The following is a 42,037-nucleotide window of genomic DNA, read 5'->3' as shown; positions in this document are numbered from 1 at the left end:
GGACGGGGCAGTCGGGGTCGGGGCAGGCACAGCGGTCGGCGGCACCGGATGCGCACCGGCCGACGCCCGGCAGGACGGGCCACTGTCGCCCGGCGGCGCAGGCCACCGCCGCATCGCGCAGTGCCGTGCCGTGGGGCGCCGTTCCGCGGAACGCCGGGCCGGGGAGCGTCGGGTCGGGGTGCCCCGCGCCAGGGACGGTCGCGTCAGGGAGCGTCGGGTCGGGAGATGCCTGGTCGCCGCTCTGGGCCGGGGCGGGCCGGAGGGTTTTCAGGCGGCTGCGGAGCCGCTGGAGACGCCTTCCGAGGATCTCGCGCATGAGCGCTCGTTCCTTTCCTTGAACGCCGAGGGCCACATCACACCATGTAAGCGGTGCTTCACCACACGTGCACGTTCCGCGCCACTGTCCGCCAGAAGAAGGCCCACACGGTTCGTGCAGTTTTCTTACGGGTCCATGAAACGTCCGGCGGAGGCGGAACGCGACCCGCGCCGGTACCGAGACCGACTGCCGCCGCTAAGGACGACGGGCCCCTGCCGGGCGGTTCCCGGCGGCTGCCGGGCTGCGCCAACTGCCCCCGGGCTTCACTGACTACGTACCCGAGGCCACTTCGGCGCCTGCTCAGTCGATCGCAAAAACCGTCCGCCTCCGGCTTTTTCCAGCCAAGTTCTAGCCTTGACCGGACGGTGAGTTGCCGCCTCACGGACACCAGGATTCCCAGTCGGACAATGCTGGACATCGATCCTCGTGTGCGTGTAGATGTGGATTCATTGATGGCGGCGCAGCACGATCTGGGGGTTTGCGATGCTATATGGCGAATCGCACCAGGTGGAAAGGCGGACGCCATGAGCGCCCCGCATCTGCCTAAAGTGGCTGGAATCGATCCAGCAGTTGCAGCGGTCCCGCAGACTACGGCATCCACTCCCGTCCTGGCTGCCCCCGTGACCCCCGCGGTCCCCGCCCCGAGCACCCTTGTCCAGGACCGCCTGGCGGGCATGGTCTCCGACCTGACCACCCTGCACGAACTCACCGAGCGCCTCGCCCGCGCCAGCGATCTGGAATCCTCCCTCCAGGAGTTCCTGCGCGCCGGAGCCGCCCTCGTCGGCGCCCGCCGCGGCCTGATCGCCCTGGAACCCTCCGACGGACTCGGCCCCACGACCACGATCGGCCTCGGCCTCGGCCGCGCCGACCTCGGGCACATCGAGACCGTCCCGCGCGCCGCAACCTCGTACGGCCGGATCCTCGACGGACTCCCCGACGCACACGGCGGCTCCGAGGTGCTCCCCGAGCCCGGCGCCGCCCCCGGCACCGGCGGGTACGGAGTCCCCGTCGACCCCCGGCACCGCGAGGTCGCCGCCCGGCTCGGCTACGCCGCCAGCTACGCCCTGCCGCTGACCGCCGAGGCCACCGGCCGGCTCGGCGCCGCCGTCTGGCTGTACGACGAGCAGGCCGAGCCGAGCGACCGCCAGCGCGACATCGTCGGCCTGTACGTCCGCCACGCCGCCGAGCACCTGGCCCGGATGCTGGAGGTGGAACGGTCCCGCAGCCGCCTCGCCACGGTCGCAGAGGAACTGCTGCCCAGCCGGCTCCCCCTGATCCCCGGCATCCAACTCGCCGCCCGCCACCTCACCGGGCCGCGCGGCGGGGGCGACTGGTACGACGCGCTCCCGCTCCCCGAGGGTGCCCTGGGCCTGGCCGTCGGCTCCGTCACCGGGTCCGGTCCCAGCGCCGTCGCCGCCATGGGCCGGCTGCGGGCCTCGCTGCGGGCGTACGCCGTGATGGAGGGAGAGGACCCGGTCGCGGTCCTGTCCGACCTCGAACTGCTGCTGCGCCTGACCGAGCCGGCGCGCTGCGCCACCGCGCTCTTCGCCTACTGCGAGCCCGCCCGGCGCAAGATCGTCCTGGCAGGTGCGGGGCACACCCCGCCGCTGGTCGTCGGGGCGCGGCGCACGGACTACGTGGAGACCTCGCTCTCCGCGCCGCTCGGGATGCTGGCCTGCTGGGAGGCGCCGAGCGTGGAGATCGAACCCGCGCCTGGAGAAACGGTGCTGCTGTACACCGACGGGCTGCTCCGGCGCATCGGCGACCCGATGGACCGGGCCTACACCCGGCTGCACGCCGCGGCGGCGGGAGCCCCGCGCAGCGTCCGCGACGACCCGGCGGCGCTGTGCGACCACATCCTGCGCGCGGTGCTGCCCGAGGGGGACCGGGCGCTGGGCGGCCCGGCCCCTGCCGCGCCCTCCGCCCCCGCATCCTCTTCTTCGCCCTCCGCCTCCACCTCCGCCGCTGCCTCCGCCTCTGCCTCTGCCTTTGCAGCCCGCAAGCCGGAGGAGATGGAGGACCTGGTCCTGCTCGCCGCCCGTTTTGCCTGATTTATCACAGTCGCCCCCGGGCGTCTTCCCCTCGCACATACGATGGATGAGGTCCCTACCCGGTCCTGTCGTAGCTGTCGTAGCTGAGGAGAAGACGTGGCTGACGAGCTCACCCCGGAGACCCCGGAAGAAGAGCAGCCCAAGAAGACGCACAAGCAGCGCAAGAACGGGCTGTACCCGGCCGTCAGCGACGAGCTCGCCGAGAACATGCGCACCGGCTGGGCCGACACCGAGCTCCACGGCCTTGAGCCCATCGCCCAGGCCGCGCACACCGCGGCCCGCCGCGAAGACCTGTCCGCGCGCTTTCCCGGCGACCGCCTCGTCGTGCCCGCCGGCCGGCTGAAGACGCGCTCGAACGACACCGAGTACCCCTTCCGCGCCGCGACCGAGTACGCGTACCTCACCGGCGACCAGACCGAGAACGGCGTCCTCGTCCTGGAGCCGGCCGGGGAGAGCGGCCACACCGCGACCCTCTACCTGCTGCCCCGCTCCAACCGCGAGAACGGCGAGTTCTGGCTCTCCGGCCAGGGCGAGCTCTGGGTCGGCCGCCGCCACTCCCTCGCCGAGGCCGAGCAGCGCCTGGGCATCCCGGTCAGGGACGTGCGCGAGCTCCCCGACACCCTCGCCGAGGCCACCGGCCCGGTGCGCGTCGTGCGCGGCCACGACTCCGTCATCGAGAAGGCCCTGACCGACAAGGTCACCGCCGAGCGCGACGAGGAGCTGCGCGTCCACCTCTCCGAGGCCCGCGCGGTGAAGGACGAGTTCGAGATCGGCGAGCTGCAGAAGGCCGTCGACTCCACCGTCCGCGGCTTCGAGGACGTAGTGAAGGTCCTCGACAAGGCGGAGGCCACCTCCGAGCGCTACATCGAGGGCACCTTCTTCCTGCGCGCCCGGGTCGAGGGCAACGACGTCGGCTACGGCTCCATCTGCGCCGCCGGCCCGCATGCCTGCACCCTCCACTGGGTCCGCAACGACGGCCCCGTCCGCTCCGGCGACCTGCTCCTGCTCGACGCCGGGGTGGAGACCCACTCCCTCTACACCGCCGACGTCACCCGCACGCTGCCGATCAGCGGCACGTACACCGACATCCAGCGCAAGGTCTACGACGCGGTGTACGAGGCCCAGGAGGCCGGCATCGCCGCCGTCAAGCCGGGCGCGAAGTTCCGCGACTTCCACGACGCCGCCCAGCACGTGATGGCCGAGAAGCTCGTCGAGTGGGGCCTGCTGGAAGGCCCGGTCGAGCGGGTCCTGGAGCTGGGCCTCCAGCGCCGCTGGACCCTGCACGGCACCGGCCACATGCTCGGCATGGACGTCCACGACTGCGCCGCCGCGCGCACCGAGGTGTACGTCGACGGCACGCTGGAGCCGGGCATGTGCCTGACGGTCGAGCCGGGCCTGTACTTCCAAGCCGACGACCTGACCGTGCCCGAGGAGTACCGGGGCATCGGCGTCCGCATCGAAGACGACATCCTGGTCACCGAGGACGGCAACCGGAACCTGTCGGACGGCCTGCCGCGCGCCTCGGCCGATGTCGAGGCCTGGATGGCCCGCCTGAAGGGCTGACGGTCCGCTGTCCCGAGGACGGCCGACTGTCCTGCTGACAGACCCCATCCGCTGACGGTCCGCCGTCCCGGTGACTGACCGCGCCGCACGCGCCCTGGACGGGCGGGCTCCCCGTACGCACCCCGCACGGGGGTCCCGCCCGTCGGCACATCAGGACGCCTGGAGCAGGGCTGCCCCCTCGCGCCACTTGAGGATCTTGTCGAAGCTGACCACCGCGCCGCTTCCCGGCCGGTTGCGGAACCGGACGTGGTCGGCAAGCTCCTCGATCAGCCACAGGCCGCGGCCGCTCTCCCGCTCCGAAGACGCCGGATCCGGCCCCTCCGGGAACGCCGCGGGTGCCGCGGTCTCCGGGAATCCCGGCCCCGAGTCGGTCACCTCGATGCGGCAGCAGTCCCCGTCCAGGTACGCCGTGACGCGGTAGGCGCCGCACGCCTCCGCGGCCGGCTCCCCGTCGCGGCCGGTGCCCCGCGCGGGACCGCCGTGCTCCACCGCGTTCGCGCAGGCCTCGCTCAGGGCCACCGACAGGTCGAAGCAGATGTCCGGCTCCACCCCCGCGGTCTCCATCGTCCTCAGCAGCAGTCGCCTGGCGAGCGGCACGCTCGCGGCTTCGCGCCTCAACTGGAGAGACCACCAGATGCTCATACGGTTACCTATTGCCGCCCCCGGCACACCGTAAGCACACGGCGGCCCGCATGGCCCTCATTCGGCCGATGCGGCACGCCCGGGCCGCCGTGTATGGCGGTGCGACGGGCGCATGAGGTGAACGGGCGCAGAGCGGGCACTCGCGACCTTCCGGACCTGCCGTATGCGCGGCAGGGGCGCAGTGCGATGATGACCCGGCCATGACTGTCCCCCATGCGACGTCCGCCGGAGTCGGCCTCCGGCTGATCCGGGCCGCGGTGTTCACCGCGGTCTGCGTCGTGCTGTCCGCGGCCGGGCACGCGCTGGCGTCCTGCGCCACCGTGCCCTGGTGGGCTCTCGTCATCGCCTTCGCGGCCGTGTTCGCCGTCGCCGCCCCGCTCGCGGGACGGCGCCGCTCGCTGCCCGGCCTCGCCGCCGGGCTCGCCACCGTACAGCTGGGACTGCACGCGGTGTTCGGCCTCGCCCAGCACCGCGCTGCGGCCGCCGAGGCGCGCAGCGCCTCCGACACCTCGCTCGCGGAACTTGCCGCACAGCTGGTGTGCGGGGGCAACTCCATCCCGCCTGCCCCGGCCGACGCCCGGCGGATCCTGGAGGCCGCCGGGCTGGACCCGGCCGCCCTCGCGGCCCAGGCCGAGGCGCAGGCCCACGCCGGCCACGCCCACTTGGCCCAGGCCGCCGCCGAACCGGCCACCGGCCTGCTCGGCCCCGGCATGTTCGCCGGCCACCTGCTGGCCGCATTGGCCGCGGCCTGGCTCCTCGGGCGCGGCGACGCAGCCCTGTTCCGGCTCGTCGAACTGTCCCGCAACTCCGCCGAAGCCGGCCCGGTACGCCCGCTGCGCACCGCGCTGGCCTTCGTACGGGCACTCCGCACGGGGCTCGCCCCGGCCTCCGCGGGCGGGCCGCAGCTCCCGCGTACCGCCTCCGAGCCCTCGGCGCCCACCGGCCGGGAAGCACTCCAGCACACGGTGATCAGGCGCGGGCCGCCCACGGCGCTCGCCCTCGCAGCCTGACGCGGCACCCTCACCCCGGGAGACCCAGCACCTGGGCAGCGGTGCCGCGGACCGCGCGCGTCCGCGCGCGGAGCCACCGTCACCACTGCCCTTGGAGTGTTTCCGTCATATGCAGACCTCACGCGTCTCCCTGGCCGCCGCCCTCGCCGCCGGCGCCGTCCTCGTCCTGTCCGGCCCCGCCTTCGCCCACGTCAGCGTGCAGCCGGGCGAAGCGGCGAAGGGCGGCTACGCCACCCTCAACTTCAAGGTGCCGAACGAGCGCGACAACGCCTCGACCACACAGTTGGAGGTCAACTTCCCGGCCGACCAGCCTCTGACGTCCGTCATGCCGCAGGACGTCCCGGGCTGGACCGTGGCGGTCGAGAAGACCAAGCTCGACAAGCCGCTCACCGTGCACGGCAAGCAGATCAGCGAGGCCGTCACCAAGGTCATCTGGAGCGGCGGCAAGATCGAGCCCGGGAAGTTCCAGCAGTTCCCCGTCTCTGTGGGCAAGCTGCCGGAGAACGCCGACCGGATGGTCTTCAAAGCGATCCAGACGTACGACAACAACGAGGTCGTCCGCTGGATCGAGGAGCCCAAGGACGGCGCGGCCGAGCCGCAGACCCCGGCTCCCGTCCTGAAGCTGACCGCGGCCAAGGCCGCCGACGCCCACCACGACAACGCCAAGAAGTCCGGCGACGCCGGCAACTCCGCCCAGGACGGCCACACCGGGGCCGCTGCCGGAAGCGGCGGCTCGGACACGACCGCGCGTGCCCTCGGCGTCGCCGGCATCGTCATCGGCCTCGCGGGTGTCGCGTTCGGCATCTCCTCGCGCCGCCGCGCCTCCTGACCCGACACCCTCCCGGGCGTATCCGCACCACCACAGCATCCGCGCGGCCGGACCCCTCGTCCGGCGGCACGTCAGCAACCATCCCACCCGATTCCAGGGACAACACGCCATGCGCACCACACGTGTGACGGTCGCCGCCCTCGTGGCGGCGGCTGCGCTCACCCTCACCGCCTGTCGCGGTGAGACCCCCGCAAGAACCGACGGGGTCACGCAGATCACCGGCCAGTCCAAGGCCGGGACCGCAACGGTCCTCGACCGCCCCTTCGACAAGCCGGAGCTCGTCCTCACGGACACCGGCGGCAAGCCGTGGAACCTGCGCGAGCAGACCCAGGGCAAGCCGACCCTCATCTACTTCGGCTACACCAACTGCCCGGACGTGTGCCCGCTGACGATGAGCAACATCGCCGTCGCCAGGAAGGCGCTCCCGAAGGCCGAGCAGGAGAACCTCCGCGTCGTCTTCGTCACCACCGACCCCGAACGGGACACTCCCGAATCCCTCGGCGCGTGGCTCAAGGCCCAGGACCCGTCCTTCATCGGACTGACCGGGGACTTCGCCACCATCCAGGCCGCCGCACGGCAGCTCGGCATCGGCATCGACCCCGCCAAGAAGGAGACCGACGGCAGCGTCGTCTCCATGCACGGCGCCCAGGTCATCGCGTTCTCGCCCAAGTCGAACGAGGGCTACCTCCTCTACGGCGAGAACACGACCGTCGACACCTACACCAAGGACCTGCCGAAGATCATCAAGGGAGAGAACCCGTGACCACCCGCACGACCCGCACCCTCGCCGCCGCCCTCTCCCTGACGGCAGCGCTGGCCATATCCGGTTGCTCCTCCGACTCGGACGCCGCCGAGAAGCCGAAGATCACGGTCAGCGGCGCCTTCATGCCCGAACCGGTCAACGACAAGATGGCCGGCGCCTTCATGATCATCAAGAACGACTCCAAGAGCGCCGACAAGCTCACCGCAGTCACCAGCCAGCTCTCGGACGACATGCAGATCCACGAGACCAAGGACCAGAAGATGCAGCAGGTCCCGTCCATGGACGTGCCGCCGAACGGTGAGCTCAAGCTGGTGCGCGGCGGCAACCACATCATGTTCATGGGGCTCAAGAACAAGCCGAAGATCGGCGACAAGGTCACCGTCGAGCTGCGCTTCGAGAAGGCCGACCCGGTCAAGGTCGAACTGGACGTGAAGGAACGGACGTACCAGGCCCAGCACACCGCATCCCACTGACGCACTGACGGACCGAGGGACAGACACGCCATGACGGCCACCGCCCCCGCCCCCTCCATGGCCCGCGACCGGGCCGCGGCACTCCTGCCACGGCTCGCGCTGGTCCTCGCAGCCCTGCTGGCGACCCTGTTCACCGCGGCCACCCCGGCCACGGCACACGCCGCACTCACCGCGAGCGACCCCAAGGAAGGGGCGGTGGTCGCCACGGCTCCCGCCCAGGTCACCCTCTCCTTCTCGGAGCAGGTCGCCATGGGAGACGACTCGATCCGCGTCCTGGACCCCCAGGGCAAGCGCGTGGACACCGGGGAACTGCGCGACATGTGCAGCGGATCCACCGTCCGCTATGGCACCGCCCTGCACTCCGGGCTGCCCGACGGCACGTACACCGTCGCCTGGCAGGCCGTCTCCGCCGACAGCCATCCCATCTCGGGCGCCTTCACCTTCTCCATCGGCGCCCCGTCGACCACCAGTGTCACCCTGCCCGACCGGCAGGCGGGCGACGGGCCCGTCGGCATCGCGTACGGCCTCGCCCGCTACGCCGCCTACGCGGGCTTCACCGTGCTGGTGGGCGGCTGCGCCTTCGTCCTGGCCTGCTGGCGGCGGGGCGCCGCGCAGCGGCCGGTCCAGAAGCTCGTCCTGCGGGCCTGGGTGACCCTCACTGCGGCCACGCTGGTGATGCTGCTGCTGCGCAACCCGTACACCGGGTCGGGGGAGTTCGCCGACGCGTTCGACCCGGGCGGCCTGAAGGCCGTGCTGGAGACCAAGACCGGCGCTGCCCTCGTGTCCCGGCTGCTGCTGCTCGGGGCCGCCGCGCTCTTCATCGCCGTGCTCTTCGGCAGCTACGCGCGGCGGCAGGCCGACGTCGGCGCGGCCGACGGCACTGACGGGGCCGAAAGCACTGACAAGGCCAAGGGCACCGAAAAGGCCGAGGGCGCCGACGAGGCCGAGGGCGCCGATGAGAAGGACACCGCCGATCTCTTCTTCGGCCTCTGCATCGGCGGCAGTGTGGTCGCCTCCGGCATCGCCGCGACATGGGCCCTGTCCGAGCACGCGTCCACGGGCATCCAGCCCGGCATCGCCATGCCCGCCGACATCCTGCACCTGATGGCCGTGGCCGCCTGGCTCGGCGGGCTGGCGACACTGCTCGTCGCGCTCCACAAGGTTCCGGGCATCGAGCGCGACGCCGTCCGGCGCTTCTCCCGGCTCGCGTTCGCCGCAGTCCTGGTCCTCGCCGTCACGGGCGTCTACCAGTCCTGGCGGCAGCTCGGCAGTTGGTCGGCCCTCACCGGGACCGCGTACGGACGGCTGCTGCTTCTGAAGGTCGGGCTCGTGGCGGCCCTCGTCGGCATTGCCTCCCTCTCCCGGCGCTGGACCGCGCAGCTGGCCGAGGCGTCGGCCGCGGAGCCGGTCGAGACGCCGAGCGCGGAGCCCGCCAGGGCCGCTGCGGCGAGCGGTGTTCCACGTGAAACATCCAAGGCTCCAGCCAAGGCCCCCGAGAACCCCGAGGACCCCGAGGACCCGCAGCGCGCCGCCCAGCTCGCCCGGCAGCGCGCGGCCGTGCGGAACGCCCGCGAGCGGCAGGCTCGCGACGCCGACCCGAACCGGGCCGGCCTACGTCGCTCCGTGCTCGCCGAAGCAGGCGTGGCCGTCGCGCTCCTCGCCGTGACCACCCTCCTGACCAGCACCGAACCCGGGCGTACCGTCGCGCAGGAGACAGGTCGCGCGGCGGGCGCCACCACGGCGGTACCCGACCGCGCCGTCAAGATCACCTTGCCGTTCGAGGCCGGCGGCGCGAACGGCAAGGGATCGGTCCGGCTCCAGCTCGACCCGGGACGGGTCGGCGCCAACACGCTCCACCTCTGGGTCGAGTCCCCCGACGGCAACCCCCTCGACATCCCCGAGACCAAGGTCGCCTTCACCCTGCCCGCCAAGGACATCGGCCCCCTTCCGCTCGTTCCCGAGCGCATGGCTCCCGGACACTGGAGTGCCTCCGGTGTCCAGCTGCCGCTCGCCGGGGAGTGGCGGATCGACGTGACCGTCCGTACCTCCGAGATCGACCAGACCACCGTGCAGAAGACCGTGAAGATCGGCTGACCAGCGTGACCGAGAGCAACACCGACATCGCAATCTCCCGCCGCCGGCTGCTGGGCACCGTCGGTGCCGCGGGCGCCACCGGGCTCGCCCTCGGTGGGGCCGGCGGCGCCCTCGTGCAGTCCGCCCTGGCCGACGGGCCGTCCGGGGCGGCGGGCGCGGCGGGCGGAGGCGCCCGGCTGTCTTCAGTGGGTGCCACCCGGGTCGCGTTCCACGCCGACCACCAGGCAGGCATCACGACACCGCTCCAGGCCAAGGGCCATGTGCTCGCCTTCGACCTGACCCCTGGCGCCGGCCGCAAGGAGGCCGCGGCCCTGCTGCGCCGCTGGTCCGACACCGCTCGCCGGCTCATGGCGGGGGAGACCGCACCAACGGCGGACACGGGCATCGCCCTCGACTCCGGTCCGTCCTCCCTGACGGTGACCTTCGGCTTCGGCCACTCCTTCTTCGACCGCACCGGTCTCACCGACCGCCGCCCCACAGCGCTGGACCCGCTGCCGGAGTTCTCCTCCGACCGGCTCGACCCACAGCGCAGCAACGGCGACCTGTGGGTGCAGATCGGCGCCGACGACGGCCTCGTCGCCTTCCACGCACTGCGCTCCCTCCAGAAGGACGCCGGGGACGCCGCCCGCATCCGCTGGCAGATGAACGGCTTCAACCGGTCACCCGGCGCCACCGCCACCCCGATGACCGCCCGTAATCTGATGGGCCAGGTGGACGGCACCAACAATCCGAAGCCGGCGCAGCCCGACTTCGACAAGCGCATCTTCGTGCCCGTCGCCGGACCCGGGCCTGCCGAGCACGCGTGGATGGGCGGGGGCTCGTATGCGGTCGTCCGGCGCATCCGGATGCTGCTGGACGAGTGGGACAAGCGGTCCCTCGCCCAGCAGGAGCAGGTCATAGGCCGGACCAAGGCGACGGGCGCACCGCTCACGGGCGGCACGGAGACCAGCCGGATGGAGCTCGACAAACTCGGCCCGGACGGCAAGCCCCTCATCCCCGCCAACGCCCACTCCCGGATCTCCGCCCCCGAGCAGAACGGCGGGGCGGCGATGCTGCGGCGCCCCTTCTCGTTCCACGACGGGATCTCCGCCGACGGCGCCCCCGACGCCGGGCTGCTGTTCATCTGCTGGCAGGCCGATCCGCTGCGCGGCTTCGTGCCCGTGCAGCGCAAGCTGGACCGCGGGGACGCCCTGTCGGAATTCATCCGGCACGAGTCGAGTGGTCTGTACGCCGTGCCGCCCGGGCCGCGCGACGGGGAGTACGTGGGGCAGCGCCTGCTCGAAGGGTGAACACCGCCCCTCGCGGCGGGTGCCCGGCATTAGGCTGATCGCATGTCGGCCACCCGCTTCACCTATCTCGGTCCCGAGGGCACCTTCACCGAGGCCGCCCTTCGCACACTGCCGGAAGCCGCGACCCGGGAGCTCGTCCCCATGGTGTCGGTGCCGGCCGCCCTCGACGCCGTGCGCAACGGGGAGGCGGCTGCGGCGCTGGTGCCGATCGAGAACTCGGTGGAGGGCGGTGTCACGGCCACCCTGGACGAGCTGGCCTCCGGCGAGCCTCTGATGATCTACCGCGAGGTGCTGCTGCCGATCACCTTCGCCCTGCTCGTGCGGCCCGGAACCGGGCTGTCGGACATCAAGACCGTGACCGGACACCCAGTTGCCCAGCCGCAGGTGCGCAACTGGCTGCGGGCGAACCTGCCCGACGCGGCGTGGGAGTCGGCCGCGTCGAACGCCGACGGGGCCCGGCTGGTCCAGGAGGGCCGCTTCGACGCGGCGTTCGCGGGCGAGTTCGCGGCCGCCACCTACGGGCTCGTCCCGCTGGTCACCGAGATCCACGACGCGCAGAACGCCGAGACGCGATTCGTGCTGGTCGGCCGGCCGGCCCGACCCGCTGCACCGACCGGTGCCGACAAGACCTCGGTCGTGCTGTGGCTGGGGGACGACCACCCCGGCGCGCTGCTGGAGCTGCTCCAGGAGTTCGCCGTGCGCGGGGTCAACCTGATGCTGATCCAGTCGCGGCCGACCGGTGAGGGCATCGGCAACTACTGCTTCGCGGTCGACGCCGAAGGCCACGTCTCCGACCGGCGGGTGAGCGAGGCGCTGATGGGTCTCAAGCGGACCTGTCCGCAGGTGCGGTTCCTCGGCTCCTATCCCCGTGCCGGGGTCACCCGTGGTGCCGTGCGCGCTCCGCGAGCAGGGACGTCGGACGACGACTTCACGGACGCTTCCGATTGGCTGGCCCGCTGCCTCGACGGCCGGCCCTAGGAGGCTGCGTCCCACGCCGTGCACTGTCCACAGAGTTATCCACAGGGCGAGAAGAAGGCCTGTGGACTAGTCGACAGTCTGGGCCGCAAGGCGGCATGCCGGTCGGCGGCTCAGGTTTCGCGCGGGAGAGCGGGGGGTGAACGGCGTCACCCGCGCATCCCCGACCAACTCTTTGGAGCGAGCCATTCCCACCCGAATGAGTGTGTGAGGGTGGTTTGAACCTTGAATCGCCATGACCACACAGTGGACGGGATTGATCTGATTCTGTGTCCACAGATGCGGCACACAGCCTGTGGACAACTCTGTGAGCCGGGCAATTCCTGTGGACAAGAGGAGTGCAGCCGACGGCCCACCTGCGTCCGCATAGGGGACGGCCCCAGCCCCCGGGAATGGGCAGCTCTTCCTCGACCGACGGAGAGCGGTGGCTTCCGGTCGGCCGAGGACAGTTTGCCATTCGCGGCAATTAGGACATAGGGACACGCAGCGTGATATCGGTGTGAGTCCGGGAAGCCCAGACCGGTAGCCTGGAGGGGTGATTGACCTTCGGCTGCTCCGTGAAGACCCTGACCGTGTCCGCGCCTCGCAGCGCGCCCGTGGAGAGGACGTCGAACTCGTCGACGCCGTAATCTCCGCCGACGAGCGCCGCAGGTCCTCCGGGATGCGCTTCGACGAACTGCGCAATGAGCAGAAGTCGCTCGGCAAACTCATCCCCAAGGCCTCCCCGGAGGAGCGCGCGGAGCTGCTGAAGAAGGCCGAGCAGCTCAAGGCCGACGTCAAGGCGGCCGAGGCCGAGCAGAACGAGGCCGATGAGGCCGCCCGGACCCTCCTCCTCAAGCTCGGCAACGTCGTCCACCCGGACGTCCCGGTCGGCGGCGAGGAGGACTTCACCGTCCTCGAGACGCACGGCACGATCCGCGACTTCGCCGCCGAGGGCTTCGAGCCCAAGGACCACCTGGAGCTGGGCGAGGCGCTGGGCGCCATCGACGTCGAGCGCGGCGCCAAGGTGTCCGGCTCGCGCTTCTACTACCTCACCGGCGTCGGCGCCCTGCTGGAGCTGGCTCTGGTCAACGCGGCGATCGCGCAGGCCACCGAGGCCGGGTTCACCCCGATGCTCACCCCGGCGCTGGTGCGCCCCCGGGCCATGGAGGGCACCGGCTTCCTCGGCCAGGCCGCAGAGAACGTGTACCACCTGGAGAAGGACGACTACTACCTGGTCGGCACCTCCGAGGTCCCGCTCGCCGCGTACCACATGGACGAGATCATCGAGGCCGAGAAGCTGCCGCTGCGGTATGCCGGCTTCTCCCCGTGCTTCCGCCGCGAGGCCGGCACCTACGGCAAGGACACCCGCGGCATCTTCCGCGTCCACCAGTTCGACAAGGTCGAGATGTTCTCGTACGTCGCGCCGGAGGACGCCGAGGCCGAGCACGCCCGTCTCCTTGCGTGGGAGAAGCAGTGGCTGACCAGCTTGGAGCTGCCGTTCCAGGTGATCGACGTCGCCACCGGTGACCTCGGCGCCTCCGCCTCGCGCAAGTTCGACTGCGAGGCGTGGATTCCGACGCAGGGCAAGTACCGCGAGCTGACCTCGGCCTCGAACTGCGACGGCTTCCAGGCCCGCCGCCTGTCGATCCGCGTCCGCGACGGCAAGAAGACCCAGCCGCTCGCGACGCTGAACGGCACGCTGTGCGCCGTTCCGCGCACGATCGTCGCGATCCTCGAGAACCACCAGCAGCCCGACGGCTCGGTCCGGGTCCCCGCTGTGCTCCGTCCCTACCTGGGCGGCCGCGAGGTCCTGGAACCGGTCGCCAAGTGAGCCCGGTCCCGTTCCCGTACAAGCTCGTCGCGACCGACCTCGACGGCACGCTCCTGCGCGGCGACCACACCATCTCCGAACGCACCCGGGAAGCGCTCACCGCGGCCACCGCGGCGGGCGCCGTCCACATCATCGTCACCGGCCGGGGCGTGCCCTGGACCCGGCGTGTGCTGGACGACCTCGGCTACCGGGGGATAGCGGTCTGCGGCCAGGGATCACAGGTCTACGACGCAGGAGCACACCGCCTGCTGACCTCGGTCACGCTGGACCGGCAGCTGGCCGGTCTGGCCCTGTCGAAGCTGGAGGCCGAGGTGGGTCCGCTCGCGCTGGCCGCCAGCCGTGACGGGGTGGACGGCGACGTGCTGATCGGCCCCGGCTACCGGGAGCAGGGGAATCTGCCCGCTGTGTACCTGGACGACACCGCCACGATGTGGTCGGCTCCGCTGAACAAGCTGTACATCCAGCACCCGGAGCTCGACGACGACGCCCTGGCCACGGCGGCACGGCAGACCGTCGGCACGCTGGTCGACATCGTCATGTCAGGTCCGGGGATAGTGGAGATCCTGCCGCTCGGCCTGACCAAGGCCACCGGGCTCTCCCTGGCCGCGCGCCGGCTGCGGGTGAAGGCCACCGAGACGATCGCCTTCGGCGACATGCCCAATGACATCCCGATGTTCCGCTGGGCGGCACACGGTGTGGCAATGGCCAACGCCCATCCGGAGCTCAAGGCGGTGGCCGGGGAGGTCACGACCTCCAACGAGGAAGACGGCATCGCCGTCGTACTGGAGCGCCTGCTGGGCGCCGCGTAAGGCGCCGCCACGCGCGGACGGCGCGCCGCGCAGATGTGAGGGTCCGGGACAGCCCGCGCCGAACGGCGCGCTCGAAGTGGCTGTCCCGGACCTTTTGTTCTCCCCGCACCGCCCACTCTGCCCCGGGCGTAAGCCCCTTACCAGTGATTTTCGGCGCCGCACACCCCGACGGCCGGATCCGGCCCGGACCCGGGGGCGCCCTCGTCATGTTTCACGTGAAACATGGTCAGGAGAGCAGCAGGGCGGAGGCTTCGGGTTCCGGGCCGGCGCTCCACGGGAGCACGACGGTGCCCCGCCTGGCCGGTGGGCCGGGCGGGGCACAGGGGTTCCGGGGGCGTCCCGGGCCGACGCCTGGCTGAAACCGTGGTCGTCCTACTCCTCGCCTGCAAGGGTGAGGCGGCGCAGCTTCTGTCCTGCGTACAGGGTGGCGCCGACGGTGACCACCGTCAGGAGGATGACCGCGGTGGGCAGGGCGACGGTGGCGTCGACGTAGCCCTCGCCGGCGACCTTCTCGGCCAGGGCCAGGGCCCACTGCTGGACGCTGAGGGTCTTGGCGCCGGAGACCAGGCTGCCGAAGAGAGACTCCCAGATCAGGGCGTAGACGAGGCCGAAGACCACCGCGTGCCGGCTGACCGTGCCGAGCAGCAGGAACAGGGCGCTGTAGGCGATGGAGGCGACCAGCGCGGCGACGGTGTAGGCGACGGCGATCTGCTGACCGTTGTTGTTGAGGATGAAGCCGGCGATCAGGATCGGGATGGCGGAGAAGGCCATCGTGACGGCGATCGCGACGATCAGCTTGGTCATGATGATCGTCGGCCGCTTCACCGGCTTGGAGAGCAGGTAGACGATCGAGCCGTCGTCGATCTCCGGCCCGATGGCGCCGGTGCCGGCGATGACGCCGATCAGCGGGACCATCGTTGCGAGCGCGAAGCCGCCCAGCAAGTCGGCGGCGATCTTGTCGTCCAGGCCCGTGAAGACGCGGACGGCAGCGGAGATGACGACCAGCATGGCCGGCAGAGCGAAGAGGATCAGCGCGCGGCGGCGGCCGAGCAGGGCGCGGTAGGTGAGCCGGGCCACGGTGGGGTTGTACATGGGTGCCAGCTCCTTCAGGCCGCGACGAGGTAAGAGAAAACCGACTCGAGGGACTCGTCGGAGGGCGAGACCGTGAACAGCCGGATGCCGTGGGCACGGGCGACCTGCGGCAGCAGCTCGGTGAAGCGCCCGAAGTCGACCGCCTGGATGTGCAGGGCACCCTCCTTGACGTCGACCTCGATCCCGGCCGTGGACGGGTCGGCGATCAGGGTGGCGGCGAGGGCCCGGTCGTCGGAGGAGCGGACCAGGTAACGGTGCGGGCGGTCCGTCATCAGGCGGCGGATCTTGCGGAAGTCGCCGGAGGCTGCGTGCCGCCCGGCGACGACCACCTCGATGTGGGAGGCGAGCTGCTCGACCTCCTCCAGGATGTGGGAGGAGAACAGGACGGTTCGTCCCTCCTCACCCATGCGCCGCAGCAGGTCCATGAGCTGCATGCGCTGGCGCGGGTCCATGCCGTTGAACGGCTCGTCGAGGAGGAGCACCGACGGGTCGTGGACGAGCGCGGAGGCCATCTTCACGCGCTGGCGCATGCCCTTGGAGTAGGTCGCGATCTTGCGGTCCTGGGCGTACTCCATCTCGACGGTCGCAAGGGCTCGCTGCGCGGCGGCGTCGTCGAGGCCGTGGAGTTCGGCGTTGGCGACGACGAATTCCCTGCCGGTGAGGAAGTCGTACATGGCCTCGCGCTCAGGCACGACGCCGATCTGCCGGTAGGCCTGCTCGTTGCCCCAGATGGCGGCGCCGTCGAGGGTGACGGCGCCCGTGGAGGGGGCCAGGAAGCCGCCCATCATGTTGATGAGGGTGGACTTGCCGGCGCCGTTGGGCCCGAGCAATCCGGTGACGCCGGGACCGATGCGCATGGTCACGTCGTTGACGGCGACGACGTTCCCGAACCAGCGGGAGGTGTGGTCGATGTCGATGGTGGTCACAGCCCGGCCTTCCGGTAGCGCGCCATCAGGGCGGCGTACGAGCCGACGATGAGGGCGAGGATGACGAGCAGGTAGGCGAAGCCGACGCCGGCCGAGGGGCCCTCGCCGCCGGGGAAGGCGGAGGTGGCGCCGAGGAACGCCGTCTGCATGCCGTCGATCAGGGTGATCGGGGAGAACAGGCCCATCCACTCGATCGGGGCTGTCTGCCCCGCGCTGTAGGCGACGCCCTGCACCGCGGTGACCGCGCCGTAGGGGATCAGCAGCAGGGCGATGATGCCGGCGACGCCGAACCCGCGGCGCGGGGTGAGCGCGGCCACGACCAGGCCGAGGCCGGCGAACAGAACCGAGAGCAGCAGCACGGAGACCAGCCCCTGCGCGAACCCCTTGGTCTGGTCCGCGAAGTCGAATTTGGCCAGCAGCGAGCCGATCCACATGATCAGCAGCGGTGTGGCGGTGAGGATGAACAGGGCCGAGGCCATCGCAGCGTACTTGGCGAGGACGTAGTCGACCCGCTCGATCGGCCGCGAGAAGTACAGCGGCACGGTTTTGAACCGCAGGTCCCGGGAGACCGACTGCGGTGCCTGCGAGGCGAGGTAGAGGCCGATGACCATCTGGGTGGTCAGGGCGTACGTCGTGTACTTGATCGGCAGGTCGGTCGAGCCGGGCACCGCGATGGCGATGGCGACGATGATCAGCGCAGGGACGCACATCACCGCGAAGAGGATCATCGGGAGGACCTTGGACTTGGCCGAGCGGCCGAGTCCGTACGCGCCGCGCAGGGACTGCGAGTACAGCGAGGTGCGCGCGTAGGAGCGGCCGAGCCGGGCGCCTTCGTAGGACCGGTAGCCGATGTTGTGGATCCGGGTGGAGGTCTCAGGCGCCATCGGTACCGGGTCCCTTCCGCTGGTCGTTGTCACGGAAGACCTCCGCGATGTGGTGGCGTCGCTGTTCCATGCGGACCAGGCCGAGGCCGAGGCCGGCGACGGTGTCGACGATGGTGTCGTAGATGCTCTCGCCGGTGGCCTCGACGAGCAGGATGTGTCCCGCGCCGGGCAGGCCCTGCTCCTCGCCCGGGTGCAGGACGACCCCCGCCGCGGCGAGCGCGGCGCGCAGGGCGGCGGTGCCGTCCGGGTGCGCGTCCGAGTCGGTGACCTCGACGGCGACCGTCGTGGTGGTCTGCATGAAGTCGCTGGTGGAGCTGGAGCGCAGCAACTTGCCGCCGTCAACGACCACGACGTGGTCGCAAGTCCGCTCCAGCTCGCCGAGGAGGTGGGAGGTGACCAGCACCGAAATGCCGAAGTCGGTGTACACGCGGCGGATCAGGCCGAGCATCTCGTCGCGGCCGACCGGGTCGAGGCCGTTGGTGGGCTCGTCGAGGAGGACCAGCTGGGGGTCGTGGACGAGCGCCTGGGCGAGCTTGACGCGCTGCTTCATGCCTGTGGAGTAGCCGCCGATGGGACGGTAGCGCTCCTCGTACAGCCCTACGTGGCGCAGGGTGTCGGCGGTCCGCTCGCGGGCGGCGGCCGGCGGGAGCCCGGACATGCGCGCCATGTGCACGACGAACTCGGTGGCCGAGACGTCGGGCGGCAGGCAGTCGTGCTCGGGCATGTAGCCAACCCACTCCCGGATGGTGCTGCCGTGCGTCGCGACGTCGAGGCCGAGCACGGTGGCGCGCCCCTCCGTGGCAGGGGACAGGCCCAGCAGGATCTTGATCAGCGTGGACTTGCCGGCCCCGTTGGCGCCCACCAGGCCGGTCACTCCCGGGCCGATGTCCAGGGAGAGCCGGTCGATGGCGGTCACTCGGGGGTACCGCTTGGTCAGGCCTTCGGCCGCGATGACAGTCACGGCTTCGACGGTAGTGGCGCGTCAACCGCCGGTCGTCAGACTTGGAGCGCGATCCGGTATCAGCCTTCAGGACTACGAACCCTGACGCGAGACTGATGTGCACCGGACAACTTTGTCCACAGGTCCGCGCACGACCCTTGACGCGACCTCCGGCCATTGTCACATTCATCAGTGTCAAGTTACGGGCGGTACGGCTCTACGGACGGACGGCTATGGGTGGGGACACGAGGCAGCGCACCACACGGCTCACCGGTCGGCTCGCCGCCGACCTCCGCGGGTTCAGAGAGGTGCAGTGCCTCGCATACCAGTGTGCCGAGGCCGTGGCGGCCCGGCTGCGGCCGGGCGTGACCGAGCGCGAGGCCGCGCGAATGCAGCGGGAGTGGCTGCGCGAGCGCGGCGTGCGGGACTGGTTCCACCTGCCGTTCGCCTGGTTCGGGGACCGCACCGCCTTCGCGGACTTCAGGATCCCCCTGCAGTTCTTCCCGACCAACCGGAAGCTGGAGCCGGGGATGCCGTTCATCCTCGATATGGCACCGGTCCACCGGGGTTATGCAGCCGACATCGGGTACTCGGGCAGCCTCGGGCTGAACCCGGTGCAGGACCGGCTGATGTCCGACCTGCGCGTCCACCGGGAGCTGATCCTCGAACAGGTCCGTGAGCGCCGCTCGCTGCGCGAGATATACGAGAACGTCGACCGGCTGATGGTCCGGCAAGGGTACGCGAACCGGCACCGCGCCTACCCCTTCGGCGTGATCGCACACAAGATCGAACGGGTGCGGGAGCGGCGCTGGTCCCCGACCGCGTTCGGGTTCGGGGTCCAGTCCCTCAAGGGGCTGGCCTCCGACGCGCTGCACGGGCACCGGGAGGGCTGGTCGCCGCTGTGGAGCCCGTACCGCTTCTCCGACCACGCCCCGCAGCCGGGGATGTGGGCGGTGGAGCCGCACCTTGGGTTCCGGGGTACCGGCGCGAAGTTCGAGGAGATCCTCGTGGTCACGGACTCCCGGGATCCCGAGGAGAGCGCGTTCTGGCTGGACGACGATCTGCCGCACGTGCGGCGCTGGGCCGAGGAGGGAGCAGCATGAGCAGCGGGGAGCGCGGGAACGGGGCGACGGGTGCGAGCGGGGTGGACGGGGTGAACGGGGTGCGCCGGACGGGCCTGGCAGGAGCGCGCGAGCGCCGGGTGAGCACCGGCGGGATCGATCTCTGCGTGGTCGAGCTCGGAGACACGGCCCGGCCGACCGTGGTGCTGGTGCACGGGTACCCCGACAGCAAGGAGGTCTGGGCGGAGGTCGCCGAGCGGCTCGCGGCCCGCTTCCACGTGGTGCTCTACGACGTACGCGGCCACGGGCGCTCCACCGCGCCCGTGCCGCTGCGCGGCGGGTTCACGCTCGAGAAGCTGACCGACGACTTCCTGGCGGTGGCGGACGCAGTGAGCCCGCAGCGCCCGGTGCACTTGGTCGGCCACGACTGGGGCTCCGTACAGGGCTGGGAGTTCGCGACCGTCGCCCGCACCGAGGGCCGGATCGCCTCCTTCACCTCCGTGTCGGGTCCCTCCCTCGACCATTTCGGGCACTGGGTCAAAAAGCGGACGAGCCGGCCCACCCCGCGCCGGGCCGCCCAACTGCTGGGCCAGGGGATCAAGTCCTGGTACGTCTACATGCTGCACACCCCCGTCCTGCCGGAGCTCGCCTGGCGCGGGCCGCTCGGCAAGCGGTGGCCCGACATCCTGCAGCGCGTCGAGAAGGTGCCGGCCGGCTCGTACCCGACGTCCTCGCTGCCCTCGGACGCGGCGCACGGGGCCTGGCTCTACCGCGACAACGTGCGGTCCCGGCTGAGCCGCCCCCGCGACGACGCTTATGCCCACGCTCCGGTGCAGCTCATCACGCCGACCGGCGACGCCTTCCTCTCCGAGAAGCTCTACGACGACCTGGAGCGGTGGGCCCCCGACCTGGTGCGGCGCACCCTGTCGGCGAAGCACTGGGTGCCCCGGACCCGCCCGGACCAGCTGGCCTCGTGGATCACCGAGTTCGTCACCGCCCGCGAGGAGGCCGCCGCACAGGCCCCGCAGGACAAGGCTCCGGGGAAGTACGCCGACTGGTTCGGGGGCCGTCTGGTCCTGGTCACCGGCGCTGCCAGCGGCATCGGCCGGGCCACCGCCTTCGCGTTCGCCGAGGCCGGAGCCCGGGTGGTGTGCGTGGACCGGGATGCGGAGGGCGCGGCGCGCACGGCCGACATGGCGCGGCTCATCGGGGCCCCCGAGGCCTGGGGCGAATGCGTGGACGTCAGCGACGAGCAGGCGATGGAGAAGCTCGCGGCGAAGACCGCGGCCGAGTACGGCGTGGTGGACGTTCTGGTCAACAACGCAGGGGTAGGGCTGTCGGGTCCGTTCCTCCAGACCACGGCGGAGGACTGGAAGAAGGTACTGGACGTCAATTTGTGGGGCGTCATCCACGGCTGCCGGATCTTCGGGAAGCAGATGGCCGAGCGCGGCCAGGGCGGGCACATCGTCAACACCGCTTCGGCCGCCGCCTACCTGCCGTCCCGGACCCTGCCCGCGTACAGCACGTCGAAAGCGGCGGTGCTGATGCTGTCGGAGTGCCTGCGCGCCGAACTCGCCTCGCAGTCGATCGGCGTCTCGGCGATCTGCCCGGGCATCGTGAACACCGGCATCACCGCCACGTCCCGGTTCGCCGGGGTGGACGCGGCCGAGGAGAAGCGCCGCCAGGAGCGCGCCTCACGACTGTACGGGCTGCGCAACTTCCCGCCGGAGAAGGTCGCCGATGCGATCCTGCGGGCGGTCGTCCGCAACGAGGCGGTGGTCCCGGTGACACCGGAGTCCAGGGGCGCCCTGTGGATGTCCCGCTTCGCGCCGCGCGCCCTGAGGCGGCTGGCCCGGATGGAACCCCGGCTGTGAACGGGGGCCGCGCGCCCGTGTACCCCTCCTTGCGGCGGTCGTACCATCCCTCGCAGGAGGGCTCGCTGCGCAGGCGGGGCCGGGCCGCCATGTCGTAGGGAGCCGGGATTGTCCGATCAGGCAGCAGCCGAGTACCGGATCGAGGATCTGGCGCACCACAGCGGAGCCACGGTGCGCACGATCCGGGCCTACCAGGACCGTGGCCTGCTGCCGAAGCCGGAGCGGCGCGGCCGTTCGAACGTCTACCGCGACACGCATCTGGCACGGCTGCGCCAGGTCGCGGACCTTCTGGACCGCGGCTACACCCTGGCCTCCATCAAGGAACTGCTGGAGGCCTGGGACGCGGGGCGTGGTCTCGGCGGCGTCCTGGGGCTCGTCGCCGAGGTGCACGGGCCGTGGACCGACGAGGAGCCGGCCCGGGTCAGCCGGGCCGAGCTGGACGAGCGCTTCGGCGGCACCTCCGACGACGCCGCCGTGAACGAGGCCTGTGAGCTGGGCGTGCTGGAGCGGATCCCGGGCCGTCCGGAGGAGTTCCTCGTCCCGTCGCCGCAGGAGCTGACGGTGGCGGCCGAGCTGTACGCGGCCGGGGTGCCGCTGCCGGCGGTCACCGGGCACCTGCGGGAGCTGCGCGGGCAGGTGGAGCACATAGCCTCCCGGTTCCTGGAGTTCACCACCGAGCACGTCTTCGCGCGCTATCTGGGGCAGGTGCCGCCGACGGATGCGGACGCGGCGGAGGCGGCGGCGCTGGTCCGCCGACTGCGCCCGCTGGCGCAGCAGACGGTGGATGCCGAGCTGGCCCGCGCCATGCGGCTGTTCGCGACCCGGCACCTGCAGCGGCACCTCGGCGCGGACGGTGCACCGCAGGCGTCGGGGCCGGCGGCGGTGGCCCTGCCGGCCGAGACGGTGCGGGCAGTGCAGGAACTGGTCGGCGCAGAGCACGTGGGGGAGTTCGTCCGGGCGGCGACGGAACGGGAGCTGCAGGCCCGCACGATGAACGACCTGGCACAGAGGGGCACCCGCCGGGGCCCTGCCGGCAGCGACCGGTAGTCCACAGGGCGAATCACTCATTTGCCGTCAAAACCCACCCAACCAGCTGTGGACAAGTCGGGGATTCCTGTGGGCAACCTTGTGGACGACTCAGCTGACGGCCTCGTACGGCGGTCTGGCGGCGGGGGCTTCCCCCATGCCGCCCTCGGCCTTACGGCCTGCACCCCGGCCCGTACGCCGGGCCGTGCGGCGCCCCGTGCCGCCGTAGAGGAGACCGGCGAGGGCCAGGCCTGCGGCCCCGCCGGCCAGCTGCGCCACGACGAAGGCCGGCAGCGACTGCGGGGCGATACCCGCGAAGGAATCGCTGAAGGCGCGCCTGATGGTGCCGGCGGGGTTCACTAAGGAGCCCGAGGAGGTGAACCAGATCGCACACCCGATGTACGCCGCCACCGCCGCCGGGATGCGCTTCACGCGCGGCGGTGCCGACGGGTTCGGCGACCGCACGGCGCGACAGGGAAGCGCGGATCGTCATGGGTTCCCCCGAACAGACTGAACTATGGAAAATACATTCCGTATCTCGGAAAGAGAGTAGTGGGTCTTCACGGCCGGGAGGCATGGCGGAAAATCGCTGCGGCAGCCCCGGCCGGACCGGCAAGCTGGGCTCATGGACGACAGACGCACCGTGAAGGTGTCCAAATACGTCTCGAAACACCTGCGGCACCAGCCGGAACGCATCGGACTCGTACTCGACCCGCACGGCTGGGTGGAGATCGAGGCCCTCCTCCGCGCGGCAGCGGCCCACGGCTTCCCCATCACCCGGGTCGAGCTCGACCACGTCGTCGCCGCCAACGACAAGCAGCGCTTCGCCGTCGAGGGCACCCGTATCCGCGCCAACCAGGGACACACCGTCCCCGTCGACCTGGATCTCCCGGAGGCGGAGCCGCCCGCGTACCTCTACCACGGCACGGTGGCCGCCGCGCTGGAGTCGATCCGTACCGAGGGCCTGCGGCCCATGGCCCGCCACCACGTCCACCTGTCCCCCGACCGAGAGACCGCGACCCGCGTCGGCGCACGGCGCGGTCGGCCGATCGTCCTCAGCGTGGACGCGGGCGCGATGCACGCCGCGGGGCACGTCTTCCGGGTCAGCGCCAACGGGGTGTGGCTGGTGGAGGCCGTCCCCCCGCAGTTCCTGCGCCTGCCGTGACCGCCCGAATTTCCCGAGAGATTGTCAGATAGTCCCCCTAATCTGTTCCTCATTCCGGGATCCGTGAGGGGGGGGCGCCTCGCGATCGCCGAGCTTCCCCCTACGCACGCGAGGTGACACCCCATGACGTCCGCATCCGCATCCGCATCCGCTTCGGGACCCGAGGCCCGCACCGATGAGCCGTCGGCTGCCAACTTCCAGGTGGACCTGCGCGGGCTGGTCGACCTGCTCTCCCACCATCTCTACTCCAGCCCGCGCGTCTACGTCCGCGAGCTCCTGCAGAACGCGGTCGACGCGGTCACCGCCCGCCATGCGCTCGACCCGGAGGCGGAGATCCGCATCCGCCTGTCGGCGTCCGCGGACCGGGTCACCATCGAGGACAGCGGCATCGGCCTGACCGCCGCCGAGGCCCACTCGCTCCTCGCCACCATCGGCCGCAGCTCCAAGCGGGGCGGCGAGCACGGCCTGGAGACCACCCGCCGGGAGTTCCTCGGCCAGTTCGGCATCGGCCTGCTCGCCTGCTTCGTCGTCGCGCGCCAGATCCGCGTCGTCACCCGCTCCGCGCGCGACCCGCAGGCTGCTCCCGTCGAATGGCTGGCGACCGACGACGGCTCGTACACCGTCCGCGAACTGCCCCACGACGCCCGCCCGGAGCCCGGCACCACCGTCGTCCTCCAGGCCCGTCCGGGAGCCGAGGAGTGGCTGGTCCCCGCCAAGGTCGAACAGCTGGCCCGCGACTACGGCTCCCTTCTCCCGTACGACATCACCTTCGACGACGGTGAAGGCGGCGAGCCGCGTCCCGTCACCGATCGACCGGCCGTCTGGGACCGCGTGTTCCCTACACCCACCGCGCGCCGCGTTGCGCTCGCCGGGCACTGCGCACAGCTCTTCGGCTTCACCCCGCTCGACACCATCGACCTCGACCTGCCCGTCGCCGGAGTCCGCGGCGTCGCCTACGTCCTGCCCGAGCCGACCAGCCCCGCCCACCGGGCCGGCCACCGTATCCACCTCAAGGGCATGCTGCTCACCGAACGGGCCGACAACCTGCTGCCGGACTGGGCGTTCTTCGTACGTGCCGTCCTCGACACCGACACGCTGCGGCCCACCGCCTCCCGCGAGAACCTCTACGACGACGAGACCCTGTGCGCCGTACGGGAGCCCCTCGGCGCTCGCATCCGGGCCTGGCTGGCCGAGCTCGCCGCCAGCGAACCGGAGCGGCTGGCCGCGTTCCTGAACGTCCACCACCTCGGTGTGAAGTCCCTGGCCCGGCACGACGCCGAACTGCTCGGCCTGATGCTGCCCTGGCTGCCGTTCGAGACCAGCGACGGCTCGATGAGCCTGCAGGAGTTCGCAGCCGCCCACAGCGAGATCCACTTCACCCGCACCGTCGAGGAGTTTCGCCAGATCGCCCCGATCGCGGCGGCCCACGGCCTCGGCGTCATCAACGCCGGCTACACCTACGACGCCGACCTGCTCGCCCTGCTGCCGACCGTACGGCCGGACCTGAAGGTCACCGAACTGGACGCCGGAGCCGTCACGGAGCGCCTCGACCCGGTTCCGACCTCCGCCGAACTGGCCCTCGCATCGTTCCTGTCCACCGCCCGCACACGGCTGGAGCCGCAGGGCTGCGACGTGGTGCTGCGCGCCTTCCAGCCCGTCTCCGTCCCTGCGCTCTACCTCGACGACCGGCAGGCCCGTCAGGAGCGCGACCGGACCGCCGCACTGGACAGCGCCGACTCCCTCTGGACGGGCATCCTCGGCGCCCTGCGCGGCTCCGCGCCGCGCGCCAGCCTGGTCCTCAACCACCACAACCCGCTCATCCGCCGGATCGCAGCCCTGTCCGACGAGGGACTGGCCGGCACCGCCGTCGAGTCGCTGTACGGGCAGGCACTGCTGATGTCCCAGCGGCCTCTGCGCCCTGCCGACTCCACCCTGCTCAACCGGGCCTTCCTCGGGCTCCTGGAATGGGCGACGCACTCCGCCGACGCCCAGGAGGGCCAGCAGTGACGATGACGACGCACGAGGAGATCCGGCGGGGGCTGGCGGAGAACCACAAGGCCCCGAACGGGACTGCCCGCAACACCCATGCCGAGGCGCTGGTCGCCGCGGCGGAGGCTCTCGGCGACACGGCCCTGTTCCGCGACACACTGGACAACCTGGTCCGCGCCTACCTCTGGAGCTCCGAGTCCTCCAAGATGCTGGTGCCCTTCGCCCGGCTGCTTCAGGAGTACGACAAGGACCCCGGCTCCTTCACCAAGCCGGATGCCCATTCCCTGTTCTGGAAGTTCAAGTGGGCGGCGTCGGCCATCTCCGACTCGCCGGAGATCCCGCTGGAGTCGGCCTGGGGCTGGATTGCGGAGATGGAGCGCCGCTACCGGATCGCCGGCTACGGCGAGCGGCCGGTGCGCAAGGCCGAGATGTGGCTCGCCCACAGCACCGGGGACGATGAGCGGGCCGACCGGGCGCACCGGGACTGGCTGGCGGCGGACCGCGACAGCATGAGCGACTGCCGCGCCTGCGAACTCAACAGCCAGGGCAACTACACCGCCCTGCGGGGCGACGACGCACAAGCCCTGGAGCACTGGAAGCCGGTGCTGGCGGGCGACCGGACCTGCGCCGAGGAGCCGCACCGGGTGCTGTCCGCCTCGCTGCTGCCGCTGCTACGCCTCGGCCGCCTCGACGAGGCCCGCGCCCACCACCTGCGCGGCTACCGCATGGCCCGCGGTATCGAGAGCCTGCTGCCGACGATCGCCAGGCACATCGAGTTCTGCGCGCTGAGCGGCAACGAGTCGCGCGGTTTGGAGATCCTCGCCGAGCACGCCGCCCACCTGGGCCCGCTGGCCAACGTCGACGACCAGCTGGCGTTCCACGGCGGCATCCTCGTCCTGCTGCGCCGACTGAAGGAGCTCGGACACGGCGACAGCCCGGCAGCCTCCTACGAGGGCGTCCCGCGCACGGTCTCCGAGCTGTACGAGCAGATGTACGCGGGTTCGCTGGCCATTGCCCGCCGCTTCGACGCCCGCAACGGCACGACCCGGACCTCGGACCGCTTCCTCGCCCGGATCGGGGCGCAGCCGTTGGTCGGCGTGCTGCCGCTCGGCGTCCGCAGCGCGCCGCTGCCGCAGACCCAGAGCACTGCGGCGGCCGCAGTGGTGCCCGGGGCCGCGGTGCCGACGGCGGCAGGCGGCCCGACGGCCGCGATCACCCCGGAGGCCGCCTTCGCCGATCTGGTGGAACAGGCCCGGCAGGCACGTGACCAGGGGCGTCCGGCCGCCGACGGGCTCTGGGCGGAGGTGGCCGTACGGATGGACGCCCGCCCGGCGGAGGGCGTGGATGCGCTGGTCGCAGCCGACGTGGCGGACAGCCGGGCGCTGGCAGCCGCACGCGCTGGGGCTCCGGAGGCGGCCGAGCTGCTGGAGGCGGTCCGCGACCGCTACCGGGCCCTCGGCCAGGACCAGCGGGCTGCGCTGGCGGAGTTGCGGCTGGCCAGCGTGGCAGGCCAGTGCGGAGCGGAGCCCGACCGGGTCCGCGAGCTGCTGGCTGCGGCGGCGCGGGCTGCTGCGGCGCTGGACCCGGGCGAGCCGCTGCGCGCACGCAGGATCGCCTCGGCAGAACTGGCCTCGCTTCGGATCGAGCCGTACCTGCGCTCGCGCGAGACCGGCCACCGACACGCGCACGGCAATGGGCACGATCATGCGCACCACGACCCGGAGCACGACCACGGGCAGCGGGAGCTGGCCGCCTTCGCCGAGGCCCACGCACAGACGCTGCCCGATCTCGCCGCCGACGCCGAGGAGCTGCTGGGCCGGGTCGCCCTCTCCCAGGGCGACCCCGAGCGGGCCGTGGTCCTGCTGGGCTCCGCCGCGCGACGCGTGGCCGAGGCGGGCCGGCCGTGGCTGGCCGTGGACCCGCTGGTGCTGCGGGCGGGGCTGCTGATGTCGCTCGGGCGGGCCGAGGAGGCCGAGGAAGCTGCCCGATCCGCGGTGGAGTTCACCGTGGAGATCACCGATGCCGAGACGCAGGCGGCCGCACGGCTCACCCTGGCGGACATCCTGCTGCGGAGGGCCGACACCGCGGCCGAGGCGGCCGAACACGCGCTGACGGCGGCGCACTGGTTCGACCACGCCGGACTGGCGGCCCTCGGCGGGGCGCAGGCACGGTTCGCGCTGGCCACGGCGTATGCACGGGAGGGGCGCGTCTCCGATGCCGCGGAGGTGCTCCAGTCTGCACTGCCCGACCTGCTGGACCACGGCGATCTCCAGGCCGTTTCCGCCCGGGAGTTCCTCGGCGATCTGCTGCGGCAGCTGAACGAGCCGCGCGCCGCGGCGGAGCAGTTCCTGCTGGCGGCGGAGGTGGCCAAAGGCTGGGACGGCCGCCGGCCGGAGGCGGACCTGGCGCACTCGGCCGCGGACCAGCTCGCCTCGGCGCAGTTGCCCGAGGAGGCGGTCGCCGCGTACGAACGGGCCTTGGAGCTGCATCGGATGAACGGTGGCGCGCCGGTCGCGGAGGTGCGGATCCTGCGCTCCCTGGCCTGGCTTGCCCTGCGCGAGGGGGCCTTCGGTGCGAGCGTGGCGCGGGCCCGTTTCCTCATGGACGAGGCAGCCGGGGTGCTGGAAGCCGCGTTGTCCTCCGACCCGGAAGACCTCGGGCTGCGGGCCGAACTCGCCCGGACCTGGCACCAGCTGGCGCAGGTACTCGACCGGCAGGTGACCGCCGCCGAGCACGTCGACGACGAGTACGGGGAGGGGGACGAGGACGCACGGCGAGCCGAGAGGCTGGCCGCGGCGGAGACCTGGGATCTGCGGCTGGAGGAGATCGCCCTGTGCGAGCGGGCCGCCGACGTCTACGCGGAGCTGGGCCCGGACCATCTGGAAGACCGGCTGCAGTGCGTGCAGTACGCCGCCTGGACCGAACAGGAGCTGGGGCGCGACGAGGAAGGGGCCGCCCGGGTGTCGGCCTTGGTGGACGAGCTGCGCGAGCTGCCCGAAGGCACGGCGGACGGCCTGCTGGAGCGTGCCGAGTACACGCTCGAACGGCTGTCGGCCTCCTGAGTCGAAACGCCCGGCTGGTGTCCCCTCATGGCGGGGTCACCAGCCGGGCATCCGCAGTGCCGGAATCCGGTCAGGCAGTCGGCCGGTCAGACGCCCAGCTGAGCCGGCCCCTCGGTGGCGATCTTCTCGAAGACACCCTGGTCGGCAGCGAAGTCGGAGTCCGGGATCGGCGCGTGGATCACGAGTTCGGTGAAGCCGAGTTCCTGGTGGCGCCCCGCGAAGTCGACGAAGGCGTCCACGGACGCCATCAGGGTGTTGCGCTCCGGGGTGAATCCGGTCAGCAGGATCTTCTCCATCGGTTCGACGTCGCGGCCGATCTCCGCGAAGGCCTTCTCCAGCCGGGTCAGCTGTCCGCGCAGTGCCTCCAGCGACTGCTCGGGGGTGCCGTCCTCGTAGAGCTTCGGGTCGCCGGTGGTCACCCAGGCCTGGCCGTGGGCCGCCGCGAGCTTCAGCCCGCGCGGTCCGGTCGCCGCGACCGCGAACGGCAGGCGGGGCCGCTGCACACAGCCGGGGATGTTGCGGACCTCGTCCGCGGCGTAGAAGGTGCCGCGCTGGCTCACCGCCGGCTCCGTCAGCAGCCGGTCCAGCAGGGGCACGAACTCGGCGAAGCGGTCGGCGCGCTCGCGCGGGGTCCAGGGGTCCTGCCCGAGGGCGGTCGCATCGAATCCGTTGCCCCCCGCCCCGATGCCGAGGGTGATCCGCCCGCCGGAGATGTCGTCCAGCGTCATGAGCTCCTTGGCCAGCGTCACCGGGTGCCGGAAGTTCGGCGAGGTGACGAGGGTGCCCAGGCGCATGCGCTCGGTGGCCGCAGCCGCCGCCGTCAGAGTCGGGATCGCGCCAAACCACGGGAGGTCCCGGAAGGACCGCCAAGACAGGTGGTCATAGCTGTAGGCGGCGTGGAATCCCAGCTCCTCGGCCCGTACCCACTGGTCGCGGCCGCCCTGCCGCCACGGTCGTACCGGGAGAATCACAGTGCTCAGACGCAAACTCATGCGTTCGAGACTACGGCCCTGCTGTGTTTCACGTGAAACACAGCAAGCCGATGTTTCACGTGAAACATCGCCACCGGGCGTCCGGGCGGACCGGGTCCGCGTCCTCCACTGCAGGACCATGGGTGAAGATGGAGCGGTGACCTCGGCTCCCCAGCGCCCGGACGGGCCAACCCCGACTCCCCGGCTCATCGCCACCGATCTCGACGGCACCCTGCTGCGCGACGACAAATCCGTCTCGCAGCGTACGGTGGCCGCGCTCGCCTCCGCCGAAGCGGCCGGGATCGAGGTCTTCTTCGTCACAGGCCGACCGGCCCGTTGGATGGACGTGGTCAGCGATCACGTCCACGGCCACGGCCTGGCGATCTGCGCGAACGGCGCGGCGGTAGTCGACCTCCACGCCGGACGGGACTTCGTACGGGTCCGGGCGCTGCCCCGGGCGACGGCACTGACGGTGGTGGACACCCTGCGCCTTGCCGCTCCCGGCACGTCCTTCGCGGTGGAGACCACCTCGGGCATCAACTACGAGCCGCTGTACCCGCCCTTCTTCCAGGACCCGGGCGCTCATGTCGCCACCGCGGAGAAACTGCTGCGCGTTGAGGCCGACGACGCCTCCGCCCCGGTCCTGAAGCTGCTCGCGCACCACCCCGAGCTGGCCCCAGACGAGTTCCTGGCGCTTGCACGCTGCGTGGCGGGCGACCACGCCTCGATCACCCGGTCCAGCCCGACCGCCCTGCTGGAGATCAGCGGCCTGGGCGTCTCCAAGGCCAGTACCCTGGCGCTGTGCTGCGAGGAGCGCGGCATCGCCCCGTCCGAGGTGGTCGCCTTCGGCGACATGCCCAACGACGTGGAAATGCTCAGCTGGGCCGGTACCTCGTACGCCATGGGCAACGCGCATCCGGATGTGATCTCGGCTGCCTCCGGCCGCACGGTCGCCAACAACGAGGACGGGGTCGCCGTCGTCATCGAGCAGATCCTGGCCGGCCTCGGACAGCCGCAGCAGCTGCTCTAGGCGTCAGAGCGGGACTCAGAACGGGGCCTCCCACACGAGGGTGGTCCCGCCGCCGCGCTCGCCGAGCCCGGGGCCGTACGAGCTCGACCCGCCCAGCGACTCGGCCCGTCGGCGCAGGTTGCGCAGCCCGCTGCGGCGCCCGTTCTCGCTGATGCCGATGCCGTCATCGGCGACCTCCAACCGCACCCCGGGCCGCCCGTCGGGCAGCGTGACGGTGGCGTCCACCACCACCTCGATCCGGGACGCCGCCGCGTGCCGGAACGCATTGGACAGGGCCTCGCGCAGTGCGGCGATCAGGTTCTTGCCCACCTGCTCGCCGACGACCGTGTCGAGCGGGCCGAGGAAACGGTGGGCGGGCTTGAAGCCGAGCGGCACGGCTGCCATATTGATCTCCCGCAGCACACGGGTCCGCAGGCCCGAGGGCGCCTCCGCCGGCCCCTGCTGGAGCGCGAAGATCGCGGTGCGGATCTCCTGGATCGTCAGGTCGAGTTCGTCCACGGCCTTGCCGACCCCGTCGCGCACCTCAGGGACGTCGGAGCGCCGCCGCGCACTCTCCAGCATCATCCCGGTGGCGAACAGCCGCTGGATCACCAGGTCGTGAAGGTCCCGGGCGATCCGGTCACGGTCCTCGAACACCGCGAGCCGCTCCCGGTCGCGCTGCGTCTCGGCCATCATCAGTGCGAGCGCCGCCTGGGAGGCGAACTGCGTGGCCAGGGTCCGCTCGGCCTCGCTGAACGGCCGCTCGTCGCGGGCCCGCGGGGTGACCAGGGCACCCAGCACCCGACCGCCACTGTGCAGCGGCAGCATCATGCAGGGCCCGTACGGGCTGGTCAGCGGGCCGGCCATGCGGGGGTCGGTCGCGGCGTCGTCCACGAAAACCGGCTCTCCCCTCAGTAGCCTGGCCACGACCGGGCTCTCCGCAGGGATGACCAAGCCGAGCGAGGCGGCCGGGGCGTCGGCGGAGACGGCGACGATCTCCATCCCGCCGTCTTCGGCCGGGAGCATCACGACCCCGGCCGAAGAGCCGGCGAGGCGTCGGGCCTGTTCGGCCACCACGGAGAGGGCGTCATCCGCGTCCCCGCCCGACAGCAGGGCCGTGGTGACGGCCACCGAGCCGTCGATCCACCGCTCCCGCTGGGTGGCGGCCTCGTACAGCCGGGCGTTGCCGATGGCGATGCCCGCCTCGGTTGCCAGCACCCGGACCATGTGGACGTCGTAGTCGCTGAAGTCGCCGCCGCCGTTCTTCTCGGCGAGGTACAGGTTGCCGAAGATCTCCCCCTGCACGCGGATGGGGACACCCAGGAAGGTCTTCATCGGGGGGTGATGCGGCGGAAAGCCCGCCGAGCGGGGGTCCTTCGTCAGATCGGCGAGCCGCACGGTGCCGGGGTGCGAGATCAGCGCTCCGAGCAGGCCCCGCCTGCCGTCCGGGCGGTGCCCGATGCGCTCCGCCACTTCGGCGTCGATGCCGAAGGTGACGAAGTCCGACAGGCCACGGCCCTCGGTGCCGACGACGCCGATCGCCGCGTAGCGGGCATCCGCGAGCTTGGCAGCGGTCTCGCAGATCCGGTCCAGCGTGGAGTGCAGCTCAAGGCCGGTGCCGACCGACCGCATGGCCTCCAGCAACTGCGGCACCCGTGCAGTGAGCTCGGTGGACAGGCCCTGCAGACTTCGGGTGGCCAGGGTGGCGGCCTCCAGCGGGTCCGGAGCCGGGGAGGCTGGATCCGGCGCTTCCGGCGACTCCTGCAGCGACATGCTCGTGACCCTAGTTAGTCCGTTTTACCGGGGGAAAGTCAGCCAGGGCGACGTCGGCCGCCGCCTCCCGCTCCAGCATGCGGCGCAACGGGCCCTCGACCACGGAGAGCTCGGCGAAGGCGCCGCGCTGGACAACGGCTCCGCCGTCCAGGACGAGGACCTCGTCCACCGCTTCCAGACCGGCCAGCCGGTGCGTGATCAGCACGGTGGTGCGGCCTTGGGTTGCGGCCAGCAGGTCCGCGGTCAGTGCGTCGGCAGTCGCGAGGTCCAGGTGCTCGGCCGGCTCGTCCAGGACGAGGACGGGGAAGTCAGCGAGGAGTGCACGGGCCAGGGCCAGGCGCTGGCGCTGACCGCCGGAGATCCGCTCACCGTGCTCCCCCACCAAGGTGTCGAGGCCGTCCGGCAGCCCGTCGGCCCATTCCAGCAGCCGAGCCGCAGCCAGGGCCCCGCGCAGCTCCTCCTCGCCTGCTGCGGGACGGGCCAGCCTCAGGTTCTCCCTGACCGAGCTGTCGAAGATGTGGGCGTCCTGGGCGCACAGGCCGACGATCCGGCGGACCTCGTCGCCGTCGAGCAGGCGCGCGTCGGTCCCGCCCAGGGTGTAGGAACCCGCGCGCGGGTCCAGGAACCGGAGCAGAACCTGGGCCAGGGTGGACTTGCCCGCGCCGGAGACCCCTACGACGGCGGTGCGCCTCCCTTCCTCCAGGGTGAGGTCGAGGCAGTGCAGGGCATCGCCCTCCTGGCCGGGGTGCCGGGCGGTCAGCCCCGCCAGGCGCAGGGGGAACGGCGAGGCGGGCACCGGCTCGGGCCGCTCCGGCTCGGCCACCGCAGCCGGGGCGTCGACGACCTCGTAGACCCGCTCGGCGCTGCGCCGCACCCGCTGCCGGAACTGCACCGCCTGCGGCAGCCCGGTCACCGCTTCGAAGGCGGCCAGCGGGGTCAGTACGGCCACGGCCATGGCCACCCCCGACAGCCGCCCGTCCTGCACGGCACCGGCGGCGAAGGCTGCGGCGGCCACCACGGTCAGCCCGGACACGAGGACCGACAGTCCGCTGCCGAGGCCCGTGGCGGCCGCGCCGCGCGCGGTGATGGCGGTCAGGGTCCGGTCGCTCTCCTGCACGGCGTCCATGCGCCGTCCGAGCGCGCCGGCGACGGTCAGTTCGGCGGTCCCGGTCAGCACGTCGGCCGTACGGGTGGCGAGTTCGCCCCGGGCGGGTGCCAGTCGGCGCTCCGCACGGCGGGAGCAAGCCCCGCTGAGCAGCGGCACCCCGATCCCGGCGGCCAGCAGCCCGACGGCGAGGGCGGCCCCGGCCTCGGGCAGCAGCCAGGCCGTGAACGCGACCGACCCGCCGCCGACAAGGGCTGCGGTGCCCACCGGCAGCAGCCAGCGCAGCCAGTAGTCCTGCAGGGCGTCGGCGTCTGCCACCAGGCGGGCCAGCAGGTCCCCACGCCGCCGCGCGGGCAGGCCTGCGGGTGCAATGCGCTCCAGCCGCCGGAAGACGGACACCCGGAGGTCGGACAGCATCCGCAGGACGGCATCGTGCGACACCAGCCGCTCCGCGTACCGGAACACGGCCCGCCCGATCCCGAACGTGCGGGTGGCCGTGACGGCCACCATCAGGTAGAGCACGGGAGGCTGCTGGGAGGCCCGGGAGATCAGCCATCCCGAGACGGCCATCAGCCCGACGCTGCACCCGACGGCCAGCGCCCCCAGCAGCAGCCCGAGCCGGAACCGGCCCTGCCAGGCCTTGGCCGCACCCCTGACCCGGCGCAGCGGATGCCGCCCGGCGGATGCGCCCCAGCCGGCTCCGGCCGACGTGCTCCGCGGGGCGGTGTCCGCGGACTCCGGGGTCCGCGGCGCCGGCACCCGGCTCTCCGGAACCCGGCGGTCAAGGGTCCGACCCTCCGAAAGCCGACTCTCCGGAGCCGGGCTCGCCGCGGGCGCACCCGCCGGTCCGGAGCCGACCTCCACCACCCGGTCCGCGAGGGCCAGGAGCGCCGGCCGGTGCACGACCAGCAGCACGGTCCGCCCCACCGCAAGGCGGCGCACCGCCTCGACCACCGCGGCCTCGGTCTCGCCGTCCAGCGCTGCCGTCGGCTCGTCCAGCAGTAGCACGGGCCGGTCCGCCAGGAAGGCGCGCGCCAGTGCGATCCGCTGGCGCTGCCCGGCGGACAGCCCGGCGCCGCCCTCGCCGAGCACCGTCTCGATGCCGCGCGGCAGTGCCGCCACGAACTCTCCGGCTCCGGCGTCGTCCAGAGCCGCCGCCACGGCGGCGTCGGAGGCGTCCGGCCGGGCCAGACGCACGTTCTCGGCAAGGGTTCCCGCGAACAGGTGCGGCCGCTGCGGTACCCAGGCGATCCGCTCCCGCCACTGCCCCGGCGCGAGCCCGGCCAGGTCAGCGTCCCCGATCCGCACCCGGCCCGCGGTCGGTGCCGTGAACCCCAGCAGCACGTGGAGCAGGGTGGACTTGCCGGCCCCGCTGGGGCCGGTGAGGGCCACGCACTCACCGGGCCCGACGGTGAACGAGACCGGCCCTGGCGAGTCCTCGCCCCGCCCGGGATGCCGTACGGACACCCTGTCGACCTCGATCCGCAGTCCGGAGGGCTCCGCACCGGGCACGCCGACACCGAAGGTGCTGACCACAGCGGCCGGCGTCTGAAGGACCTCGAAGACCTCCTCCGCCGCCGCCAGCCCCTCCGCAGCCGCGTGGTACTGGGCGCCGACCTGCCGCAGCGGCAGGTACGCCTCCGGCGCCAGGATCAGGACGACCAGGCCGGTGTAGAGGTCGAGTTCCCCATGGACCAGCCGCATGCCGATGGTCACGGCGACCAGCGCCACCGACAGCGTCGCCAGCAGCTCCAGCGCGAAGGACGACAGAAACGCGATGCGCAGGGTGCGCATCGTCGCCCGCCGGTAGTCCTCGGTGATCCGGCGGATGGACTCGGCCTGCGCCTTGGCCCGGCCGAAGACCTTCAGCGTCGGCAGGCCCGCCACGACGTCGAGGAAGTGCCCCGACAGCCGGGACAGCAGCCGCCACTGGCGGTTCATCCGTGACTGAGTCGCCATGCCGATCAGCACCATGAACAGCGGGATGAGGGGCAGCGTGACCACGATGATGGCCGCCGACACCCAGTCCTCGGTGACGATCCGGGCGAGGACCGCGACCGGCACGGCCACGGCCAGCCCCAACTGGGGCAGGTAGCGAGCGAAGTAGTCGTCCAGGGCGTCCACGCCCCGGGTGGCCAGCGCCACAAGCGACCCTGTCCGCTGCCCGCTCAGCCAGCCCGGCCCGAGACCGGCGGCCCGCTCCAGGAGCCGGGCCCTCAGTTCCGACTTGACCGACGCGGCCGCCCGGTGGGCGGCGAGCTCGGTGAGCCACGCGAGCAGGCCGCGCCCCACCGCCACGGCCGCCAGAAGAAGCAGCGGCGTACGCAGTTGCCCGCCGTCCAGTCCCTCCTCGAAGGCGCCGACCACGATCTCGGCGATGAGCATCGCCTGACCGATGACCACCCCCGCCCCGGCACATCCGAGGGCCACCACCGCAGCCAGAAAGAGGCGGGTGGAGCGGGCGTACCGCAGCAGGCGCGGGTCGATCGGTTTCACGTGAAACATCCCCCGGATCAGGGTCGGTACAGATCAGGGTCGGTACAGATCAGGTCAGTGCGTGTCGGCGATGTGCTGCGTGCCGATCCGCTTGCGGAACACCCAGTACGTCCAGCCCTGGTAGAGCAGGACGACCGGGGTGGCCACGGCCGCACACCAGGTCATGATCTTCAGGGTGTACGGGCTGGACGAGGCGTTGGTGACCGTGAGGCTCCAGGTCTCGTTCAGCGAGGACGGCATGACGTTCGGGAACAGCGTGAGGAACAGCATCGCGACAGCAGCCGCGATCGTGACCCCGGACAGGGCGAACGACCAGCCCTCACGGCCTGCAAGGTTGCAGCCGAGGGCGCCGACCAGGGCCGCCACCGCAACGATCAGCACGACCAGGCTCCAGCTGTCGCCGCGCAGGAGCTGGGTCCATCCCAGGAACACGACGGCGAGCACCGCGGTGATCACGCCGAGCCGGGTTGCCAGCGCCCGTGCACGGTCCCGGATCTCACCGACCGTCTTGAGGGCGGTGAAGACCGCGCCGTGGAAGGTGAACAGGGTGAGGGTGACGAGGCCGCCGAGGATCGCGTGGAAGTTGAGCAGGTCGAAGAGAGTGCCGACGTACTCCTTGTTCTGGTCGATCTTCACACCCCGGGCGATGTTGGCGAACGCCACGCCCCACAGGAACGCAGGGGTCAACGAGGTCCAGAAGATCGCGTGTTCCCAGTTGGTCTGCCACCGGTCCTCGTCCCGCTTGTGCCGGTACTCGAAGGCGACTCCGCGGATGATCAGGCAGACCAGGATGAGCAGCAGCGGCAGATAGAAGCCGGAGAACAGGGTGGCGTACCAGTCGGGGAAGGCGGCGAAGGTCGCACCGCCCGCGGTGAGCAGCCAGACCTCGTTGCCGTCCCACACGGGCCCGATCGTGTTGATCAGGACCCGCTTCTCCTTGCGGTCCCGGGCGAGCAGCTTGGTCAGGACACCAACCCCGAAGTCGAAGCCCTCCAGGAAGAAGTAGCCGGTCCACAGGACGGCGATGAGCACGAACCAGACGTCGTGGAGTTGCATGGTGTGGTCCCCTCAGCCTCAGTACGAGAAGGCCATCGGCCGGTCGGAGGAGTCGTGTCCGCCGACCTTGGTCGGCGGGTTGAGGTCGGCTTCGGTGAGCTCGGGCGGGCCGGCTTTGACGTACTTGACCAGCAGCTTGACCTCGATCACGGCGAGTACGGCGTACAGGGTGGTGAAGACGAGCATCGAGGTGAGGACCTCGGCCTGGGAGACCCCGGGCGAGACCGCGTCCCTCGTCCGCAGCACTCCGTAGACGACCCACGGCTGGCGGCCCATCTCGGTGAAGATCCAGCCCCAGGAGTTGGCGATCAGCGGGAAGCCGAGCGTCCAGACGGCGGCCAGCCAGTACAGCCGGGTCAGACGCGGGCTGAGAGGCTTGGTGAACAGGACCAGGTGCGGCCGTTCGTCCTCACCGGTCCGCAGGGCATGCGGCAGCAGGAACTTCCTCCTGGTCAGCCACAGGCCGACAGCACCGATGCCGAGCGAGGCCATGCCGAAGCCGATCATCCACCGGAAGCCCCAGTACGCGACGGGGATGTTGGGCCGGTAGTCGCCGGGGCCGTACTTCTCCTGCTCGGACTTGTTGACGTCGTTGATGCCGGGCACGAACGAATCGAAGTCGTTATCGGCCAGGAAGGACAGCAGGCCGGGCACCTCGATCGCGACCTTGTTGTGGCCCTTGTCGACGTCGCCGTAGGCGAAGACGGAGAACGGGGCGCTCTCCTCGCCGTCCCACAGGGCCTCGGCGGCAGCCATCTTCATCGGCTGCTGCTTGAACATGACCTTGGCGAGGGTGTCGCCGCTGACCGCGACGAGCGCGCCGCCGACGACGACGGCGACCAGGCCCAGCCTCAGCGAGGTGCGCATGACCGGGATGTGCTTCTTGCGCAGCAGGTGGAAGGCGGCGATGCCCACCATGAAGGCCCCACCTGTCAGGAGCGCCGCGGTCAGCGTGTGGAAGACCTGCGCCAGGGTGGTGTTCTGCGTCAGGACGAGCCAGAAGTCGGTCAGCTCGGCGCGACCGGTTTCCTTGTTGATGCGGTAGCCCACCGGGTGCTGCATCCACGAGTTCGCCGCGAGGATGAAGTACGCGGACAGCACGGTGCCGAGGGACACCATCCATATGCAGGCGAGGTGGATCTTCTTCGGCAGCTTGTCCCAGCCGAAGATCCACAGCCCGATGAAGGTCGATTCGAAGAAGAAGGCTATGAGCGCCTCGAAGGCCAGCGGGGCCCCGAAGACGTCGCCGACGAACCGCGAGTAGTCGGACCAGTTCATGCCGAACTGGAACTCCTGGACGATGCCGGTGACGACACCCATCGCGATATTGATCAGGAAGAGCTTGCCCCAGAACTTCGTGGCCTTGAGGTACTTCTCCTTTTCGGTGCGCACCCACGCGGTCTGCAAGATCGCAACCAGTGCGGCGAGGGAGATCGTGAGGGGGACGAAGAGGAAGTGGTAGACGGTCGTGATGCCGAACTGCCAGCGCGCCAGTGTTTCCGGCGCCAAAGCTACGTCCACGTCGTCATCTCCTTCGGGTCGCCGTGGTCATGGCCGAAGTCAGCCCGCCGCATTCCGCCCACGACGGGCGAAAACAGACGAGCTTGTGAACGCGTTCACATTCACAAGCATTATGGCGCACCGCTTCCGACGACTTTCAGCCGGGGGGTCCCTGGGTGCGATTCTCAACAAATTGTTGAATGGCATCCGTGGACGAGGCCCCGCCCCAGCGTGGACGAGGCCCCGCCCCAGCGTGGACGAGGCCCCGCCCCAGCACGGCGCCGGCCCGAAGCCCTCCTGACCTCCGCCGCCGCCTCACGGGCGCAGAGGCCTCCTTCAGCACCGGCATGTCGGCCGGCCCCGGAGCCCGACGCCCGCCAGGCTGGTGGCCCGTGCCACGTCCTCGGCTCCTTCGACGGCGCCCCCGCCCGCCGGCCACCGTCCGCGACGGCGACCCGGTCCGGGTGGAACGGGCGAGCGAGCGCCCGCCCTCTCCCGGCGCTACGCCCTACATCTCCTTGAGGAACGCCTCCGCGGTGTGCAGGAAGATGTCGTTCGCCTCGCACTCACCGATCGTGATCCGCAGGCCCTCGCCCGGGAAGGGCCGGACCACCACGCCGGCCTTCTCGCAGGCCGCGGCGAACTCCAGGGTCCGCTCGCCCAGCCGCATCCACACGAAGTTCGCCTGCGTGTCCGGCACGACCGTCCAGCCCTGGCCGAGCAGCCCCTCGTGGACCCGGGTGCGCTCGGCCACCAGCGAGCCGACGCGGCCCATGAGCTCGTCCTCGGCGCGCAGCGAGGCGACCGCCGCATCCTGGGCCAGCTGACTGACGCCGAAGGGCACCGCCGTCTTGCGCAGCGCCGCGGCCACCGGCTCGTGTGCCACCGCAAAGCCGATGCGCAGACCGGCCAGGCCGTAGGCCTTGGAGAAGGTACGCAGCACGCAGACGTTCGGGCGGTCGCGGTACAGCTCGATGCCGTCCGGCACCTCGGGGTCGCGGACGAACTCGCGGTACGCCTCGTCGAGGACCACCAGGATGTCCGAGGGCACACGCTCCAGAAAGCGCTCCAGCTCGGCGCGGCGCACCGCGGTACCGGTGGGGTTGTTGGGGTTGCAGACGAAGATCAGCCGGGTCCGGTCGGTGATCGCGTCGTACATCGCATCGAGGTCGTGCACGTCGCCGGGGGTCAGCGGGACCTGTACGGACTTCGCCCCCGCAATCTGCGTGATGATCGGGTAGGCCTCGAAGGAGCGCCAGGCGTAGATCACCTCGTCGCCGGCGCCGGCGGTCGACTGGACCAGCTGCTGTGCCACGCCCACCGAGCCCGTGCCGGTGGCGATGTGGTCGGCGGGGACGCCGTACCGCTCCGCGAGCTCGTTCACCAGGCCGGTGCAGGCCAGGTCCGGGTAGCGGTTGAACCGGCCGGCGGCCGCCACAGCGGTCTCGAGCACGCCGGGCAGCGGCGGGTACGGGTTCTCGTTCGAGGACAGCTTGTACGCGACGGAACCGCCCGCGGCGGCGGGCTTGCCGGGCTTGTAGACGGGGATGCCGTCCAGCTCGGCGCGCAGCTTAGGGGTCTTCTCGCTCACCGCAGGTCCTCCTAGACCATCCCGTCGGACGTCGCCGTCGACTCAATACTGCTCACCTTAAGAGGATTCCGCTCCGGCGAAAATGGCAGCGCCTGGATTGCGGGGGAGCGCACGCATATATGCGTGCGCCGGTGGCCCGCGCCCTGGCGCGCATCCCTCGTACAGGTGAGTTGGGAGCGCCCCAGGGGTGTGCTGTTTTGGCATGCTCGGACCCGCCGACAAGGGGCCCTTTCGCTCGCGACCCTCAAATACCTTGATTTCCAAGGTCATTGGGGTGCCGAACCATGCAGAAAGGTGCCTGTCAACGCGTGCATATGCACCCAGGTCGCCCTCCCCACCGAGCCCTACTATCGGCTCGCCATGACAGCAGCAGGGAAGCATCAGGTGAGCCGGAGCGAGACCACCCGACGGGCCGCCGGCCGGCAGGGCCGGGCCGGCATCAGGGACGTGGCCGCCGCGGCGGGCGTCTCGATCACGACAGTCTCCGACGCGCTCAATGGCAAGGGACGGCTGCCCGACGCCACCCGCCGCCACGTCCGCGAGGTGGCCGACCGGCTGGGGTACCGCCCCTCCGCCGCAGCCCGCACCCTCCGTACCGGCAAATCGGGCCTCATCGGGCTGACCGTGACCACGTACGGGGATGAACCTTTCACCTTCACCGAGTTCGCGTACTTCGCCGAGATGGCGAGAGCCGCCACCTCGGCCGCGCTCGCCCGCGGCTACGCGCTCGTCATCCTCCCGGCCACCTCCCGGCACGACGTGTGGTCCAACGTCGCACTCGACGGCACCGTCGTGATCGACCCCTCCGACCACGATCCCGTCGTCACCGAGCTGGTCCGCCAGGGCCTGCCCGTGGTCTCCGACGGGCGCCCCGCCGGATCCCTCCCGGTCACCGCCTGGGTCGACAACGACCACGAGGCGGCCGTGCTCAACCTGCTGGACCACCTCGCCGCCGCCGGAGCCCGCCGCATCGGGCTGCTGACCGGGACGACCACGGACACCTACACCCACCTGTCGACCACCGCCTACCTCAACTGGTGCCAGCGCGTCGGCCAGGACCCCGTCTACGAGTCCTACCCGGCCCACGACCCGTGCGCGGGTGCGGTCGCCGCCGACCGCCTCCTCGCCCGGCCCGACCGCCCGGACGCCGTCTACGGGCTCTTCGACCCGAACGGCACCGACCTGCTCGCCGCGGCACGCCGCTACGGCCTGCGCGTTCCCGAGGACCTGCTGCTCGTCTGCTGCAGCGAGTCCACCGTGTACGCCACCACGGAGCCGCCGATCACCACGCTCTCCCTCAAACCGCGCCGCATCGGCACCGCAGTCGTGCAGTTGCTCATCGACGCCATCGAGGGGGTCGACACCGGCCGCACCGTCGAACAGGTCGTCCCGACCGAGCTGATCGTCCGGACTTCCTCGCAGCGCAGGAGGCCCCGTACGACGATCAGCCCGCCGCGGTCACCCGCGCAGGACTGACCGTTACACCGCCGGACCGGCGGAGCCGGTGGTCCCGCCGGAAAGTTCGACAACGCCGATTTCGGGATAAAGCGGCAGGAACGATTGGTTCCGCGCAGGATTCACCACCCCTGGTGCGTCACACAGCGCGAGCCGCATTCCTATGATGGGCGCACGACATCACGGATCCTCCGAGCCGGAGGGCGGGAGGATCCGCAGGTGTACGGCAGCGCGACGGTGGTGGAGGGGTCGATGACTCAGGGGGCCGGTCAGGGACCCGCGATGCGGACGGAGACGCTGCGGGACTTCCGGGTGCCGGTCACCGAACCCCATCCCTACGGCGTGCCCGCGCGTCTTCCCGAAGAGGCCCCGGTCTACGGCGAGTACCCCGCGTACTACGGCGAGCCCGCGCCCGCCCCCGGAGCGGTACCGCCG

The 42,037-nt window shown here is 71.5% G+C and carries 31 protein-coding genes and 2 pseudogenes; 20 read left to right on the top strand and 13 right to left on the bottom strand.

Translation table 11 applies throughout. The features are described 5' to 3' along the window. Positions 1 to 316 (bottom strand): annotated as a pseudogene (locus tag HYE82_RS37220) (hypothetical protein); the annotation flags it as partial. Positions 317 to 723: 407 nt separating this feature from the next. Here HYE82_RS37220 and HYE82_RS07895 point away from each other — a divergent pair. Continuing rightward, on the top strand, positions 724 to 2,367 hold the full coding sequence (locus HYE82_RS07895; protein ID WP_179173227.1) for a PP2C family protein-serine/threonine phosphatase: 1,644 nt from the start codon (positions 724 to 726) through the stop codon (positions 2,365 to 2,367). Positions 2,368 to 2,463: 96 nt separating this feature from the next. Continuing rightward, entirely contained in the window at positions 2,464 to 3,930 is a 1,467-nt protein-coding gene (locus HYE82_RS07890) for an aminopeptidase P family protein (protein ID WP_179173226.1), read from the top strand. A 150-nt stretch (positions 3,931 to 4,080) separates the two neighbouring features. Here the strand turns inward: HYE82_RS07890 and HYE82_RS07885 are convergent, their stop codons facing one another. After that, positions 4,081 to 4,572, bottom strand: coding sequence for an ATP-binding protein (locus tag HYE82_RS07885; RefSeq protein WP_179173225.1), 492 nt, complete (start codon positions 4,570 to 4,572; stop codon positions 4,081 to 4,083). A gap of 200 nt (positions 4,573 to 4,772) precedes the next feature. On the opposite strand from HYE82_RS07885, the gene HYE82_RS07880 reads away from it, so the two are divergent. The 9 genes from HYE82_RS07880 to HYE82_RS07840 all read left to right on the top strand — a co-directional run bounded on the left by HYE82_RS07880 (position 4,773) and on the right by HYE82_RS07840 (position 14,627). Continuing rightward, positions 4,773 to 5,582 (top strand): hypothetical protein, encoded by an 810-nt coding sequence (locus HYE82_RS07880; RefSeq protein WP_179173224.1) that lies wholly within the window; start codon positions 4,773 to 4,775, stop codon positions 5,580 to 5,582. Positions 5,583 to 5,691: 109 nt separating this feature from the next. Then, positions 5,692 to 6,411 carry a YcnI family protein gene (locus tag HYE82_RS07875; RefSeq protein ID WP_179173223.1) on the top strand — a complete coding sequence of 240 codons (720 nt, stop codon included), beginning with the start codon at positions 5,692 to 5,694 and terminating at the stop codon, positions 6,409 to 6,411. A gap of 109 nt (positions 6,412 to 6,520) precedes the next feature. Then, positions 6,521 to 7,174, top strand: coding sequence for an SCO family protein (locus HYE82_RS07870; protein WP_179173222.1), 654 nt, complete (start codon positions 6,521 to 6,523; stop codon positions 7,172 to 7,174). Further along, on the top strand, positions 7,171 to 7,647 hold the full coding sequence (locus HYE82_RS07865) for a copper chaperone PCu(A)C (RefSeq protein ID WP_179173221.1): 477 nt from the start codon (positions 7,171 to 7,173) through the stop codon (positions 7,645 to 7,647). Before HYE82_RS07870 ends, HYE82_RS07865 begins: the two co-directional genes overlap by 4 nt. A gap of 30 nt (positions 7,648 to 7,677) precedes the next feature. After that, entirely contained in the window at positions 7,678 to 9,741 is a 2,064-nt protein-coding gene (locus tag HYE82_RS07860) for a copper resistance CopC/CopD family protein (RefSeq protein ID WP_179173220.1), read from the top strand. A gap of 5 nt (positions 9,742 to 9,746) precedes the next feature. Continuing rightward, positions 9,747 to 11,030: an iron uptake transporter deferrochelatase/peroxidase subunit gene (efeB, locus tag HYE82_RS07855; protein WP_179173219.1), complete on the top strand. Its 1,284-nt coding sequence runs from the start codon at positions 9,747 to 9,749 to the stop codon at positions 11,028 to 11,030. A 42-nt stretch (positions 11,031 to 11,072) separates the two neighbouring features. After that, entirely contained in the window at positions 11,073 to 12,008 is a 936-nt protein-coding gene (gene pheA / locus HYE82_RS07850) for a prephenate dehydratase (protein WP_179173218.1), read from the top strand. A 532-nt stretch (positions 12,009 to 12,540) separates the two neighbouring features. Continuing rightward, positions 12,541 to 13,818, top strand: a complete 1,278-nt coding sequence (gene serS / locus HYE82_RS07845) for a serine--tRNA ligase (protein ID WP_179173217.1) — start codon at positions 12,541 to 12,543, stop codon at positions 13,816 to 13,818. Then, on the top strand, positions 13,815 to 14,627 hold the full coding sequence (locus HYE82_RS07840; RefSeq protein ID WP_179173216.1) for an HAD family hydrolase: 813 nt from the start codon (positions 13,815 to 13,817) through the stop codon (positions 14,625 to 14,627). Before serS ends, HYE82_RS07840 begins: the two co-directional genes overlap by 4 nt. A 372-nt stretch (positions 14,628 to 14,999) precedes the next feature. Here the strand turns inward: HYE82_RS07840 and HYE82_RS07835 are convergent, their stop codons facing one another. From HYE82_RS07835 to HYE82_RS07820, 4 genes are read right to left on the bottom strand one after another with little or no spacing between them, the layout of a single operon-like run. After that, a complete protein-coding gene (locus tag HYE82_RS07835) occupies positions 15,000 to 15,719 on the bottom strand; it encodes an ABC transporter permease (protein ID WP_179173215.1) in 720 nt (239 codons plus the stop codon). 14 nt (positions 15,720 to 15,733) lie between these two features. Further along, complete coding sequence (locus HYE82_RS07830) at positions 15,734 to 16,645, bottom strand: ABC transporter ATP-binding protein (RefSeq protein WP_179173214.1); 912 nt, start codon at positions 16,643 to 16,645, stop codon at positions 15,734 to 15,736. Continuing rightward, positions 16,642 to 17,529: an ABC transporter permease subunit gene (locus HYE82_RS07825; RefSeq protein WP_179173213.1), complete on the bottom strand. Its 888-nt coding sequence runs from the start codon at positions 17,527 to 17,529 to the stop codon at positions 16,642 to 16,644. Before HYE82_RS07825 ends, HYE82_RS07830 begins: the two co-directional genes overlap by 4 nt. Continuing rightward, the gene (locus HYE82_RS07820; RefSeq protein ID WP_179173212.1) at positions 17,519 to 18,490 is read right to left on the bottom strand and encodes an ABC transporter ATP-binding protein; all 972 of its coding nucleotides are present in this window, start codon (positions 18,488 to 18,490) and stop codon (positions 17,519 to 17,521) included. The genes HYE82_RS07825 and HYE82_RS07820 overlap by 11 nt, the downstream gene beginning before the upstream one ends. Before the next feature lie 212 nt (positions 18,491 to 18,702). Here HYE82_RS07820 and HYE82_RS07815 point away from each other — a divergent pair, with 212 nt between their 5' ends. From HYE82_RS07815 to HYE82_RS07805, 3 genes are all read left to right on the top strand, one after another. Next, complete coding sequence (locus HYE82_RS07815) at positions 18,703 to 19,572, top strand: M24 family metallopeptidase (RefSeq protein ID WP_179173211.1); 870 nt, start codon at positions 18,703 to 18,705, stop codon at positions 19,570 to 19,572. After that, positions 19,569 to 21,404: an SDR family oxidoreductase gene (locus HYE82_RS07810; protein ID WP_179173210.1), complete on the top strand. Its 1,836-nt coding sequence runs from the start codon at positions 19,569 to 19,571 to the stop codon at positions 21,402 to 21,404. Before HYE82_RS07815 ends, HYE82_RS07810 begins: the two co-directional genes overlap by 4 nt. Before the next feature lie 108 nt (positions 21,405 to 21,512). Next, entirely contained in the window at positions 21,513 to 22,451 is a 939-nt protein-coding gene (locus tag HYE82_RS07805; RefSeq protein ID WP_179173209.1) for a MerR family transcriptional regulator, read from the top strand. Between the two features lie 90 nt (positions 22,452 to 22,541). Here HYE82_RS07805 and HYE82_RS07800 read toward each other — a convergent pair whose 3' ends face one another. Then, complete coding sequence (locus tag HYE82_RS07800; RefSeq protein ID WP_306439553.1) at positions 22,542 to 22,862, bottom strand: hypothetical protein; 321 nt, start codon at positions 22,860 to 22,862, stop codon at positions 22,542 to 22,544. Between the two features lie 193 nt (positions 22,863 to 23,055). Here HYE82_RS07800 and HYE82_RS07795 point away from each other — a divergent pair, with 193 nt between their 5' ends. The 3 genes from HYE82_RS07795 to HYE82_RS38895 all read left to right on the top strand — a co-directional run bounded on the left by HYE82_RS07795 (position 23,056) and on the right by HYE82_RS38895 (position 28,646). Beyond that, complete coding sequence (locus tag HYE82_RS07795; RefSeq protein WP_179173208.1) at positions 23,056 to 23,595, top strand: RNA 2'-phosphotransferase; 540 nt, start codon at positions 23,056 to 23,058, stop codon at positions 23,593 to 23,595. Positions 23,596 to 23,718: 123 nt separating this feature from the next. Beyond that, positions 23,719 to 25,602, top strand: a complete 1,884-nt coding sequence (locus HYE82_RS07790; protein ID WP_179173207.1) for an HSP90 family protein — start codon at positions 23,719 to 23,721, stop codon at positions 25,600 to 25,602. After that, positions 25,599 to 28,646 carry a tetratricopeptide repeat protein gene (locus HYE82_RS38895; protein WP_179173206.1) on the top strand — a complete coding sequence of 1,016 codons (3,048 nt, stop codon included), beginning with the start codon at positions 25,599 to 25,601 and terminating at the stop codon, positions 28,644 to 28,646. Before HYE82_RS07790 ends, HYE82_RS38895 begins: the two co-directional genes overlap by 4 nt. Positions 28,647 to 28,732: 86 nt before the next feature. Here the strand turns inward: HYE82_RS38895 and HYE82_RS07780 are convergent, their stop codons facing one another. After that, positions 28,733 to 29,638, bottom strand: coding sequence for an LLM class flavin-dependent oxidoreductase (locus HYE82_RS07780; RefSeq protein WP_179173205.1), 906 nt, complete (start codon positions 29,636 to 29,638; stop codon positions 28,733 to 28,735). A gap of 118 nt (positions 29,639 to 29,756) precedes the next feature. Between HYE82_RS07780 and HYE82_RS07775 the strand changes: the two genes are divergently transcribed. Then, positions 29,757 to 30,647 carry a Cof-type HAD-IIB family hydrolase gene (locus HYE82_RS07775; RefSeq protein WP_179173204.1) on the top strand — a complete coding sequence of 297 codons (891 nt, stop codon included), beginning with the start codon at positions 29,757 to 29,759 and terminating at the stop codon, positions 30,645 to 30,647. 15 nt (positions 30,648 to 30,662) lie between these two features. Here the strand turns inward: HYE82_RS07775 and HYE82_RS07770 are convergent, their stop codons facing one another. From HYE82_RS07770 to hisC, 5 genes are all read right to left on the bottom strand, one after another. Then, entirely contained in the window at positions 30,663 to 32,399 is a 1,737-nt protein-coding gene (locus HYE82_RS07770; protein WP_179173203.1) for a GAF domain-containing sensor histidine kinase, read from the bottom strand. Between the two features lie 10 nt (positions 32,400 to 32,409). Then, positions 32,410 to 36,000, bottom strand: coding sequence for a thiol reductant ABC exporter subunit CydD (cydD, locus tag HYE82_RS07765; protein WP_179173202.1), 3,591 nt, complete (start codon positions 35,998 to 36,000; stop codon positions 32,410 to 32,412). A gap of 54 nt (positions 36,001 to 36,054) precedes the next feature. Continuing rightward, positions 36,055 to 37,056, bottom strand: a complete 1,002-nt coding sequence (cydB, locus tag HYE82_RS07760) for a cytochrome d ubiquinol oxidase subunit II (RefSeq protein WP_179173201.1) — start codon at positions 37,054 to 37,056, stop codon at positions 36,055 to 36,057. A gap of 18 nt (positions 37,057 to 37,074) precedes the next feature. After that, positions 37,075 to 38,577 (bottom strand): cytochrome ubiquinol oxidase subunit I, encoded by a 1,503-nt coding sequence (locus HYE82_RS07755; RefSeq protein WP_179173200.1) that lies wholly within the window; start codon positions 38,575 to 38,577, stop codon positions 37,075 to 37,077. A 487-nt stretch (positions 38,578 to 39,064) separates the two neighbouring features. Further along, positions 39,065 to 40,147: a histidinol-phosphate transaminase gene (gene hisC, locus HYE82_RS07750; protein ID WP_179173199.1), complete on the bottom strand. Its 1,083-nt coding sequence runs from the start codon at positions 40,145 to 40,147 to the stop codon at positions 39,065 to 39,067. A gap of 360 nt (positions 40,148 to 40,507) precedes the next feature. Between hisC and HYE82_RS07745 the strand changes: the two genes are divergently transcribed. Next, positions 40,508 to 41,623, top strand: coding sequence for a LacI family DNA-binding transcriptional regulator (locus HYE82_RS07745; protein ID WP_179173228.1), 1,116 nt, complete (start codon positions 40,508 to 40,510; stop codon positions 41,621 to 41,623). A 216-nt stretch (positions 41,624 to 41,839) separates the two neighbouring features. After that, positions 41,840 to 42,037, top strand: a pseudogene (locus HYE82_RS37830) (serine/threonine protein phosphatase); the annotation flags it as partial.

Source organism: Streptomyces sp. BR123 (genome assembly GCF_013401435.1).
In the GTDB taxonomy this organism is placed as follows: Bacteria; Actinomycetota; Actinomycetes; order Streptomycetales; family Streptomycetaceae; genus Streptomyces.
This window is presented reverse-complemented; position numbering and strand designations above follow the sequence as displayed.

Coding starts and splice junctions, on each gene's coding strand:
- HYE82_RS07895 (WP_179173227.1), top strand. CDS start 724: ATGCTGGACATCGATCCTCGTGTGCGTGTAGATGTGGATTCATTGATG.
- HYE82_RS07885 (WP_179173225.1), bottom strand. CDS start 4,572: ATGAGCATCTGGTGGTCTCTCCAGTTGAGGCGCGAAGCCGCGAGCGTG.
- HYE82_RS07880 (WP_179173224.1), top strand. CDS start 4,773: ATGACTGTCCCCCATGCGACGTCCGCCGGAGTCGGCCTCCGGCTGATC.
- HYE82_RS07875 (WP_179173223.1), top strand. CDS start 5,692: ATGCAGACCTCACGCGTCTCCCTGGCCGCCGCCCTCGCCGCCGGCGCC.
- HYE82_RS07870 (WP_179173222.1), top strand. CDS start 6,521: ATGCGCACCACACGTGTGACGGTCGCCGCCCTCGTGGCGGCGGCTGCG.
- HYE82_RS07860 (WP_179173220.1), top strand. CDS start 7,678: ATGACGGCCACCGCCCCCGCCCCCTCCATGGCCCGCGACCGGGCCGCG.
- pheA (WP_179173218.1), top strand. CDS start 11,073: ATGTCGGCCACCCGCTTCACCTATCTCGGTCCCGAGGGCACCTTCACC.
- HYE82_RS07835 (WP_179173215.1), bottom strand. CDS start 15,719: ATGTACAACCCCACCGTGGCCCGGCTCACCTACCGCGCCCTGCTCGGC.
- HYE82_RS07825 (WP_179173213.1), bottom strand. CDS start 17,529: ATGGCGCCTGAGACCTCCACCCGGATCCACAACATCGGCTACCGGTCC.
- HYE82_RS07815 (WP_179173211.1), top strand. CDS start 18,703: ATGGGTGGGGACACGAGGCAGCGCACCACACGGCTCACCGGTCGGCTC.
- HYE82_RS07810 (WP_179173210.1), top strand. CDS start 19,569: ATGAGCAGCGGGGAGCGCGGGAACGGGGCGACGGGTGCGAGCGGGGTG.
- HYE82_RS07795 (WP_179173208.1), top strand. CDS start 23,056: ATGGACGACAGACGCACCGTGAAGGTGTCCAAATACGTCTCGAAACAC.
- HYE82_RS07790 (WP_179173207.1), top strand. CDS start 23,719: ATGACGTCCGCATCCGCATCCGCATCCGCTTCGGGACCCGAGGCCCGC.
- HYE82_RS07780 (WP_179173205.1), bottom strand. CDS start 29,638: ATGAGTTTGCGTCTGAGCACTGTGATTCTCCCGGTACGACCGTGGCGG.
- HYE82_RS07775 (WP_179173204.1), top strand. CDS start 29,757: ATGGGTGAAGATGGAGCGGTGACCTCGGCTCCCCAGCGCCCGGACGGG.
- HYE82_RS07770 (WP_179173203.1), bottom strand. CDS start 32,399: ATGTCGCTGCAGGAGTCGCCGGAAGCGCCGGATCCAGCCTCCCCGGCT.
- cydB (WP_179173201.1), bottom strand. CDS start 37,056: ATGCAACTCCACGACGTCTGGTTCGTGCTCATCGCCGTCCTGTGGACC.
- HYE82_RS07745 (WP_179173228.1), top strand. CDS start 40,508: ATGACAGCAGCAGGGAAGCATCAGGTGAGCCGGAGCGAGACCACCCGA.